Annotated in this window: 36 protein-coding genes (1 of these 36 running past the window's edge); 16 read left to right on the forward strand and 20 right to left on the reverse strand. The window is 57.0% G+C overall.

The window, feature by feature from the left end:
• The first annotated feature begins 397 nt into the window (after nucleotides 1-397).
• The 4 genes from mobF to M2447_RS05490 all read left to right on the forward strand — a co-directional run bounded on the left by mobF (nucleotide 398) and on the right by M2447_RS05490 (nucleotide 6,298).
• Nucleotides 398-3,442, forward strand: a complete 3,045-nt coding sequence (gene mobF / locus M2447_RS05475; RefSeq protein ID WP_277557733.1) for a MobF family relaxase — start codon at nucleotides 398-400, stop codon at nucleotides 3,440-3,442.
• Nucleotides 3,439-3,840 (forward strand): hypothetical protein, encoded by a 402-nt coding sequence (locus M2447_RS05480; RefSeq protein WP_277557734.1) that lies wholly within the window; start codon nucleotides 3,439-3,441, stop codon nucleotides 3,838-3,840. The genes mobF and M2447_RS05480 overlap by 4 nt, the downstream gene beginning before the upstream one ends.
• A 175-nt stretch (nucleotides 3,841-4,015) precedes the next feature.
• On the forward strand, nucleotides 4,016-5,410 hold the full coding sequence (locus tag M2447_RS05485; protein WP_277557896.1) for a type IV secretory system conjugative DNA transfer family protein: 1,395 nt from the start codon (nucleotides 4,016-4,018) through the stop codon (nucleotides 5,408-5,410).
• A gap of 12 nt (nucleotides 5,411-5,422) precedes the next feature.
• Nucleotides 5,423-6,298 (forward strand): AAA family ATPase, encoded by an 876-nt coding sequence (locus tag M2447_RS05490; RefSeq protein WP_277557735.1) that lies wholly within the window; start codon nucleotides 5,423-5,425, stop codon nucleotides 6,296-6,298.
• Between the two features lie 138 nt (nucleotides 6,299-6,436).
• Here the strand turns inward: M2447_RS05490 and M2447_RS05495 are convergent, their stop codons facing one another.
• The 3 genes from M2447_RS05495 to M2447_RS05505 form a co-directional block, all read right to left on the reverse strand.
• On the reverse strand, nucleotides 6,437-10,603 hold the full coding sequence (locus tag M2447_RS05495) for an SMP-30/gluconolactonase/LRE family protein (protein ID WP_277557736.1): 4,167 nt from the start codon (nucleotides 10,601-10,603) through the stop codon (nucleotides 6,437-6,439).
• Nucleotides 10,600-15,642 carry a polysaccharide lyase family protein gene (locus M2447_RS05500; protein ID WP_277557737.1) on the reverse strand — a complete coding sequence of 1,681 codons (5,043 nt, stop codon included), beginning with the start codon at nucleotides 15,640-15,642 and terminating at the stop codon, nucleotides 10,600-10,602. The genes M2447_RS05495 and M2447_RS05500 overlap by 4 nt, the downstream gene beginning before the upstream one ends.
• A gap of 166 nt (nucleotides 15,643-15,808) precedes the next feature.
• On the reverse strand, nucleotides 15,809-16,978 hold the full coding sequence (locus M2447_RS05505; protein ID WP_277557738.1) for an ATP-binding protein: 1,170 nt from the start codon (nucleotides 16,976-16,978) through the stop codon (nucleotides 15,809-15,811).
• Between the two features lie 245 nt (nucleotides 16,979-17,223).
• Here M2447_RS05505 and M2447_RS05510 point away from each other — a divergent pair, with 245 nt between their 5' ends.
• A complete protein-coding gene (locus M2447_RS05510) occupies nucleotides 17,224-19,467 on the forward strand; it encodes a P-loop NTPase fold protein (RefSeq protein WP_277557739.1) in 2,244 nt (747 codons plus the stop codon).
• A gap of 308 nt (nucleotides 19,468-19,775) precedes the next feature.
• Here M2447_RS05510 and M2447_RS05515 read toward each other — a convergent pair whose 3' ends face one another.
• From M2447_RS05515 to M2447_RS05525, 3 genes are all read right to left on the reverse strand, one after another.
• A complete protein-coding gene (locus tag M2447_RS05515; protein WP_277557740.1) occupies nucleotides 19,776-20,261 on the reverse strand; it encodes a hypothetical protein in 486 nt (161 codons plus the stop codon).
• 251 nt (nucleotides 20,262-20,512) lie between these two features.
• Nucleotides 20,513-21,154, reverse strand: a complete 642-nt coding sequence (locus tag M2447_RS05520; protein WP_277557741.1) for a response regulator transcription factor — start codon at nucleotides 21,152-21,154, stop codon at nucleotides 20,513-20,515.
• Nucleotides 21,155-21,163: 9 nt separating this feature from the next.
• Nucleotides 21,164-24,265 (reverse strand): sensor histidine kinase, encoded by a 3,102-nt coding sequence (locus M2447_RS05525; protein WP_277557742.1) that lies wholly within the window; start codon nucleotides 24,263-24,265, stop codon nucleotides 21,164-21,166.
• 163 nt (nucleotides 24,266-24,428) lie between these two features.
• Between M2447_RS05525 and M2447_RS05530 the strand changes: the two genes are divergently transcribed.
• From M2447_RS05530 to M2447_RS05580, 11 genes are all read left to right on the forward strand, one after another.
• Entirely contained in the window at nucleotides 24,429-24,815 is a 387-nt protein-coding gene (locus M2447_RS05530) for a hypothetical protein (protein WP_277557743.1), read from the forward strand.
• A gap of 253 nt (nucleotides 24,816-25,068) precedes the next feature.
• On the forward strand, nucleotides 25,069-28,140 hold the full coding sequence (locus tag M2447_RS05535; protein WP_277557744.1) for a TonB-dependent receptor: 3,072 nt from the start codon (nucleotides 25,069-25,071) through the stop codon (nucleotides 28,138-28,140).
• A 57-nt stretch (nucleotides 28,141-28,197) separates the two neighbouring features.
• The gene (locus M2447_RS05540) at nucleotides 28,198-30,567 is read left to right on the forward strand and encodes an autotransporter domain-containing protein (RefSeq protein WP_277557745.1); all 2,370 of its coding nucleotides are present in this window, start codon (nucleotides 28,198-28,200) and stop codon (nucleotides 30,565-30,567) included.
• Between the two features lie 39 nt (nucleotides 30,568-30,606).
• On the forward strand, nucleotides 30,607-32,250 hold the full coding sequence (locus M2447_RS05545) for a DUF5597 domain-containing protein (RefSeq protein ID WP_277557746.1): 1,644 nt from the start codon (nucleotides 30,607-30,609) through the stop codon (nucleotides 32,248-32,250).
• A gap of 245 nt (nucleotides 32,251-32,495) precedes the next feature.
• Nucleotides 32,496-36,344: a beta-galactosidase gene (locus M2447_RS05550; RefSeq protein ID WP_277557747.1), complete on the forward strand. Its 3,849-nt coding sequence runs from the start codon at nucleotides 32,496-32,498 to the stop codon at nucleotides 36,342-36,344.
• A gap of 24 nt (nucleotides 36,345-36,368) precedes the next feature.
• Complete coding sequence (locus M2447_RS05555) at nucleotides 36,369-38,264, forward strand: polysaccharide lyase family protein (protein ID WP_277557748.1); 1,896 nt, start codon at nucleotides 36,369-36,371, stop codon at nucleotides 38,262-38,264.
• Between the two features lie 52 nt (nucleotides 38,265-38,316).
• Nucleotides 38,317-39,372, forward strand: coding sequence for a LacI family DNA-binding transcriptional regulator (locus tag M2447_RS05560; RefSeq protein WP_277557749.1), 1,056 nt, complete (start codon nucleotides 38,317-38,319; stop codon nucleotides 39,370-39,372).
• 147 nt (nucleotides 39,373-39,519) lie between these two features.
• Nucleotides 39,520-42,726, forward strand: coding sequence for a glycosyl hydrolase (locus tag M2447_RS05565; RefSeq protein WP_277557750.1), 3,207 nt, complete (start codon nucleotides 39,520-39,522; stop codon nucleotides 42,724-42,726).
• 47 nt (nucleotides 42,727-42,773) lie between these two features.
• Nucleotides 42,774-43,169: a hypothetical protein gene (locus M2447_RS05570; protein WP_277557751.1), complete on the forward strand. Its 396-nt coding sequence runs from the start codon at nucleotides 42,774-42,776 to the stop codon at nucleotides 43,167-43,169.
• 64 nt (nucleotides 43,170-43,233) lie between these two features.
• A complete protein-coding gene (locus M2447_RS05575) occupies nucleotides 43,234-46,017 on the forward strand; it encodes a sugar-binding domain-containing protein (RefSeq protein WP_343215373.1) in 2,784 nt (927 codons plus the stop codon).
• Nucleotides 46,018-46,093: 76 nt separating this feature from the next.
• On the forward strand, nucleotides 46,094-46,972 hold the full coding sequence (locus M2447_RS05580; RefSeq protein WP_277557753.1) for an AraC family transcriptional regulator: 879 nt from the start codon (nucleotides 46,094-46,096) through the stop codon (nucleotides 46,970-46,972).
• Here the strand turns inward: M2447_RS05580 and M2447_RS05585 are convergent.
• The 14 genes from M2447_RS05585 to M2447_RS05650 all read right to left on the reverse strand — a co-directional run.
• Nucleotides 46,962-47,741 (reverse strand): hypothetical protein, encoded by a 780-nt coding sequence (locus M2447_RS05585; RefSeq protein ID WP_277557754.1) that lies wholly within the window; start codon nucleotides 47,739-47,741, stop codon nucleotides 46,962-46,964. The genes M2447_RS05580 and M2447_RS05585 overlap by 11 nt on opposite strands.
• Nucleotides 47,742-47,809: 68 nt before the next feature.
• Complete coding sequence (locus M2447_RS05590; RefSeq protein WP_108824118.1) at nucleotides 47,810-48,181, reverse strand: hypothetical protein; 372 nt, start codon at nucleotides 48,179-48,181, stop codon at nucleotides 47,810-47,812.
• A gap of 104 nt (nucleotides 48,182-48,285) precedes the next feature.
• The gene (locus M2447_RS05595) at nucleotides 48,286-48,573 is read right to left on the reverse strand and encodes a hypothetical protein (RefSeq protein WP_277557755.1); all 288 of its coding nucleotides are present in this window, start codon (nucleotides 48,571-48,573) and stop codon (nucleotides 48,286-48,288) included.
• The gene (locus M2447_RS05600; RefSeq protein ID WP_277557756.1) at nucleotides 48,570-49,088 is read right to left on the reverse strand and encodes a hypothetical protein; all 519 of its coding nucleotides are present in this window, start codon (nucleotides 49,086-49,088) and stop codon (nucleotides 48,570-48,572) included. The genes M2447_RS05595 and M2447_RS05600 overlap by 4 nt, the downstream gene beginning before the upstream one ends.
• Nucleotides 49,085-50,152: a TrbI/VirB10 family protein gene (locus M2447_RS05605; RefSeq protein ID WP_277557757.1), complete on the reverse strand. Its 1,068-nt coding sequence runs from the start codon at nucleotides 50,150-50,152 to the stop codon at nucleotides 49,085-49,087. Before M2447_RS05605 ends, M2447_RS05600 begins: the two co-directional genes overlap by 4 nt.
• Nucleotides 50,149-50,937 (reverse strand): hypothetical protein, encoded by a 789-nt coding sequence (locus M2447_RS05610; protein ID WP_277557758.1) that lies wholly within the window; start codon nucleotides 50,935-50,937, stop codon nucleotides 50,149-50,151. Before M2447_RS05610 ends, M2447_RS05605 begins: the two co-directional genes overlap by 4 nt.
• A gap of 173 nt (nucleotides 50,938-51,110) precedes the next feature.
• Entirely contained in the window at nucleotides 51,111-51,800 is a 690-nt protein-coding gene (locus M2447_RS05615) for a hypothetical protein (RefSeq protein ID WP_277557759.1), read from the reverse strand.
• Nucleotides 51,801-51,803: 3 nt separating this feature from the next.
• Nucleotides 51,804-52,745 (reverse strand): hypothetical protein, encoded by a 942-nt coding sequence (locus M2447_RS05620; RefSeq protein WP_277557760.1) that lies wholly within the window; start codon nucleotides 52,743-52,745, stop codon nucleotides 51,804-51,806.
• A gap of 9 nt (nucleotides 52,746-52,754) precedes the next feature.
• Nucleotides 52,755-53,552 (reverse strand): hypothetical protein, encoded by a 798-nt coding sequence (locus tag M2447_RS05625; RefSeq protein ID WP_277557761.1) that lies wholly within the window; start codon nucleotides 53,550-53,552, stop codon nucleotides 52,755-52,757.
• Nucleotides 53,549-53,968 carry a hypothetical protein gene (locus M2447_RS05630; RefSeq protein WP_277557762.1) on the reverse strand — a complete coding sequence of 140 codons (420 nt, stop codon included), beginning with the start codon at nucleotides 53,966-53,968 and terminating at the stop codon, nucleotides 53,549-53,551. The genes M2447_RS05625 and M2447_RS05630 overlap by 4 nt, the downstream gene beginning before the upstream one ends.
• A complete protein-coding gene (locus tag M2447_RS05635; protein ID WP_277557763.1) occupies nucleotides 53,965-56,574 on the reverse strand; it encodes a type IV secretion system DNA-binding domain-containing protein in 2,610 nt (869 codons plus the stop codon). The genes M2447_RS05630 and M2447_RS05635 overlap by 4 nt, the downstream gene beginning before the upstream one ends.
• Nucleotides 56,555-56,902 (reverse strand): hypothetical protein, encoded by a 348-nt coding sequence (locus M2447_RS05640; protein ID WP_277557764.1) that lies wholly within the window; start codon nucleotides 56,900-56,902, stop codon nucleotides 56,555-56,557. The genes M2447_RS05635 and M2447_RS05640 overlap by 20 nt, the downstream gene beginning before the upstream one ends.
• A 30-nt stretch (nucleotides 56,903-56,932) precedes the next feature.
• Complete coding sequence (locus M2447_RS05645; protein WP_277557765.1) at nucleotides 56,933-57,268, reverse strand: hypothetical protein; 336 nt, start codon at nucleotides 57,266-57,268, stop codon at nucleotides 56,933-56,935.
• 67 nt (nucleotides 57,269-57,335) lie between these two features.
• Nucleotides 57,336-57,671: the 3' portion of an AraC family transcriptional regulator gene (locus M2447_RS05650; RefSeq protein WP_277557766.1), read on the reverse strand. The gene runs 486 nt beyond the window's last position; 336 of the gene's 822 nt are visible here — the last part of the coding sequence; the start codon falls outside the window, past its right edge; it ends in the stop codon at nucleotides 57,336-57,338.

Consider the following 57,671-nt stretch of genomic DNA (forward strand, 5'->3'; position numbering starts at 1 on the left):
CCGCCCCCCCCCCCCCCCCCCCCCCGCCCCCCCCCCCCCCCCCCCCCCCCCCCCCCCCCCCCCCCCCCCCCCCCCCCCCCCCCCCCCCCCCCCCCCCCCCCCCCAAGTGAAGCCGGTGCCCTGATTTTCGCGCGTGTCGCGATTCGGCGTCAGGCCCGCGAGGAGTTTCGGGTTGTTCCGAGCGGGGCGCAGCCGGAAGGCCGAAGCAGTTTCGCCGAGGAACGAGGCGACCTGCGGAGGTTACTGGAGGCGTTAGCCACGCGAGTGAACGCGCCCGAATCTCCTCGCGCGTGCCGGGATCGCCCTCCGCCAACGCACGATGGCGCACCGCGAAACAAGGCCCGCAAGGAACGCAGGGGCGCGGCGCGTTTTCGTGCCGGTCGGATGCATCCAAAACTTGAATACAAAAATCAGGGCAAACCGGCCACTCGTGCTTCCTCTATTTTGGGTCGCCCGACGCCGATATGCTGCGATGCATGAAAACCCTGAAAAAGACATTGCGCCTTTGCGCAAGGGGAGAGGCGTCCTGCTTACAAAAAACGCATGTGCGTTTCGAGTATGCGCGACCTGTCCTCATTTCTCACGCGCATGTCGCGATGGAGGTGCCGTCGTGCTGAGCCCGAAACCGCAGTTGAATCTTGCCAATGCACTCGGGTATTTTCGCGAGCATCTGGCCGTGGGTGATTACTACATGGACGGTCATGTGGTCGCCGGTGAGTGGCGTGGCATCGCCGCGTCGATGCTCGGCTTGGAAGGCGTTGTCACCGAGGAAAAGTTTCTTGCGATGTGCGAGGGTTTTCATCCCGACATGGGCCAGCGCCTGACGATGCGCCACAATACGACACGCCGCGATGGCGAGCATACCGTGTCGAATCGACGGGTGTTTTATGACTTCACGATCAGTCCGCCAAAGTCGGTTTCAGTGGTCGCGCTGTATCAAGATGCCCGCATTATTGAACTCCACGATCGCGCTACCCGCGTGATGATGGACGAACTCGAAAAGTTCGCCGAGACGCGCGTGCGAAAGGGCGGCGCAAATGGCGAGCGTGTGACCGGCGGAGTCGCCGCCGCGCTGTTCCGTCATGACACGAGCCGCGAGCTCGACCCCCATTTGCACACGCACTGCGTGGTGTTCAACGCGACCTATGATTTCGAGGAGGAAAAATGGAAGGCGCTTCACGCGACGGGCATGTATCGGGCGCAAAAGTTTGCGGAAAATCTCTACTACCACGAACTGGCAAAAGGGCTCCGGCAACTCGGCTATGACATCACTAACACGCCGACTGGATTTGAAATTCAAGGGGTGCCGCAAAGCGTGATCGCCCGGTTTTCCAAACGCCACCAACAGATCGACGCGGAAACGAAACGACGAATCGAAACAGAAGGATTGCGCGGCAATGAAAAGGCGCTGCGCGAACAGGTGGCGCACGACAAGCGACGTCGCAAAATCAAGAACATGCCGGCGGAGCAACTGCGTCCGCGCTGGTCTGCGGAGATGCCTGAATCCGAGCGCACGGCCCTGGCAAATCTGGCACCGGAAAAGCTGACCTCGCAACCGCCGACCCTGCCGTCCCAGAAAACCGACCTGCCCGCATTGGTGACGTGGGCGGATGCGCACTTGTTTGAGCGCCGCTCGGTCGTCGGTGACTACGAGTTGATGTCCGCTGCGCTGGAGCGCGGGCGCGGTGAAAACTTCGGGCTTTCCGACCTGAAACAACAGGTGGAGGAACGCGATTACATTCGCGATGCGCAGTCGCGCAAGTTGACCTCGCGGGAGGCGCTGACCTGCGAACTGTCGCTCGTCATCGCCGCGCAAGGCGGGATGCGAAAACACGCCGCGTTTAACACAACGCATCAGGCCGCGCCGTCGCTGTCGGCGGAGCAGCGCACGGCGGTGACCCGCATTTTGCACAGCCGCGACTTCATCACGGTGTTTCAAGGCGGCGCGGGCACGGGCAAGAGTTTCGCGCTGCGCGAGGTCGTGCGCGGACTGGAGGCGGCACAGCACCCGGTGTTCATTGTCACCCCGCAACACCAGCAGGCGGCGGATTTGCGCCGCGATGGGTTGAAGGCAAACACGCTTGCGCGGTTGCTCGTCGGCGGGGCGGACGCGCATTTGAGGCGCGGCGCAGTCGTTATCGTCGATGAGGCCGGGCAAGTCGGCGGGCGCGACATGCGCGCGTTGATCGACCGGGTGCAGGCGTGCGGCGGCCGGTTGATTTTATCGGGTGACACACGGCAGCAAGGCGCGGTCGCGGCGTCAGATGCATTGCGGGCAATCGAGCTGCACACGAATTTGCAAACAGTGCATCTGTGCTCTATTCGCCGGCAGGACCCGCAAGCCGCGGCGTCGCAGAAGGAAAAAACGTTCATCAAAAAATATCGCCTGGCAGTGAAAGCGGCGTCCGAGGGTCGGCTCACGGACTCGTTCGACAAACTGGACGCGCTCGGTTGTGTGCGCGAACTCGACATCGAGGATCGCATGGCGGAACTTGCTCGCGAGTATTGCAAGGCGTTGGATCGCGGCGAAAAGGTGCTCGCCGTTGCCCAAACATGGGACGAGGTGCGCGGCGCGAACGCGGCGATCCGCGAGCGGTTGAAAAATGAGGGCAAGCTGGGTGCGGGACAACCGATCGAGTCGGTGCAATCACTTGATTTGAGCGAGGCGCAGAAGCGCGATGCCCGGTTTTATGCCGATGATGCGAAAGTGTGGTTTGTGCGCGACTACGGGCGGTTCAAACGCGGTGATTGTTGCGAAGTCGCCGGCGCGGATGAGCGCGGTGTGGCATTGGGAAAAGACGGAAGAACCACGACCGTAAGCTACCGATATGCGGACAGATTTGTGGTGGTGAAGACGCGTCAACAGGAGCTGGCGCGCGGAGATCGGTTGCAGATGAAATTTAATGGGGACTCAATCGAAGGAACGCCGATACGGAACGGCGAACTGGTGACGATATGTCGTGTGTTAAACAACAAAAACATCCGTGTTCGAGACGACGCGGGCACGATAAAAACACTCTCGCCAACGCAGAAAATGTTCGTGCCCGGCTACGCCGTCACCTCATACGCATCGCAGGGAAAAACCGTCGATACCGTGCTCGTTTCGCACGACGCCGAACAATCACCGATCAACCGACAGCAATGGTATGTGGGCATATCGCGGGCGCGGCGAAAAGTCGTCGTGTTCACTGGCGACAAGGAGGCGTTGCGCATGAACGTCGAACGCGAATCCGACCGCGAACTAGCACTGTCGATCAAGCCGGATGAGGCGACCGCTGCGCGTTTGCGCGAAAGACTCATGGAGGAGCATCAGCACCGGTTGTCGCTGCAAGCGCAGCGCCGACTGAGCGAATCAGCCCGGCAATGGGTGCCGCCGCCCCGTCCACAACGACAACAGCAACATCAACATCAACAATCAGCAAACCGAGGAATACGAATATGAGCCTGAGAGAACAAATCGAACAACGCCGCATGGCGCAATCCGCGAACGGCAGCACTGTTTCCGCAAAACCTGAGAAATCGGAAACACAGCAATCAGAGGGCGCGACATTTTTGCGGCTCGTGAAACTGAGCAAACAATGTTGGGTGCTCCCGTGGGGGAGTTTTCACGGCGCGGGTTTCACGCCAGCGGATGCGGCTGGTAACGACGCATCAAAATATGACCGCCTGCATCTGGTCTTCTCGCGCCATGAAGTCGCCGTGCGAGGCTACAATCTTGTCGGTGTCGTTAACGCCGTTGAGATGACTTCCCTCCGGGAACTTTGCGAGACGACGGAAAAATACACTGATGCGACGACGCCCGTGATTCTGGCTGTGGAGATCAATGTGAAGATTCAATGAAACAACGCAAATGGGCTGTTCGTCCCTGAAAATGAGCCAAATATCCAAGCCGAGGATCATGATTTGGGGCATCATGGGTTGATTTATGTTGGGTCATTTTATCCTCGCTGTCGTGAGCCTCGGTTGCGCACTTGCCGTGCATCACATCGGCATGTCGCCAAGCGCGGCATGGGCAATGTCGGCGGTGTTTGGCGCGTTCGCAATCTGGCAAGTGGCGTGTGGCGTGAGCGCTTGGCCTGGACGGTCGCGCGCGAAACCGATTTTGACGTTGGGAGGGTTTTCATGGTCGCAGAATGACTTTTGTCGCGGATGGCTTGTCACCGGCGAAACCGGAAGCGGAAAAACGCTTTCGGGAATCAATGCGATGCTCTGGCAAGTCTCGCAGAATTGCCCACACTGGGGTGGCATCTGCATCGACGACAAGGGGCTTTATTGGGAAACACTTTCGACGATGTTTCGACACCTCGGACGCGAGGAGGATTTGATTTTGCTGCAAGTGCGACCCGACGGCGCGCCCGCCGATTGGGAGCCGCCGCACACGTTTAATTATTTGGAGGATGCGCGCATGCCCTATTCCGCAAAAGCGAAGGATGTATGCGATGTGGCGTCCTCGCTTGGACAGGATGGCGACCAGTCGTTTTTCAAGACGCAGGCGGAAATCCAGATGGGTTTTGCGTTTCAAGCGCTGGCGTGCGCCGGCATGGACGTCACTCTCAACAACGCTTACGATTTGCTTTCATCGGATGATGAAATGCAGGACATCATCGACATGCTGGATGACAGAAACACGCCGGAGTCGCGCGAGTTGATGGATCATTATCACACGCAAATCGCCAGCCAACCGAAAGAGCAGTTGGGCGGTGTGCGCGGAACCCTCGCGAATCGGCTAAAGCACTTTACGCCGCCAGACATCGCAAAAGTGTTTTGCCCAAAGAAATCAACGTTTTCGTTTTCGGACATCGACCGGGGGAAGGTGATTTGTATTTCGATTCCGCAGCGTTTCAAAACGGAGCGGAGATATATTCACACGCTGCTCAAGCTCGCGTTTTATTCACATGTGCTGCTGCGCTTTGATCGTCCTTCAAAGGCGCGCGCGGGCGACAATTTACTCATCTTGTGGGCGGATGAGGCGCAGAAAATTGTCACGGCGAATCACGACGGCACGAGCGATTACAACGTCGTGGACGTGATGCGCGAGGCAAAGGCGACGGTTGTGGCGGCGACACAATCCTACACGTCGCTCATCCCGCCGATTGGCGACGAAAAGAAGGCGAAGGTGTTTATCGCGAACATGGCGAACCGCATCATGTTCAAGGCAGCCGATGAGGAGTCGGCAAAAATCGCCGCCGACACGCTTGGCAAAAAGAAATATAGGAAACGCACGTATGGCTATTCGGCAGGCAAACGAACCACGTCCTTTTCCGAAGAGGAAAAGTATTACATCGAACCGCATGAGTTCCGGAGATTGAGGAAGTTTCAGGCGGTCGTGCAGCACTGCGAGATGGGGTTTCGACGTGTGACACTTCCGCCGCGCGAAGCCGATGGGCGTGTGAGTGGGTGGTTCCGATGAGGAGACTTTCGAATGACTATTAATCTGAAAAACGACAGGGGATGGTTTCAGAAACGCCGCGAACAACTTCGCAATCTCGGCGCGCATTTGCACAAACACATCAAGGGGCAATCGCATGTCATCGGACGTGTTGAATCGGTGCTGAGGCGCGGCGAACTCGGCCTCGCGCATCCGGGGCGCCCAAAAGGTTCGTTTCTGTTTGTCGGGCCAACGGGCGTCGGGAAAACAGAAATCACAAATGCGTTTACAGATTATCTTTTTGGTGGGGCGAAACCCATTCGCTTCGACATGTCGGAATATCAAAATCAATCGTCCGTCGAAAAACTGATCGGCGAGAAGGTTGGCGACATTGGCTTGCTCGGACGTGCACTGACGAAAACGGACAGCGGCACTTTGCTCTTTGACGAAGTGGAAAAGGCTCATCCACTGGTGCTCGATCTGTTCCTGCAAATCCTCGATGACGCGAGCATAACGCTCGCGACAGGTGAGCGGAAAAACCTCTCGCGCTTCTATGTTGTGTTCACCTCAAACATCGGCGCGTCGGAAGCGATGCGGATGCAGTCTGCACCTTTCGCGAGTATCGAACGCACTGTGATGGCGCGTGTCGGCCAGCAACTCCGCCCCGAGCTGGTCGGACGCATGACGGAGAAAGTCGTGTTCGCCCGCCTGGGTTTCGATATTCAGCGCGAAATTTGCGAAGCGATGATTGCGGGTGAGCTGGCGCGCTTGAAAAAGCTCGGGCACGAGTTGGTGATCACGCCGGATGATATCGAGGCGATTTTACGCGATGGCGTTCACAAAACTCTCGGTGCGCGTCCTATGCGTGGAGCTGTTGAGCGATTTTTGCAGAATCTAGTTATTTCTTCGGTATTAAATATATCTGCCTAACATAGGCAGACGCACCTTAAGTTTAAGATTCGGACATTCGAATGTCACAGCATAGCGACTTCGTCGCGGGAGAATTACAGCGCGCCCACCGTCGTTGCTGACGGTGGGCGCGCGAGTGATTTATTACGATGAACCCAATTACTTGCGAACACGACGTATTGCGACAAGCAGTGCGAGTGAAAGTAGATGCCACCAACTGGGCGCACCACCGCCACCACCACCGCTGTCGCCGCCGGTGGAGCCGGTGCCGCTACCTATCGTTGTGCCCGTGGTTACGGGCAGCGTGGCGACTTGCGCGGTGCTGATGTCGGCGGCAGTGAAGGTGATTTCGCGAACGACTGCGTTGCCGGTGTCGGCCACGATGAGCGTGCCTTCTGGCGAGAGGGTGACGGCTTGCGGTGCGTTAAAGAGCGCGGTCGCGGCGGAACCGTCACGGAGTCCGGAGACGCCGGGTGTGCCAGCGAGGGTGACAATCTCTCCGTCGGCGACGAGGACCCGGATGGTGTGGTTTCCTGTGTCGGCGAAGTAGATGTTGCCAGCGGCGTCGGCGGTGAGACCGCGCGGGTTGTTTAGGAGCGCGTCGGGCGCGTCGCCATCAGCGGAGCCGGAAATGTTGGGCGTGCCTGCGTAGTGCAGGAAGGTGCCAAGCGAGTCCGGCGTGCGGAGTGTGTGGTTGCCGGTGTCAGCCACAAAGAGGTGTCCGTCGCTGTCGATAGCCACGCCATCGGGGGCGTTGAAGGTCGCGACTGTGCCGATGCCTACTGTGTTACCCGCCGTGCCGGTGACGCCGGCGAGGAGGGTTACGGTGCCGGCGGTGTCCACGGTGCTGATGGTGTGGTTGGTGGAGTCGGCAACGTAGAGCGTGCCAGTGGTGTCGATGGCGAGGGCGGCGGGTTTGCCAAGGCCGGTGGCGTAAGTGGTGACTTGCGCGTCGGAGGTGATTTTCCGGATGACACTGTTGTCCTTGTCGGCGACGAGGAGTTCGCCGGCGGCGTTGAAGACGATTGTCGTGGGCGCGTTGAAGCGCGCGTCGGTGCCGGTGGCGTCGATGTAATCGCCGGAGGCGGCCGCGCCTGCAAAGACGGACATGCTGCCGGAGGTGTCGATGCGACGGATCATGTTGGCGGACGCGTCGGAAACGTAGAGCATGCCGGCGCCGTCAAAGGCGAGCCCGGTGGGGCCCGCGAAAATGGCCTCGGAGAGGACAAGTTTGATGGCTTCGCTGTAAGTGGTGCCGTTTTCGTTTACCGCGCGGTAGCGGTAGAGGTAGCCGTTCATGCCGGGGTTGACGCGGGCGATTTTCAACGTGGCAGTGAGGACGCCGGAGTAGTTGGAGTTGGTTGGCGAGAGGTCGCTCCAAGTTTTGCCACCATCGGTGGAGACTTGCCAGAGGAAGGTGGGGGCGGGAGATCCAGTCGCGGTGGCTGTGAGTGTAAAGGCACGGCCAACGGCGACGACTTGCTCTGGCGGGTAGTTGTTTGTGACGGTGGGTGCGGCTTGCGGGAGTTCCACCCATACGGCGAAGATTGTGTGATTGTGAGACTTCGCCACGAGTGTCGTCTGGGTAACTTCGGTGCCGCCGTCGAGTTCAGTGAACCAGCCGGCGAATGTGTAACCGGGTTTCACCGGCACAGGCAGGGCGCCGTAGGGCAACTCGAAGGTGACGTTTTTCGTTTCAGGCGCCGTGTTTTCATCTGTATAGAAAGCGACTTGGACAACGACAAACGGATTCGCGGCTTGTGTGATTTGAATGTTGGCTGGGCTGCCGGTGGCCCCGTCGCTGGTGATGCGGAGTGTGGTTGAACGTTCGATGCCAGTGCCGTGAGGGTTGAGATCGTATTCAACGGTGACATAGCCGAGGTTGGTGCCGCTGGTGGCGGTGGTGATGCGCGCCCAGTCGGGTGCGTTGGTGAGCGCGGCCTGCCAGTCGAGCGAGGAGCCGGCTTCGCCGGTGTTGGTGATGGAGAAGGAGACCGTGCCGGCGTCGCGGGTGACGGCTTGTGCTGTGTCGGGCGAGACCGAGAGCGCGGGGCGTGGGCCGGTGTTGGCGGTAAGCGTGGTGACGGTCGAAAAGACGTCGCCGCCGACGCCGTTGTTGAGTTTCACGCGGTATTGCTTGCCGGTGTCAACGAAGGTGAGGCCGGTGAGCGCAAGAATGGCGGTGGTTTCACCGGAAATGTCGTTCCATGTGGATCCGCTATCGGTGGAGATCTGCCATTGCAATGAGGGCGCGGGGTTGCCGGTAACGGTGACGGTAAGTTCGATGTCGCTGACGAAGGCGGTGGTGTTGGCGGGAAGATCGCCGTCCTCCGCGAAGCCGGGCGCGGCGACGATGGTGAGCGTGGCGGAGAGAGGGGTGCGCTGGTAGGCGGCTCCCTTGACGTAAACGGTGTAAACTGCGCCGTCATCGGCGGCGGTGAGCGCGGGCGTGGTGTAGGTGGCCTCGGTGGCTGCAGCGATGGGTTCGCCATTCTTTTTCCATGCGTAGGTAAAGGGACCAGTGCCGGCGGGCGTGACGGTGAAGGTGGCGGTTTCGCCGACTTGCGCGGATTGGTCGCCAGCGTCGGCGGCCCATGCGAGCACGGGTGGGGCTTCTCCGCTGGGGTCAACGATGTTGATCCAGATGGCCTGACCGCCGGTGTCAGGATCGGTGCCGGTTTCGAGCGTGGTGTTGACGCCGGAACCAAGAGCGTTGAGCGCGGGGTTCGGGAATGTGCCGGAAATGGTGGTGGCGGTGGCGATTTTATAGCGGCCGGGAACGGCGGTGCCCGCGGCGTCGGTGCCGCCGATGGCTAGATTGAGGATGGCGGCACTGCCTATGGTCAGCGCGCCGGAAACTTGGAATGAGCCATGCGAGCCGTCCTCGAAGAAATTGGCGTTGAGGTTGGACGAAGAGGAGATGGTGCCAGCGCCGTTGAGGGTGAGCGTGCCGCCAGCGGTTGACCCGCCCGGGGCGACAACCCCGGAACCGTTGACAAGGAGGTCTCCATTGATGACACCGGTGCCGCGAAGCGTGCTGAGACGCCCGTTGATGGTGCGGATGCTGCCGTTATGAGTGCCGTTGAGGATGAATGTGCCGTAATTGAGGTTGGTATAGGCGGTCACATTGTCGTATTGTATGACACCGGTTTCGGTGAGGGTGATGACGCCGGTGGCTCCGTCGGCGATGCGGAGAGCCTCCTTTCCTCCGGCGTGCGTGGCATGAAGCGTGCCGGAGATGACAGAGCTCTGGTTGATGTAAGCCTGATAGCCGCCGCCCCAAGTGACGAGAGAGTCCTTCTCGGTATTGAGCGTGTTAAAATTCTGTTCCCTAATTGTGCCGGCGTCGAGCTCTGCACCGGTTTTTACGGTGACTTTCGCGCCCCAAAAAGCAGACGCTCGTGGAGAATAAAAACCGTGGGTGGCGGTGACGGTAACACGGGTGTGGTCATTGAGAATGAGTGTCCACGGCTGGTCACTATTGTTGTTGTTGCGACTAAAGAAGCATGCGCCATCGATTTCGAGATTGAGCCACGCGCCGCCGGTGCTGGAAAGAGTGAGCGTGCTGGAGCCGGTTAGTGCGGCGCTGGCGGCAAATCCGCCGATTTTGTGCGAAACATCAGTGGGGCCGGAGTTTTCGAGGAGAATGTCGATGTCCGGTGTTCCGGGAAGTGCGCTGTTAATGCCAACCCGTTCGCCGGAGCCGGGGACAACGCCGCCGCTCCAGTTGGACGGAAGATTATAGTCGTTGCTGTCGGTATTGCCGAGCCAGGTGACGGTGGTATTCCGGGTGGCGCTATCGTAGGGAGGGACGGTGGCTGGCGTGCGGGTGTAAGTTTCACCGGAATTGAATCCGCCCGGAATGGGATTGCCTCCAGTGTCGGTGATGGTTGCGGAGTCCGAAACTTTCAGGCCGATTGTGCCGGCGCTTTCGAGTGTAAGGCCGGAAACCGTAACGTAGAGGGCGTTCGGATTGTCGGCATCAGTGCGGACACCGGTGACGGCGGCACCTGTGATGCCGACCCCAGAAAGTGCCTCAAAATCGGCGGCATCTGCATCGGTGAATGCTTCCGAGAAGGTAACTTTGAAGACAACCGCCGCGGAGGTGGTGCTCTCGGTAGCGGGACTGTGGCGGGTGATGGAGGAGACAGTCGCAGCATTGGTGGTGGCGGCAAGTGAGAGGATCGCACCGCCGGTGGCAACGAGCGCAGCGAGGCGTTTGAGCCAGTTTCGAGGGGAGTTTGTTTTAGTCATGGTGTAGCGTGTTGGTTGAAATGTTTGGTGGGTGCTCGTGGGTTTCAGTCTTTCGTCGGAAGATAAGTTCATGATTTGCATCGGAGGCGCAGCGCGACGAGCGACGCGAGCAAGAGCGTGTGCCACAGACTGGGTGCACCGCCGCCTCCACCGCCGCCGGCGTTGCTGTTGTCGCCGGGGTCGGGATTTGGCGCGGTGGTGCCGCCGGTCGTGGCGGTTACAGTGAGTGCGGCGGCTTTGCTTTGCGCTGAACCCATCGGGTTTGTGGCGAAGGCGTGATAGCTGCCGGTGTCGGCGGTTTGCGCCGAAGTGAAGACAAGGGTGGCGTTAGTCGCGCTCGCGACTGCCGTATTATTTTTATACCACTGATAATCGGGAGTTGGTGCGCCGGAGGCTTCGGCCTTGAGCGTGATGCTGGTTCCGGCGGTCACAGTTTGGGCAACGGGTGATGTCGTGATGACGGGGCAGACTTGCAGGACACGCACAATGTCACTGCCGGTGTCGAGCACGTAGATTTCACCGGTGCCGTCGATGACGATTCCAGCGGGTGCGGTGAGCGTGCTTTGTGTGCCGATGCCGTCTTGCGAACCATCTGTTCCCGCGGTTCCGGCAACCGTGGTGACGATGTTTGTGACAGCGTCGATTTTGCGGATGATGTGATTGCCGGTGTCGGCAATGTAAAGGTTGCCCGTGGTGTCGAGCACGAGGGCTTGCGGTGTGTTGAAACGCGCGGCGGCTGCGGGGCCGTCTGCGGAGCCAGTGTCGCCGGCAAGTCCGGCGATTGTTTCGACGAGTGCGCCGGCGAGTGTGATACGACGGATGACGCTGTTACCGGTGTCGGCGATGTAGAGCGCGGTGGCATCGGCGTTCAATGCAAGCCCCATCGGCATGTTCAAGCCGGCGGATGTGTTTGCGATGATGGTGGCAGCGCCGGTGGAAACGACGATTTTGCGGACTGTGTTGCTGCCGGTGTCGGCAACGTAGAGATTGTCCGCCGCGTCGAGCGCAAGTCCGTGCGGGGCGTCGAGTGTCGCGCCCGCGCCAGTGAGTGCGAGCGTGCCGACTGCGCCAGTGGCAATGCCGATTTTTTTGATGGCGTTGCCGCCGGTGTCGGCGACGTAGAGTGTCGTGCCAGCCGCGTCGATGACGATGGAAGCGGGGGCATTGAAGCCTGTTGCGAAGGTGGTGACTGCACCGTTCGCTGAGATTTTGCGGATGCTGTTGTTGCCAGTGTCAGCGATGTAGAGATTGCCGGCGGCATCGGCTGCGGCGGCGCTTGGCATGTCGAAGCCGGCCTCCGCGCCCACGAGCGTGGTGAGCGCGGTCTTGGGATCGATGGTGAGCGTGAGTTGGAAGGTCGTCGAGCCCGCGGCATTGGTAACGGTGAGCGTGACGTTAAACGTGCCCGTCGTGGACGGCGTGCCGCTGATCTTGCCGGTGTTTGTGTTGATGGAAAGTCCGCCGGGGAGGCCGGTGGCCGTGTAGGATGTGATCGAGCCGCCACTCGCATTTATTGTCAGCGAGAATGCCGTTCCTATCATGCCGGAGGTGTGGCTGCCATTGGTGATGGCGGGTTTCCCGATGACTGTGATGACAAGGGTCTTCGTGTCGGTGCCCCCGGCATTGGTTGCGGAAATTTCAATATTGGCCGTGCCTGCGACGGTCGGTGTGCCAGTGATTTTGTTTCCGCTAATGCTTAGCCCCGATGGCAGGTTGGACGCTGCGAAGCTCACAGGCGAATTTGTCGCCGCGATAGTGTAGCTGAATGACTGGCCCACTATGGCGCTTGCGGAAAGCGGACTCGAAATGATTGGCGCGGGCGGTGTTGGTGGCGCTTCGGAGAGTGCCAGCTTCAGCGTGTTGCCATCCGTTGTGACTGTGGCGATTAGTTCCGTGGCGGCGGTTTCGACAAATATAAACTCGGCGGTGTTGGTTATGCCGCCCGTGGCTTTTAATATAGTATAAGTTCCGGTTGCCAGAGGCGTGGCGCTGGCGGACTCGATGGTGATAGTGCCGGAGAGCGTGATGGAGCCGTTGATTGCAAGGCCGCCACCGGTTTCCGGTAACCGCAAGATCGCTTCGTTTCCGGCCTGCACGTTTCCGCCAATCGTGCCGGTACCGGCGAGCATCGCGCCTGCATTCACGGTTGCGGTGGTCGCGCCAAGTGCGCCGTTGATGACGAGTGTGCCCGCGTCGATGTTCGTCGCGCCCGTGTAGGTGCTGACACCGGTGAGCGTGAGCGTGCCTTCGCCGACTTTGGTGAGCGCGCTCGGGCCGGTGAGATTTTCGATGGAACCAGCGTAGATTGTGTCGATGCCCTTTGCACCGACCCGCCATGTTGTGATTTTTCCAGAGGTTGGGCCGCCTTGTATGCGCGCGGTGGCGGCACCGGAAAGCGCGCCAATTTCGATTGTATAATCATTGCCCGATTGGATGTTTTGCACCATGACTTTCTCGCCAAGGTCAACCGACGCTCTGACGTAGCCGTAATCGTTTGATATGCGAAATTGGTTCTCTGCCGGAGGGCTTGGCTTGGTGACGACATTTATTTGTCCGGAAAACAGAGACCAGTCGCCGCTCATGATTCCGCGCACATAGTCAATCACCACGGTCAGCGTGCCGCTTCCGGTCAATGGGCCGCTCACGCCGCCGCCCGCCATGCGGGGCGGGCACAGCAGCGTGCCGGATTTGCCCTCCGGCACTGTGAGCGTGTTCGGAAATTCACCGAAGGTCGTGCCTTGGCTCCCACTGTAGCCGTGCAACTGCAAGGTGCCGCTGTTGAAAGTGACCGCGCCCCAGCCGATACCGCCATTGTTGCCGGTTCCCGTTTGTATAATACCACCGTTGATTTGCGTGCCGCCGTAATAGGTATTGGTGCTGCTTAATATCAAGCGACTGGCTCCGGTCTTTTGAAGTGTCATCGGACCGCTGAACAGTCCGCTACCTTCGATTGTATAGTCTTTTGTTGTATTAAAAATTATGGAGGCCGGCATGAGGGCGCCGGTTTTGGCAACGGACGGAGAGTTCGAGCCAGTGTCGTCGAAGGTGACGGTGTCGCCATCGGAAAACGTCGCGGGTTGGCTGTCGATGCCGATGAAGTTTTGCGCGGCGCTGTCGAATGCGTTGGCCGCATTTCCGCCGCGCCATATCAAATCGCGTCCCTGTGGCAAGGGCTCGGACGCAGCGGGCATTTCCAAATTGATATAATCATACATGACGTGGTTCTGAGCCGAGCCTGTGGAGCGTTGAACCAGGGTGATTGTGTTCGCGCCGATGCGTAGCGACGATAGCGGAATCGTTACATAAGTGAGACTGTATTTCGCGTGATTGCCGAGGCGGGCGAGCGCGTTTCCACCGCCGCCACCACCCGCCGGATCGGGCGCGACTTCGGCGACGTAGGAGCTTTCCTGATTAACATAAACCCGCACGTTGCCGCGGTCTATGCTGGCGAACGCGAGTGTGAGCGTGGCATTGCCGCTGGTGGGAAGGCTGTCGAGGTTGAAGCGAATGCGCCATTTCCATTGCGACCAGACATCATCGACAAGATATCCCGAATGAACGTAGTTCCAATCAGTGCTCCAATCGCTTTCGCCAACAATATATTCGAGCGGATTCGGAAGCTCCTTGTGAAATTGCTCCCATAAAAACGATTTCCAGTAATCATTGCCGTGGCGGAACTCGTCGATGCGCCGGTTCGGAACGCCAATTTCCCATATAATGCGCTCGCCGGGATGCATGACGTTCCAAGTGACATCGCCAAGATCGTTTGTTTCGCCGGCGGTGACCGTCACTTGTTGCGGGTGAGTATATTCCCCCACTGCGCCGTCGGTGAACACACTGAGTGTATAATTACCGGGGCGGATAGCGGGGATTATAAAGTTTCCGTTTTCATCGGGATGAACCCAAGTCTGGTAGCGTTTCGATTCAAATTGCCAGTTGCCACCCTCGTCGGGCTGGGAGAGGCCGATCCATGTGTTTGTGTCGGCGGCGAGCGCGGGTTTGAGCGAATCGACTATGATAATCTTGCCCTTCACATCGCCGCGTTGGTTCTTTGCTGGATACTCGGCAGTCGCCAGCCACGCGTAGGGCCATGCGGCGATTTCCGCCTGGACTTGCGCCTTGGCGTCGGCCCAGAGCGTGTCGCCCGCGTTTTCGGTTGCGTTGGTGGAATTGCAATAGAGCAAAAACGGGCCGTAGATTTTTGACCATTCCTCACCGGCGGCAACGACGGTTTCGGAGGCGTTGTAGTGATTGCGTCCGAAGTGCAAAATCTGATTCGACTCGGCGGGGGCAAGGTCGTTTTTGATGGGGCCGTCGTTGAGATAATCGTAGCCGCCCAGCACAAACCACGCGCCTTTTTTGTTTACATTGCTGGCATGACCCCAGCAGCCGGCGGTTTGGTATTCGAGCGCGTATTGATATTTGCAGTCGTATTCGCCGGTGCGCTCGCCTGTGGTGAACTTGATTATTTCCGCTATGCTTGTGGACTCGGCTTGAAGAAAATCCGTGCGCGTGCCCCAGAAGCCGTTGCGATTTTCGTCCGCGTAAATGCGCTCGAAAATCCAGTCGGTTGACGTGTAGGGCAGCTTCCAGACCATGCGCCATTCGCCAACGCTCGCGGCTGGATAACTCGCCGGATGCGAAAGTGTCGTGTAACTATACAAGCCGGTGTCCCCACGCCGGAGTACGAAGTGACAGTCGATGTCGAAGGGGTGTTTCTGGCTGGCGTTGTTCGCGTAAACGGCCTTGCAGGATATATCAATCATGTCGGGCGTGTTTACGGTGACGGTGTAAACGCAGTTGGTCGGACTTTCATACATGTCGCCGCCGTCCATGCTGTAGTATAGGTAACCGCCCGCATCGACCATTTCGGTGCCATTGAAGAGGTATGATATGACCCGTGCGTTGGCGGTGTTGATGGTCGCGGTGATGATGCCGTTGGAAAGAATTACGTTGTTTCCCTGCACGCTGAGCGTGACATCCGCGCCCGCGCCGTTTGCACCGCCACCGGGGTCGTTGGCGGCCAATGCGAGCCCCGCGCACAGTGAGGCGACGGCAAAACAGATAGTTTTGAGCAGGGCACACAGGGGCATGGGTATCTTGTTTTTCATGTCTCGGAAAGCCGGTGGGATAAGGTTTCCAAGAATAACAAAAACAGGGTGGTGTGACTATCACCCAGATGGGGGATTTTGAGGCATGGCGCGCGCGAAAGCGCGCGGCGCGGACGGAGGCAGACTTGGCAGTTTGCGCTACGCGGGGCGATGCCGTTTGCGCTGGTCAGGTTTCTTCCGCGCGGAGGGTTTGGACGAACTCGGCGAGGGATATTGCGGTCGTCTTCGCGTCCAGCGGAAAGGCTTCCTTACCTGAATAAACGACCCATTGCTGCGTGGCCTTTATGTCCGCGCAACCGAGGTGGAATCCTTTGCTCACGGTTGGCGCGAGGCCTTTTTTGATTTCCACCGCCCAGCGGCGTCGCTTGGGCAATTCCATCACGAGGTCGATTTCCGCGCCCGACGAGGTTCGGTAGAAATAACAATGCGCGCCCTCAGGCATGGCCGCGATTATGTTTTCGATCACATGGCCTTCCCATGACGCGCCGGCGATTGGATGGCCGAGCAGGTCTTCCTCGGTGTCAATATCGAGCAGGCAATGCAGCAGGCCGGTGTCGCGGAAATAAACTTTCGGGGATTTCACCAGGCGCTTGCCGGCGTTGTGATGCCACGGTTCGAGGCGGCGGACGAGCAGCAGATCGACGAACAAATCAAGATAGGCGGCGACCGTCTTGCCATCAACGCCAAGCGACTGCGCGATGGTGGCGGCGTTGTGCAATCCGCCGTGCCGGTGCGCGAGCATCGTCCAAAAACGGCGCAATGTTTCCGCCGGGATGCGCGGGCCGAGCTGCGGGATGTCGCGCTCAAGATACGTGCGGATGAAATCGCGCCGCCATGACATGCTGGAGGCGTCGGTTTTGGCCGTGAAACTCTCGGGAAAACCTCCGCGCACCCAGAGCGCGGAGGCGTGTTTTTGGCCGACCTCCTCAAGTGTGAGCGGGCTGAGTTCCATGTGGCTGATGCGTCCGGCAAGGGATTCGCTGGATTGCCGCAGGAGGTCGAGCGAGGCGGAGCCGAGCAATAGGAAGCGTCCGGCCTTTCCCTGACGTCGCATGCGGTCGATTCTGCCGCGCAGGGTTTGGAAGAGTCCGGGTTTGCGCTGAATTTCATCGAGAATCACGCACGCGTCCTCGTGTTTCGAAAAATAGAGCTCGGGATCAGCGAGTTTCGCCAGGTCGCTCTCGGTTTCGAGGTCGAGGTAAACCGAGGAGGGCATGGAGTCGGCCACTGTGAGCGCAAGGGTGGTCTTGCCGACCTGGCGCGGGCCAAGCAAGGCGACGGCGGGGCGTTCGGACAGGCGTGTTTGCAGCAATGGGAGGAGTCGGCGGGCGATCATGTTACCTTGCATTTATGGAGTCGCGTTCCAGAAATGCAAGGTTGATTGAGGAGGGAGTGGGCAGTGAACTGACGCTTTTCATGCTTCGCGCGGGCGCTGCTCTCGAATTAAAAACCATCAGGATGCACGCTCTGGCGTGATTGTTCTTAAGCGGTAGCTTAAAAATGATCCTTGAGGACAAAAACTGTTGACACAAGATGCTCATACACAGCACCGCACCAAAAAGAGCCTCTGAACTTTAAGCCATGAGTAGCTTCCACGCATCCACACACACAACAAACGGCACATTCCATTCAGACCGTCCCATAGAATCAGCCGGTCAAGACTTGCTCGGGCGAGAAACCTTTGCACGAGCGATAGCTGATCGCATTGCCGCTTGGCCCGGGACTGAGAGCCTGGTGGTTTCCCTGTATGGCGAATGGGGGGCTGGAAAAAGCTCTGTTAAAAATATGATGCGCGAATCTTTGGCACAACAAGCAGACAAAAAGAAGATTCCTGAGATTATTGAGTTTAATCCATGGCAATTTTCCGGATCAAATCAGCTTTGTTCAGAGTTTTTCAGTGTGATCGCTGAAAAAATAGAATCACTTAGTATTAAATCAAAAGTTAAGAGTAAGTCAGCTGTAAAAAAATCGGCCGAGCGGCTTCGTAAATATGGTAACAAACTGAGTTTTGCTGGCCAGTTGCTAACGGCCGTCGGTTCGGCTGCGTCGCTATTTGTTCCACCAGCAGGCATTGCCATTGCAGGCGCGGGAGCCGCAGCTAATGCAGCCGGTGGACTCGCTCGTGCTGGGCATGAAGAATTAGCCTCAGAGGAAACACTTCATGAAATCAAGAAGCTCCTGCATGAGGATTTCTGTAATCTACCATCAAAAATATTGGTGATAATTGATGACATAGATAGATTAACCAGCGATGAAATATGTTTATTATTTCGCCTAATCAAGGCCAATACAGATTTTCCAAACATTGTCTTTCTTATTCTTGCGCAAAGAAAATATGTGGAAAATGCCTTGGATGAAATTACACATAGTCGAGGTTCAGAATTTTTGGAAAAAATTGTCCAAGCACCGTTTAATATACCAGAACCTGCACCGAATAAGGTCAGCAATATTACGTTTGATAGAATCAAAGCAATCTTTTCAACGCATGCACCTGATACAGATTGGGCAGACGCCTATTGGCTAAAGATTTGGCGAAAATCACTACGCTTGTATTTTACCAATCTAAGGGAGACTTACCGCTATCTTAACGCACTGCTGTTTTCCGCAGATGCCTTCAAAGCTCGTGGTGCGTTTGGAGTGAATCCTTTCGATTTGGTGGCACTTGAAGCCATTCGCATGTTTGAGCCTGGACTTTACGATATTATGCCAAATTACATGTCTGCATTAACGGGACATGGTGCTTATGATTTAATGCATTTATATTTTGACAAGCCAGACAAGCGTAACGAAGAGACACGCGACATCCTTGGCAAGGCTTGCGATGAAAAGACACGGTCTCGCGCCATCAATTTGCTATGCGACATTTTTCCTCCGTTGCAGGGCGCATCCCGTAATTTAGAATGGGGAAGAGAAAAACGCGCAGTGAGCGACATGTTTTTCAATAACTACTTCGCGCTTGCCCTTTCTCCAGGGCAAATATCAGAGACCGACATTGTGGATTTCTTTAGTTTTACAGGCGATTACACATCATTGATTAAGCTTCTAAATAAATGGAGGGTTGATCAAATTATTGACAGCGCACTAAGTCGTATTGATGTCGATACTGAACGCTTAATTAAAACAAACAAACCTGATGTCACATTTCGCGCCCTTCTGGACTGCGGAGAAGAATGGATTAAATCTGAGCAGCCTTCAGCGGACTTAAGCGACCATGCAATTACATGGATTTGTGAAATGCTCAGGGATGATAGTATTAAAAATCGAGATACTCTTGTCCATGACATCATGAAAGCAACCAAGGCGAGCACATTATATGGAAGAATGAAACTCGTGAACACGATTCGAATTGAAAACGGAGAGCGCGGGCCAAGCAACCAGCTTGTATCCGCAGATACTTATGCGAAATTGGAAAAAATTGCAACCCAGACGATCTCAAAACATATTAAAAACAAGGCTCTTATCGGTCATCCGGCATTCACTGATATTTATTGGAATTGGTGGCGTATAGAAAAGGATAAAGCCACTAAATGGGCGGGCGGGCAGGTCAGGAAACCTGAATTTTGCATAATTTTATTAGGTTCGTTCATGTCGAAAACCACCTCTGTATCAAGCAACAGTAAGAAAACAATTCAGAGACACTATTTACGATCTGAATTTATGAAAATGATGGAAAATATTGCTGAAATCGCCCGGTGGGAAAACTCGCTCAGCAAAATTGATGCGACGAAATTAACTTCAATTCAGCGACAAGACCTTGATGCTTTTAACTTAGCGATGCAGCGTAAGAGAGAAGGCAAACCGATAGATTTTCTCGGTGATATATAGCGAAAACATGGCCGGGGCAGCCATGTCACCCGGCCCTCGGCAAAGGCACATCGACAGGATATCCATGCTACTCTCATGGGCTGGCAGCCCGTGCCAATTGGTCTGGGGGCGGCTTCCTTGTATTTCTGGGGTCGGACTCCATAAATGCACGGTTGATTAGAGGTGTGGCAAACTGCCGGTTTTCGATGCCGACCTCTGCCGCAGACCGCATGTTGCGAGAATCAGCATCGGGTCGTCGACTCTTCTGCCTTAGCAGGACATGTGACAAGCAATCGGTTTCGTGCTATCGCTTTGTTAGGCTTATTTTTTTAGTCGGTTATTTTTAGTAATACAAATCCATCAACAGGAAGCACCGTATTCATGCCTGCCCGCATGTGGTTAAATGTGCAGCCAGAGTCATAAATATCATCAAGGAATAAAATCCTTTTGTGGCGTTCCTCTACCAAAACGCGATCCGGAAAATATTTCATAGTGTAATCTGAACCTGCGATTCCTGAATGCCCGGACTTCTCGAATGCATTTTCGATAATGGTTATGTTTCGTTTTTCCGACTTTAGCGCCGCGCAAAATGGGGCTAGTAATTCAGGCTTAGTCGTCGGGGCAACTAACACAATGCTCTGTGAGTCGGCAGGAAAGTGCTGCACAAATTCCTTGCACATGCTTGCCTGCTGTCGGCGATATGCACACTCAATAAAATCTAGGTTGCAAGGTTTGCTTCGAATCGCCTGGAAATAATAGAACGCATCTAGTTTAGGCTTGGACTTACTGAAAGTGCTGAGTTGGTAGATATTCATTTCTGTATCTGCCTAACAATGTTATTAGGCTAAATTGGGCTTGGGGTGTGAGGTGGCGTTCATGCTGAAAATTGTTTGCTTATCATCATGAATGGTCAATGGCGGAAATTTTTTGGTTTGGTTTTCGGTGTGCGGAACACGGGCTGGCAGCCCGTGCCACTTTGCTTGAATACGGCGAGGCTTCGCCTCGTCCGGCAGCGGTACGCAGCCGCTCCGGCGCACGCATGATTTCGTTCACGCTCCAGTTTCCCTCACTCCCCCTGAAGAAATTTCACCACGGCTTCGGTGCGGGTGTGGACGCGGAGTTTTTCGTAGATGTTCTTCAAGTGCGTGTGCACGGTGTCGAAGCTGATGGAGCATTCGCGCGCGATGTCTTTCGTCGTGTGCCCTTTTGCCAGCAGTTGCAGTATTTCGGTTTCACGCGGTGTGAGCCTTGATTTTGCCGGGGCTTCCTTTTCGATGGGCTGTGGCATTCGGAATGACTGCATGACCTTGCGCGCGATTTCTCCCGTCATCGGCACCTCGCCTTTCATGAGGTTGCGGATTGCGGTGACGATTTCCTCGTAGGTGGAACGCTTGAGCAAATAGCCGTTGGCCCCGGCTTTGAGCGCTTGGAAAATATCCTCGGTGTTTTCGTAGATGGTGAAGATCATCACCTCCGTGCTCGGGATGATGCGTTTGAGTTTTTCGGTGGCCTGGATGCCGGAGCCGTCGGGTAGATTGATGTCCATGATGACGACGTCGGGCTTGAGGGGCGGAATCGTTTCGAGCGCGCTGGTCATGTTGCGGCAGCAGCACACGAGTTTGAAATCGGGGGTGTCGTTTACGATTTCGACGATTTCGTCGGCGAGATCGGCGTCGTCTTCAACGATTGCTATTGAGATGGGAGGCATGGGGCGTTGTTACAGGAAGATTGGTGGTTTGCACTTGAGGGGAAGTTCGACGGTGATTTGCGTGCCTTTGCCGGGCTGGCTTGTGATGTCGATTCGGGCGTCGATTTCGGCCATGCGCGTGCGCATGTTTTTGAGTCCGTTGCCGTCGCGGTTCGGTTGCGCGGTGGTGTCGAAGCCGCGGCCGTTGTCGTCTATGCGCATGCAAAAATTGCCCCCGGTGGTGGAGAGTTGGATTGTAATACAATCGGCTCCGGAGTGTTTGAGCATGTTGTTGAGGGATTCTTTTGTGATTGCCAGCAGGTGGTGCTGGACGTCGGGCGTGACGGGCAGGTCGGGAATGGACTCGGCGCCTTCAACGGTGCACAGTATTCCGGTGTCGGCAAGATGGCGTTGCGCGTAACGTGTCATATACACGGCGAGGTCGCGCCAACTGTCGTTTTTGGAGTCGATCGTCCAGATGACGCGATGTAATTCCTCCATCAAGTGACGAGCGAGCGTGGCGATGCCGCCGAGTTGTTCCTTTTGGAGCGGATCGCCGGTTTTGCGCTGGAGCTTGTTGGCAACGAAACTGATTTTTGTGACGCGTCCGCCGATGTCGTCGTGCAGGTCGCGCGCGATGCGAGAGCGTTCGCGTTCGATCGCGTGTTCGTATTGAAGACGCATGAGGCGGCGTCTGAACACGCGGGTCGAAATTCCGCGCGCGAACCACGCCACAATCGCAGCGAAAACGAGCAACGCGAGGGCGCGCGCCCACCATGTCTGCCACCACGCGGCGGCGACGATGATGACAAGCGACGCTTCCGATTGCGTCTGGATGCCGCTGTCGGCATCACCCGCCTGCACATGAAACACATAGCGACCCGGCGGCAGGCGCGGGTAAATGGCTTTGCGTTCGTTGTCGGCATCGATCCATTCGGGGTCGAAGCCGACGAGTTGACGGCGGATTTGAGTGCGTTCGGGCGTGGAAAAATTGAGTGCAGTGAAGCGGATTTCGAGCGGGCTTGCTCCGGGCGGGATGTGTATTTTGGCACCAGGCGAGGGGGAGGCAAACGGTTCGTCGCCATTTGTGGCGATGGCGTCGATGTAAACAGGCAAGGGGTTGCGCGGCGCACCGGAGTCCGGTGGCTCGAAGCCAATGACGCCACGATAAGTGATGAACCAGACGCGGCCATCGCGTGTTTTGCAGGACATGGGCTGGCTGCCGAGCAGGCCGGAAATACCGTCGAGGTTTTCGTCGTGGCCGAGCAGGATTGCGGATACTTTTCGACCGGGGGTGTCCGCAGTGGCGAGCAGTTGTTTTATGGAAACGTGGAAGATGCCGCGGCGGCCGTTGATCCAAAGGTGGCGGTGGTCGTCCTCGACGACTTGATTGATGACATCGTCGGGCAGTCCGTCGGCTTGCGTAAAGAGCCGCGACTCGGTTCCTCTCCAGAGGAGCAGCCCTTGGATCGTACCAAGCCAGAGCCGGTCCTCGCCATCGACAAAGAGTGAGTGGATGCGATTGAAGCGGGTGGAATCGTGGAGCGGGTGTTTTTCAAATTTGCCGCTGCTCGGATCAAAGCGCAGGAGCGTGTCGCGTGTGATGCCGATCCAAATGTCGCCGTTTTTGCGTTCGACGATTCCCATGACACGCTCGCCGTAAAATCCATCGGACTGCGTGAACTCGTGCAATTTTCCGTCACGCAACACGCCGAGCCGCCTGCCGCCCCAACTGACCCAGAGATCGCCGTTGGAAGCGCAAAAAAGCGACTGCACGTTGGCCCTGCCGAGGGCGGCGTAATGGTGCAGCAACCATTGCGCGTCGCCGTTATCGTCGCGCGGGCCGTTGGCTTCGACCGTTGTCCAAAAGAGTCCGCCGACGGAGCCGGCCCAGACGCGGCCCTGCTTGTCGGCACACACGGTGCTGGCGTAAGGCATGCTTCCCGCCGAGGCCAGTGCGGCGACGCTGACGCTGCCATCTTTCACTCGCACGAGACCGCCGGATTGGTTGGCACACCAGAGCGCGCCAGCGGAGTCCTCGCACACTGACGAGCTTACGTCCGACGGAAAACCGGCGGCGGTGTTGAGCATCGTGTGGCGTTGGGGCTTGGCGCGCACGAGGCCGCCGCCGTGCATGCCGAGCCACACGTTGCCGTCGATATCGTCGATGACGGACATCGCGCGCTCCTGTGGCATGGGAACGTGTGTCAGGACGTCGTCCATCAGGCGAAAGACGCCGTCACGTTTTGTCGCGATCCAAAGCGCCCCGTCGTTCGCCTCGAAAATATCCTGGATGCCGAGTCGCGCCGCCGGCCAGTCCTTATGCGAATACACGATTCGCCAGCGGCCGTTCTCAATTTTCGCCAGGTGCTCGCGCGCGGCAACCCACACGCCGCCGGAACGCGCCGGGGCGGCGTAAAATGAATTGCCCGTCTTCTGCGCGTATTCGTGCAAGCCATCCGCGTCGTGCCAGCCGAGAAAATCGCCGCCCGCAATCCAAACACGCTTCTGCTGGTCGTTCACAAAGGTGAAGGACGCCCCGCGCGCGTTGACTCCCTCGTCGGCCCCGAATGTTTGCAGTTCGCCGCCGCTCCAGCGCAAAAATTTTGATGTTTCCAAGCCGATCCAGATGTCGCCGTGCGCATCGACAACCAGTTCGCGCATGCGTGAGCCTTCCACTTTTTCATTCGCCGGATGCAGTGAAAACACGCCGTCGCGCAAGCGCACCAGTTTGTCGCCGCCGGTGAGCATCAGCAGCGTGCTCTCGTCCTCCAGTGCGAGCGCGCGGATGTTGTAGCCGCCAAGCGTGAAGTCGTCGGGCACGCGGTAGGTTACGAATTGCCGTCCGTCGAAGCGTGCCAGGCCGAGTTGCGTGGCGACCCACAAAAAACCGCGCGAATCGCGGAGGACTTTGTTGACGGCATTATGCGGCAGCCCGTTCTCTGCATCCCAAGCACGCGTGATGAAGCCGGGCGAACGCGTGGGTATATTGGGCGCGGTTTCCTGTGCGTCGAGACAAGTGCCCAGCGCTGTGATCCACACAAGCGCGATACAACCGATGCAAAACAGTCCTCTCCGTCCGTGCAGGGGCGGTTTGACGGAGGATTTTGGTATCGGGGCACGAAGTGTCATTTTTAGCACAACGGTATGGATACTATCATAAATGCAACCGTCAAAAAATCCCCCATATGGGCGATAGCCCCTCACCGCCTCTTTTGTTATTATGCGAATGCTGTCCCCGAATCTACCTCCATCCCATCTACCCAAGCCCGCGCCTAAACCAACCCAAACGACCATGAATATAGCAAAACGCCTCATCGCCCTCGCTGGCATTATCGCTATTGCCTTCTCGATTGCTGCCCATGCCGCGCTTGAGAAAAAAATGGATTCAAAATCATCCGCACCGGCCGTCAGTGCTCAAAAAGGCGAACTCAATGCCATGCGCAAAGGCTCCACGGTAACGATTGTCTGGACGCTGCCCGAGGGTGAATGGAGGGGGATTGAAATCCTGCGTAATGACAAACCAGAGCGAAAAGGCGCCCCGAAACTCAAATCCGTGCGTCTAACCCCGGCAAAATATGTGGATGAAGTTCCGGATGTTGGCGCGCAATATTGGTATTGGCTGAAAGTGACCGGCACCGATGGCAAAATAATCAATATCGGCCCGGCTGAGGCAAAATAGTAGAATCCGAATTATAAAGACGCCATCTTGAGAAACTTCCTAAAAATCCCCTATCTGGGTGATGGCGGTTATCCCGACAATTTGGTATCATACAAAATCACCCAACAGTTGATCCAATCCCAAAACCGCAATTCCCCTCTGCACCGTCATGCCAAACAGCGCACCTAACAAGGTCTCGACGATGACCGTTTCGCCCTGATGCATATACGAAATGCAAATACAATTACATTCATACTAAACACATCCCAACTACATGAACCGTAAACCTACCAATCCCCGATCGCTGGCGTCCTCCGCCTCGCTGTTAAAAAAAATCGCAACCGTCGCCAGTCAACCCGGCGTGTTCACACGCGCGCTGCTCGCGGTGTTGACATCGTTGTTCGTGCTCTCGGCCGCTCCACAACTCGCCGCGCAAACGGCTTCCATCGACCCCGGCTCCATCAACGGACGCGTTTACAGTGAGGCAACCGGCAACGCCCTCATAGGTGCGCTTGTCTATCTCGACGGTTCCACCACCGCCGCTGCGACGACTGCTTCCGGCGGTGTGTTTACACTCAACAGGGTCGAGCCTGGTGAGCATACGGTGCGAATCACCTACGGCGATCTCGACGAGCAAAAAAAGACTGTGGTTGTCGAAGCGGGTACGGCGGCGGATGTCGAGTTCACGCTCGCGTCGTCACTTTATATACTCGACCGCTATGTCGTTTCCTCCGCGCGTGAGGGGCAGGCTTCCGCCATCACGCAGCAGCGTCAGTCCGACGTGATGAAAAACGTCGTTTCCGCCGACGCCTTCGGCAACATGCTCGACACCAACGCGGGCGAAATCCTGAAAAACATCCCCGGCATATTCGTCAATTACGATGGCGAGGATGTCACCAGTTTCTCGGTGCGCGGCATCAGCCCCAACGCCACCACGTTCACGACCGACGGCAATATTTTTGCCAACAGCGGCCTCAGCGCACAGGATGACTACGACCGTCAGGTTTCACTCAAAACCTTCTCGGTCGCCGCCGTCGAAACAATCGAAGTATATAAAGTGCCGCCCCCTTCATCCCCGGCCAACGCCAATGGTGGCGTTGTGAACATGGTCACGAAAAACGCATTCGATCAAAAAGGTCGCCGTATTTCATTTGGCCTTAACCTGAACCTCAACACCAAGGCGCTCGATTTCGGCAGCTCCAGCGCCGGAGGTTCCGAGCCGTCCCGCAAGTGGGGGCCGGGGTTTAATTTCTATTATTCCGAGGCGTTTTTGGACAACACGCTCGGTGTGACGCTGACGCTCAACGCCTATGAAAACTATCGCTACAAAATGACGCTCGGCGATTTTAATGAAACCTACCGGTCGCTGGCCGCCGACGAGCTTCCCACCGCCGACATGGACGGCTACCTGAACAATTATATATTCACCGAGGAAACCGTCCGTAATCAAAACCGCACGCTCTCGCTCAATCTCGATTATAAAATCTCGCGCAACACCTCCGTATTCCTGAAAACCTCCTATAATGACTGGAAGGAAGTGGAGCGAAACTACCGCAGGCTCCGATACGGCCACATTGGCGGCACCACCATCAACGCGGCGAACTCGGATTTCGACAATATTGACACAAGCGGCTACTGGTCAATGTATGTGAACAGCACCACGCCCTCGCCGCGCCGTTATAATCAAACCTGGTCGGTCAATCCCGGCGTCAAGCACACCTTCTCCTGGGGCAGACTCGACTACGACGTCTTCACGTCCCGCGCATTCACACGCGGCAACAGCGGAATCACTGGTGTGGAGATGCAAAGCCCCTACGGCCATTTTCTGCTAACCGATGCGCGCGACGAGGACGGCGCGACCATTACCCAGCAGGATGTGACCGACAACAACGACTGGCTCAATCTCGACAACTGGACGGCGATGCGGGTGAATTATCGTGAAGAACTCATGATCGACAAGCGCAAGGGCGGCAAATTCAACACGGAAGTGCCAGTCGTATTGCTCGGTCATCCGCTCGTGCTCCGCGCAGGCGGGGCTTACAATGACTGGAGCCGCAACACTTATAGCCGCGGTTCTTACTATTCGCTCAATTCCAGCTCAGCTACGCCGAGTTACAGCGAATTTTACGATGAAAATTACGGCAGTTCGTCGGGAGCCGCGAACTCAGTTATTCCCAACTGGGTAAGCCCGCATAAAGTCGTGGAATATTTTCATGATAATCCAAACATGTTTACGCATTACATGACCGATTATTACGCAAATCTGGCCCGTTACACTCGCGACATTTCTGAGGCTGTTAGCGCAGGATATTTCATGGGTTCATGGCAAATCTCCAACTTTAACATCATGGCCGGCGTCCGCTACGAGCACACGAAAATCGAGGCCTCGGGTTGGTCGCGCGGCGTTGACTGGAGTACTAATCCGCCGACACTGGATCCCAACCCGGAAACGCGAGATCGCCTTTCCCATGGAGAAAACTCATATGACAACTGGTTTCCGAACGTGCAGTTGAAATACGAGCCGTTGAAAGACCTCGTTCTCCGCGCCGGCTATACGACGACAATCCAGCGTCCCGACATGACGAAACTCGTGCCTTCCGACTCGCTGGAATTCAACAGCACGGATCAGTATTATACCTATACCGTGAGCAATATTGAACTAAAGCCGCAATACAGCCACAATTATGACATCAGCGCCGAGTATTATCTACCCAATGCCGGTGTGATTACAGCCGGATGGTTCTACAAGGAAATCAAGGACTACATCCTCGAACGCTATGGCTGGGCAGACACCATGATGCCGAATATCGCTACCTGGTTCCCCGAGCCAGTTTGGGTGAGAACATCCCAGAATATCGGAACCGCCAAGATGACCGGCTACGAGTTCAGCTATAACCAACGGTTCAAGCAGTTTAAATTCCTGCCCTCTGTACTGCAGAACCTCACGTTCTACGGCTCCTTTAGCTATGCCAAACCGAAGGGTGACATCGAAATCAACAACATGAAGCGCAAGGTGCTCAACACCCGTCTTACCTACAGCGCCCGCAGTTGGTATGCCACGGTGGCATACTACTGGTGCGACAGCTACTTGCGCCGCTACTCATCGCGTTCACTCGGCTCCGTTGAAGCGGGCGATTTCCGCATGGGCGACGACCACCTCTACACTGCCGCGAGCGACCGATGGGACATCAGTTTCAACTGGCAGTTCTCCAAGGTCTGGACGCTGTCTTTCGACTGGCGCAATGTTTTCAATGAAAAGGAGGAGTGGACGCGATATGATCGCACGGCCAATTACACTTCCGGCGGCACTACCATCGCCGTCGCAATCAAGGCCAACTTCCGTTGAAGCATGCCCGCGTAATTTTTAATATAAACAAAATATAATCTTTTAATATTCGCTGTCATGAAATCACAAAATTTCCCCTTTCCTGCGCGCGCTTTCACCGCCACTGTTTTTGCCACCATCATGGTATTCATCGTCGCCGCTCCCCGCGCCTTCGCGCAGGCTGCCGGACGCCCTGTGGCTACTGTTGACTGGACGGGAGCCGTCGATTCGAACTGGCTCAATCCCGCCAACTGGAGCACGGGCGTCGTTCCCGGTTCCAGCGACCGTGTCCTGTGGCGCGGCACGGGTGCATCGCAAAACCTCATCCTCGCCTCAAGCAGCGCCACCGATATTACATATAAGATCGGCGGTTTCGCGGCCACGCCCTCCACAAGCTCGGCCAACATCACGCTTCAAAGCTCCGGCGGCGGCTGGCTCAACCTCGAATTGGACGGCTCCGGTTTCTATTCATATAATAGTAGTAACTACGATCTGCCCTACAACCTCACTCTCGGCGACCACACGCGCATCAATATAACCGGCTCTACCGGAAACTGGATGACGGCGCGTGGCGGCGGTCTTTGGGGTGCCAAGGTCACCATGGAAACCGGCTCGCAAATTATCTTTGCTGACGGCCTCTCCACGCCGACCATTTACGCGCTGTATTCCGAGCAGGGCACTCTCGTGTCGCTGGGCACCTCCGAGGCGACCATCAGTTATTCCTCCGTCATTTCCGGTACGATCTATTCCGATCGCGCGGGTGGCAATGCGCTCCGTTTTGGCGAGGGCGACGGCGACCTTATTGTTCTTACGGAAACCGGCGTTATAGAATATGCAAACCGTGGCAGCGCGGAAATCTATACCCGCATCAACCGCGGTACACTTCTCATTAACGGCGTTCACAATGGCAGCCTGACCAATATTTCCACGCGCGCGAGTTACATAGGCGGCACAGGGCGTATCAACGGAAACGTCGTTGTCGAGGCTGCCGGCGCATTTGGCGGCGGCGGCAAGACGATTGACATGGCGGGCCTGCTCACCGTCGCCGGCAACGTCACGCTCAAAAGCGGTGGCAAGCTCGACATGTATTTCTTCGACAACTCCACCTGGAATGAACTTCTCATCACCGGCGACCTCATCATTGAGGACGGAGGCCAGCTCGCCGTCGGCATTGGCTCCGGTTCCGAATTCGCGCTGCGCGCCGCCGAGTATAAAATCGCCACCATCGCCGGAAGTGTCACGGGCGATTTTTCCAACTGGAACCAGAATGCGTTTTCGCTCACCTCCATCGCCGACTACGAGTTTCGCGCCGGCATCGGCAGCGAACGCGAATTGTGGATTACGATTGATCGCGCGCCATTCGCCTCCGTTTCCGGCCTTACAGCCAATCAGCTCGGCATAGCCCGTATCGTCGATGACGCCATGGATATTATCCCTGACGAACTCATTCTCTCTCTCGACGCGCAAGTCACCGCGCGTGCCTATGGACAGGTTCTCAACCAGCTCGGTCCGCAAGCCTATCAGGCGTGGTGGCCCGCCGCGCTCGTCGCCTCCTCGGCGCTCGGCGAAAGCGTCTCGAACCGTCTCGCCGTGAATGGCGCGGGCGATGCCGCCTCGAAACAATTCCAAGTCTGGATGCAAGCCTCGCGCGCAGAGTCCACCGTTTCGAGAACCGAAAACAACGAGTATTATAATTTCAAGCCGAACGATATTTATCTTGGCGGAGACTATGCGTTTTCTCCCGCGTTTCTCGCCGGTGGCGTGCTCGCCTACAACACCACCGACTACCGCCTTGATGATTCCGGCAGCAAAGGCGATTCAACCAGCATCACCGGTGCGCTTTACGCCCGCTATCGCAAGGATGCTATCCAGGTCGAGGCGCTCGCATTTTTGGGCACGGATGACTATTCCGCCCGCCGCAGCGTTTCCCACGCCCGTCTAGGCAGCCACGCCAAGGCCGACACCGACGGAAGGCACTATGGCCTCCGCGTTCAGGCCGCCTACAACATTGCCACGCCGCTCGTGGACATCGCGCCCGTTGCCGGCGTTACCATCACAAGATGGCGCGCCGACGCGTTTACAGAAACCGGCGACACCCTCGTGCCGCTTCGCGTCGAGGAACAAAGCGCGAAATCCGTGCTTTTCTCCGCTGGGCTTCGGTTCTCCCGCATATTCGATATCCTCAATGGCAAGGCGCAAATCCGTCCCTTCCTCAACGCTTACTACATGCACGACACCAACAAAGACCGCGCCATCAAGGCGACTGTCTTTGACCGCGACATCGAGGTTATGGCTCGCAAGTTGGATCGTGACGGCTGGCGCATCGAGGGCGGTTTCTCGGTCGATTACACCAATGGATTTTCGCTCTTCGCCAGCTACGGCAATGACTCCAACATCATCGTTAATCGAACCATTTACGTGCGTGCCGGAGTCGGCTATCGTTTTTAACAGACGAAGCCCGCTTTCACTTTCAAAGCAATATAAACCATGAAAAAACCATTATTACGCACAGCAGTCGGAATATTCACCGGCCTTGCCGTCGCGGCGTCGCTTATCGCCGCCGACGCGCCGCATTTGAAAAAACACGGCACGGCCACGCATCTGATTGTCGATGGCAAGCCACTCTTGATTCTGGGTGGTGAACTTGGCAATTCGACAGCCTCCGACCTCAAGCACCTGAGCACGCATTGGGAAACGCTAAAAACCATCGGCGTGAATACAATCATTGCGCCCGTCGAGTGGGATCAGATCGAGCCTACGGAGGGCGTTTATGATTTCTCGCCGCTCGAAGGCCTGATTCGCCAGACCGAGGAGAATAATATGAAACTGGTGCTGTTGTGGTTCGGCGCGTGGAAAAATTCGATGTCCACCTATGTGCCGCCTTATATCAAGCACGACTATAAAACCTACGCCAAGGCCAAGGACGATCGAGGCAACGCGCGGGATATTCTGAGCCCCTACGATCCAGACACATTGAAGGCCAACAAACGCGTGTTCGGCGCGTTAATGGCGCACCTGAAGAAATTTGATAAAAGACATACCGTAGTCATGGTGCAGGTTGAAAACGAAATCGGCATGCTGGGCGCCGTGCGCGATTACAGCGAGCAGGCGCAGGCGGCCTATAAAGACAAAGTTCCGCAGGCGCTGATCGAATACCTGCAAAAGAACAAGGAGAGCCTGCATACCTTCGTCCGCTCAGTCTGGGCGCACAAGGGTTATAAAACCGAGGGAACGTGGTCGGAGGTTTTCGGTGACAGCATCGAGGCGCAGGAAATTTTCCAAGCATGGGGATTCTCCGTTTTCGCCAATGATCTGACGAAGGCAGGGAAGGACGCCTACGACTTGCCGATGTTCGTCAATGTCGCCCTCAACGCCCCCGGTCAAAAGCCCGGCGTGTATCCGAGCGCCGGTCCGCTTCCGCATGTGTTCGACATCTGGAAGGCTGGCGGCCCGGACATCGACCTGATCGGCCTCGACGCCTATTTTCCGGATTATGTTTATTGGGTCGATCAATTCAAGCGTCCCGACAATCCCGTTTTTGTCCCCGAGGCAAATCGCGCCGGCAAGACCGACGCCGGGGCGAATGCGTTTTATACAATCGGCGAACTCGACGGCATCGGCTTCGCGCCGTTCGCCATTGAAACGCTGCCAAATCCCTCGACCGACGGCCTCACGGACGCCTACCGCGTGCTGCGTCAAATCGCGCCGCTCATCCTTGCCAATCAGGGACAGGGCACCATGCGCGGCTTCAAGGCGCCGCTCAGCTACGAAGGCGAGCCGGACATGACGCAGCGCGTGTTCGAGATGAGCGGCTACACATTCAAGGCCGACATGCACGATGTCAGAACACCTAAAGAAAAACAGGATTATGGCGCGCACGGCGGTCTGATCATCCAGACCGGCAAGGACGAATTTCTCGTTGCCGGCAAGGGAGTCATCCTGCGCTTTTCCGACGCCACCAAGCAAGGTTACAGCATCGGGATCGAACAAATCATCGAGGGTGAGTTTGTTGATGGCAAATGGATGCCAGGCCGCTGGCTCAATGGCGATGAAAGCGGTCAGGGCCGTTTCCTTCGCCTTCCGCCGGACAAGTTTGGCATTCAGAAGCTCAAACTCTATCGCTTCAAATAATATAAAATAGTATAATTGCGAAAAACCGCCCGGTGGGTCGCCAGCACCCTTTGTTTTTCGCAAATTTTCCCATGCTCCTGCATGGGCGGACGACGGTGTAGTCTGCCAAAACGTGCAATAATAAAACAGTATAATATAAAATTATGATTTCGACATGCAAACACACTCTGCGCCGGGGTTTCTTTCTGGGCGCGATTACACTCGCGCTTTTCGCGGGACTTCGCGCAGAAACACAACCCCGCTGGATGGAAGCCCTTGACCGGGGCGCAGCCGCCGTGCCTGCCAAGGACGGCGGCATTCTGGTGAGCTGGCGTCTGTTGGCCACAGATGCACAGGAGACAAAATTCGACATTTATCGCGACGGCAAAAAAATAAACACTTCCCCGCTGGATGGAGCCACGAACTTTGTGGACAAGGCAGGGACACCACAGTCGGTTTATATTATCCGCACACTCGACGATGGTGCGAACGCCGGGGCAGGAGCCACCGCAAAAGTATGGGCGGACGGCTATCTCAGCATCCCCCTTCAACGGCCGCCCGCCGGAGTCACGCCAACTGGCGAGCACTATACTTATTCGGCAAACGAAGCCAGTGTCGCCGATTTGGACGGCGACGGCCGTTACGAAATCATCCTGAAATGGGATCCTTCCAATTCCAAGGACAACGCCTTCGGCGGCTACACCGGCGAGGTGTATATAGACGCCTATACATTGGAGGGCGTGCTCATGTGGCGCATCAATCTCGGCCGCAATATTCGCGCCGGCGCGCACTACACGCAGTTTCAGGTTTATGATTATGACGGCGACGGCCGCGCGGAAATGGCTGTGCGCACAAGCGACGGAACGATTGACGGAACCGGTAAAATTTTGGGCAATCCAAATGCCGACTGGCGGGAGCACGACGGCGAGAGGCCGACGACCGACCGAACCGGTGCTGTAATAAAACCCGACGGCAGCATGGTCGCTCCATTGCAGGGGCGCATTATGAAAGGCCCTGAGTATCTGACAATTTTTGACGGACTCACCGGTGCGGCGCTTGCCAGCGAACCTTTCTGGCCGTCTCGCGATCCGCGCACCGACGCGCCGACCGCGGAGCAGATGAAGGAAATTTGGGACGACAGCTATGCAAACCGCTGTGATCGCTTTCTTGCGGGCACCGCCTATCTCGACGGGCAGCGCCCCAGCATCATCATGGCGCGGGGTTATTATGAGCGCACAACCGTCGCGGCGTGGAACTGGCGCGACGGCAAACTGACAAAGCGCTGGGTGTTTGACAGTGCAACGCCCGGCAACGAAGCCTTCGGCTCGCAGGGCAACCATTCACTCAGTGTCGCCGACGTCGATGGCGACGGCCGCGACGAAATCATATACGGCTCGATGACGCTTGACGACAACGGCACCGGCCTCTGGTCGGCTGGCTTGCGCCACGGTGACGCTTTGCACGTTGGAGATTTTGACCTCTCGAATCCGGGGCTTGAGCGGTTCGGTGTCAACGAGCAGCCCTCGCGAAACGGCGGCATTGTCTCTGCGATGCTCGACGCGGCCACGGGGAAAATTTTGTGGACTGCATCTGGTGACCGCGACAACGGCCGTGGCATCATCATGGACATCGATCCGCGTTTTCCCGGCGCGGAGTCGTGGAGTTCGGTTGACCCGCATCTGCGCGACGCAAAGGGCAACTCAATCGGCATGGTCAAACCGGAATCGAACAAGTTCGCGATCTGGTGGGACGGTGATCTTTTGCGCGAGCAACTTGAAAACACTGTCATCTACAAGTGGAATTGGCGTGAACAACGCTCCGAGCGCTTGCTGGCGCCGGATGGTGTGGTTGCCAAGGGCGCGCCCGTGCTTAGCGGGGATATTTTTGGCGACTGGCGCGAAGAGGTGATTTGGGCGGCGGAGGATCAACAATCGCTGCGCATTTATGCGACGCCGTATCCCACCGAGCAGCGCATGGTAACTCTCTTGCACGATTCACAGTATCGCGTCGCGATTGCCTGGCAAAACACCACGTATAACCAGCCGCCGCACCCGAGCTTCTTCATCGGCGACGGCATGAAGGCGCCACCGTTTCCGAAAATCATCCCTCGCAAATTGATTTCCGATGGCGGCCTCGCCGTATCGCCGCAAGCGCGGAGTCGCGCCGACTGGGCGGGACAGGGGCAGTTGTTTGTCGGCGTCAATTACCAGCCGGTTGATCGCTCGCCGGAACAAATCACACGCGACATCGCCACGATGAAAAACGCGGGCTTGCAGGTCATCCGCATGGGCGAGCTTTCCTGGGATTATTACGAGCCGAGAAATGGCGAGTTCACCTTCGACGCCTTCGACTCGGTCATGGATCAAATGCACGAGGCTGGCCTCAAGGTCATTCTCGATTTCGGCGGTTCAATCGCGCCACCATGGCTGCACCAGGAGTATCCCGGTGCGACGCTCGTCAAAGAGGACGGCACCACACTTTATCCGGCGAGGCGTTACATGGTTGATATTTCCGACCCGGATTACCAGCGGCTGATGTATCGCTACGCCGATGTTTTTCTCAAGCGTTACGGCAACCATCCGTCCGTTATCGCCATTGGCTACAACAACGAAATGGGCAATGGTTACAGGTCGTTTTCCGAGCCCGTTCGTCAGCGTTTTATCGCCTGGCTGAAAACAAAACACGGCGACCTCGCCGCCCTCAACAGAGCTTGGGCGACGCAACGCTGGGCGCGCACACTCACCGACTGGGATCAAATCCGCGTGCCCGACAGCACCAGCCCTGTCGAGCGCCATCTCGACATGCGCCGCTTCTGGTCGGACACGGCGATAGACGTGTTGCGAAATCTCGACGTCATCCGCCGAAAACACGCGCCCGACAAACCCGTGCTCTCGAACCTCTGGCCTGACGGGGCGCGTCTCGGCTTCGACTGGCTGACGAGCTATCGTCATTACGCCACGCACGGAGCTTTCGGTTACTACGCGGGCAATCCGATCCATGGTGCGTTTGAGACCATGATGATGAAGGGCGGCATGGCGACGCCGGTTTGGTTTAATGAATTCCAGGCGGCCGGCGGCAGCGGAGCCGTCGGGTTTTATGGCGAAAAAAACCGCTCGCGCATGCTCGCCCACCTGGGCCTGCTAAACGGTGGGCAGGCCGTGCTCGCATGGACTTTCAACAGCCATCTCGGCGGCGAGGAACAAACCATCTTCGGTCTCCTCAACCACGACGACTCCCCCTCATGGAAACTCGACGAATGGAGCCGCCTCTCCAAGGAGTTCCAAGTGATGCAGACGCTGGGGTTCCCCCGCGAGCTGAACCCCGAGGTCGCGATTTCGTATTCATGGGTCTCGCGGCAGGCGGTGGACAAGGCCAACCGTTATTATTCGACGCCATACATGGATCAAAAACACAACGCGTATGAACCGTTGTATAATGATAATATGGACGTGGATGTTATTAACATCACCTACGAAAATCTCAGTCGTTACAAGTTGCTCGTCATCCCCGGCGAATACCTGATGGACAGGGCCGCCACCGATGCCGTGCGCAACTACGTCAGCAATGGCGGCACGGTCGTTATGACGGCGGCCTCGGCCAAGGCCAACACGAGCAGCCAATGGTATAATGTTCCCTTGCCTGGAAATCTCAGCGATGTATTCGGTCTGAAAACCAGCGAGTTTTATAATAATAAAGAGCCACTGACTGGTTCGATAGACGGTGTCGAGTTCAAGACCACCATCAATTTTTATGAAGTGCTTGAGCCAACCACGGCGGAAGTAACGGCGCGTTTCACCAACATCAAGGACGCACCGCCAGCCGTCACGGTCAACCGCCACGGCAAGGGTCGCGCGATCTATGTCGCCACACACGCCCAGCCGTCCGTGCTCCAGCCGCTCTACCGCCAGCTCTGTCGTGAACTCGGCATCAAGCGTGGCCCGATCACGCCGGAGGGTGTCCATGCGCGCGTCGTCAACGGCCGCACGCTCTACGTCAATACCGCCCGTGAGCCTGTCGAGATTGAGATAGAGGGCCGGAAAAAAGGCATCCTCTCCGGCAAAACCTGGAGCGGTAAGCTCCGGCTCGAAGCCAACGGAGTCGATGTCCTCGAATGATTATTAAACAATATATAAAGACACATGAAAACGATTAGGTTGTTTCTTGCCGCCGCGAGCATGCTGGCATCGGGAGTTTGTTTTGCCAACGTCCCCGGCGGCGGCAACGGGACCGGCCCTGATGTGTCGGTTAGGGATGAAGGTGAGAGCATCGTCCTCGACAATGGAATCGTGGCGATTCGCATCAACAAGACGGATGCCTCGCTCCGGAGCTTCACCTACGAGGGCATGAACCTGCTCGAGGGCGGTCACGGTGGCGGCAGGTTTTACTGGAGCTGGAACACGCCCGCCTTTGGCGGCCCGCGCGGCACGGCGGCACTGAGTGTCGATCCCGCGTCCAATCGCGGCGATTATGCTGAGGTAAAAATCCACTGCCCTTGGTCGGGCAAGTCAAACGAAGCCGCCATGGACGTTGATGTTTATTACAGTCTCAAGCGTGGTGCGCACGGTTATTACGCGACCGCCACGCTGCGCCATCCCGCGTCATATCCGTTTGTAAACATCGGCGAGTGGCGCTCGAACACATATATAAGCCCTATGTTCGATTGGCTCAGCGTCGATGAGTTGCGCCAGAGAAAAATGCCGACCAAGGCAGACATGGACGCCTCCGTGCCTGTGAAGGACGCTCCAAAGGAAGTGACCCTGCTGACCAGCGGCGATTACGCCGGCCAGTTCGAATGCAAGTATTCATACAGTGTCGATCTCGGTGACGTGAACGTATGGGGCTGGAGCAGCACCGGCAGACGCGTGGGTATCTGGATGACCGTTCCCAGCCATGAATACTACAATGGTGGTCCCAGGAAGCGCGAGCTGACCGCGCACATGAACCACGCGCTATTAAACATGCTCAACGGCTCGCACTATAGCATCGGCATGCAGTTGATACTAAATGCCGGCGTCGATTTCAAAAAAACCTACGGCCCGTTTTTTGTCTACGCGAACAGTTATCAGGGCGCGGAGACGGAATCGGTTCCCAAGGTTGCCGAATGGCTCTGGCGCGACGCACAGGCGCAGGCGCGGGCCGAGCGTTCCGCCTGGCCTTACACCTGGTTCAAGCACGACGGCTATGCGCAGGCGTCGGAACGCGGCACGGTCAGCGGCATGTTAAAAGTAAACGACGCCGGAAACCCCGCCTCGACTGGCGCGGACGCGTGGATAGGCCTCGCGCCGGACGACCACGGCACGGATTTTCAGCATCAGGGGCGGACGTATCAATTCTGGGTCAAGACTGGTGCGGACGGTAGCTTCAACATTCCAAACGTGCTTCCCGGCGTTTATAATTTGCTGGCTTTTGGCGCGGGTAACATCGGCACCTTCAAGAAGGAAAATATAGAAGTGCGCGCGGGAGCCGCGATAAATCTTGGAGCTGTGCAATGGACGCCGCCGCGCGTGGCGGCTACGGTGTGGGAAATAGGCATCCCCGACCGCGACACGCAGGAGTTTAACAACGGAGCGTTTAACTATTCGCAATGGGCGACATTTGCGGCGGGCAGGGCCGAGGGCGCGGCCGGACGCGGCCTGACCTACACCGTTGGCAAAAGTGACTGGCGCAAGGATTGGAATTACGCGCAGTTCGACCATGCGCCGTGGACGATTAAGTTCTCCCTGGAAAACAAGCCGCCCAAGGGAGCGCCGGCGTCGCTGTATGTCGCGCTAGCCTCCTCACAATCAACGCTAAAGGTTACCGTCAACGGAACGGAAGTGGGGCGTTACAAGACGCCGCTTCCCGCGCATGCGCCGGTTCGCCTCGGCAGCCACGGCCCGTTTTCGGAAACACGCTTCACCATTCCGTCCGGCCTGTTGAAGAAGGGCGCCAATTCCATCGTCATCATGCAAGTGATCGGGAATGGAAAATCGGGCACCACGCAATACGACTACCTGAGACTGGAAGCCGACGGCACGCGATTGTCCGTGCCTTGAAAGCACCGCTTGTTTCATGGGCGCAAATCCCTTCGTGTAACCAAATTTTCATGTGAAATCTGAAAAGACATCAACTGTTGCGTCAGTCCGGGATCTTGCACGCGAACTTGGACTTTCTCACACAACCGTGGCTCAAGGATTGCGCAATCTGCCCCGGGTCAAACTTGCGACGCGCAGGCGCATTCAGGCCGCCGCCAAGGCGGCGGGATACCGGCATAATCCGCTTACCGGAGCGGTTATGGCCGGAATGCGTCGCAAACGAGGCACAGCATTTCAGGGGGTGGTTGCTCTTGTTGATCTTGATGGTTCGAAAAACCGTCCGTTTGGGCCGGCTTGCCATATCCGCGAAATTGCAAAAGGTGCCTGCGAGCGGGCTGCGCAACTCGGCTTTAAAATAAAAACTTTCGACTTGGGCCGCTGTCACAATGGCGCCATCACGCAAGAACAACTCGATTCCATGTTTCAGGAATGCGGCATCCCGGGAGTGTTCCTGCTGCCGGTGAAAAGCCACGATATTATCAACAATTTTGACTGGTCGCGCTATGCAGGCGTTTACGCAGACTATAATATCGGTGAGAACGCGTTTCATAATATCTGTCCGAATCATTATAACGCGATGAATATGACGCTCCATCACCTGCATGTACTCGGCTACCGGCGCCCCGGCCTCGTGCTCAATCAACATGGCGAGGAACGCTTGTTTCACCGATGGGGCGATGCGTATTGGGTTTTCAAAAACGGTTACGATTACAATAACCCGGAAGTGCCCACGCTTGTTGCCCCCGAGATTGAGCGCGTAGGATTTTCGGCATGGTTTGAAAAACATAATCCCGATGTTGTGCTCTGCAATGATGCCAGGGTTATGGATTGGATGCGCGAGTGCGGTGCAAAAATTGCGATCACACACGGATATTTTTGCATGAACACAACGCAGAATCCCGGCGTTGAATGTGCTGGTGTTGACCAGCAGCCCCGCTTGCTCGGAGCACGCGGTATCGAACAGGTCATCGGACAAATCTACCGCAACGAAAACGGTATCTCGGCTCACCCTTCAACCACGCACATCCCTGCACTCTTGGTTGAGGGCCCGACTGTGCGCGTAGTATAGGCGAAATAGTGACCAGATTAAGCGCATATAATTATAAAAATCATCATGCCCCGCGCGGAAATCAAAATGAAAACAAGTATGTTACTGGCCTGTCTTTTGACCTTTGCCGGAGTCATGTCTGCCGGGGCGTTGGAGCCGGAGTCATTCATGAATCCGCCGTCATCGGCCAGGCCCACCATTTGGTGGTTCTGGGGCGAGTCAGTAACCACGGAGCACGGTATTACGCAGGATCTTGAGGCAATGAAACGCGTGGGGTTTGGCGGCGCGGTTATCTACGAGCAAGTCTTCAGTGATGCGCCCGATGCCTATAAGAGCCTTTCACCGGAGTTCATGGCGCGAGTCCGGTTTGCTGCGTCAGAGTGTGCGCGGCTTGGCATGTCCCTGGAATTAAATGTAGGCCCCGGCTTCGTCGCCGGCGGGCCGTGGATCACGCCGGAACTTGGTTTGCAGCGACTGGTATCCAGTGAAGTCGTGATTGATGGTGGGCGCACGTTTTCCGAAAAATTACCGCAACCGCCGACTCGACTTGATTTCTATCGAGATGTCGCGGTACTGGCATATCCCTCGCCGGCTGGAAATGAGACCATCCATCCTCCCGTCATTACCTGTAAACCAACTGTGGTGGATGTGACCGCGATATTTGCTCGCGATGGCAAAAAAGTCCGCATCTCTCCCGCGCCGGAAGGCCGCCCGACATTGATTCAACTCGACTACGGCAGGCCGTTCACCGCGCGCGCCCTCATGTTTGCGCAACGCCCGAACACCAAGGGCCTCATCATGGCTACGCAGCTCCCCGGAGACTGGAGCGATGACAACTACGGACAAGGCGTTCATCCACATCCACCCCTGGGTCAATTGGAAGCAAGCGATGACGGGACTCATTGGGAGTTCGTTTGCGCACTGCCACAACGCGGACTTCAACTTGACGGACGCCAGCGGCAAACCTTGGCTTTTCCGGCAAGGACGGCGCGATTTTTCCGCCTCAACCTTCACGGCTGGGGTCCCAATAAACTCCACAAGGACGACGATCTGCACCTCGGTGAAGTCGAGCTTTTGGGAGAAGCCCGCATCGACCAATGGGAGGTGAAATCGGCAAACTACATTGACTTTGCAGACCTTGATCACACCCCTGACTACGCCGCGCATGAGGTGATTGATCCGGAGAAAATTGTTGATTTGACCGACCGGCTCGGGCCTGACGGGGCGCTGAATTGGGATGCTCCACCCGGCCGATGGACGATCCTGCGTTTCGGGCACACCGCGACAGGAGCATCGACCAAGCATGGTCGCCCTGAAAGCAAGGGCCTGGAATGTGACAAGATGAGCGCGAAGGCGACGCAGGTGCAGTTCGACAATTATGTCGGAAAAATTCTGAATGAAGTGCGAGGCGTTCCAGGTGCTCGGCTGGCGGGCATCCACATTGATAGCGCTGAAACCGGTTCGCAAAACTGGACGTCCGATTTTCCCACGCAGTTTCAGGCGAGGCGCGGTTATGATTTGCGCCTCCTCCTGCCGTGTATGGCCGGACGCGTTGTAGGAAGCCGCGCGCAATCGGATCAGTTTCTCACCGACGTGCGCCGCACCTGCGCCGATATGATCGCCGACCTCTACTACGGCGAATTTCAGCGCCTCTGCCGTGCCAACGATATGACCGTCACGGCGCAGGCACCCGGCATCGCCACCTGCCTCCCGGTTGACAACATCCAAGCGAAAGGGCGCGTCGATATTCCGATGGCCGAGTTTTGGCTCAGCCAGCGCGACGGCACGCTCGACCTCAAGGAGGCTGCTTCCGCCGCGCATCTCTACGGACGTCCGCTCGCATCAGCCGAGGCGTTCACCGGCAGTCATGCCGATGTCACCCTCGCAAGAATAAAACCCCTCGCCGACAACGCGCTGGCGCTTGGCATCAACCAATTTGTCGTGCTCGCTTACGTGCACCAGCCTTGGGACGACCGGAAACCCGGCGTCACCGAAGACCGTTATTATCTCCCGTATCAACGTCATAACACTTGGTGGGAATACAGCGGTGGTTTTTGGAACACGCTCGCGCGTTCCTCGCACATGATGCGCCAGGGTCAGCCGGTGGCCGATCTGCTTTATCATTTGGGCAACGATGTTCCTCTAAAAATATTTCCCGCACGTATGCGCCCCGCCCCGCCGGACGGTTATGATTACGACGTGTGCGGCGACGAACCCCTGCTCATGGCCGCCGTGAAAGACGGTCGCGTGGTGATGCCTGGAGGAATGAGCTACAGCGTGCTCGTGCTCGCGGGTGGTGACCGCATGACACTCGCAGCCGCCCGCCACTTGCGAGCGCTGGTGACGAAAGGCGCGGTCGTCCTCGCAACCGCCAAACCCGCCGGATCGCGCAGCCTCGCGGATGGAGCCGACGGTGATGCCGAAGTGCGCAAAATCGCCGACGAGTTATGGGGGCAGGGTGAACCGGAAGCATCGGGAGAAAAAACGACCGGCAAGGGCCGCGTGATCTGGGGACTCGCGCCAGCGGAAGTCCTGAACGCGCTGGAATTGCCAATGGATTTTGAGGGCGTTGGCACCAATCAAAAAATCATATATGCGCACCGGCGTACCGATGCGGAAGATATTTATTTCGTGGCAAACCGGGGCTCAAGACCTGCGACATTTGCCGCGCAATTCCGCGTGAGCGGACGCATTCCGCAAGCATGGAATCCCGAGACGGGCGAAATCACCGCGCTGCCCGGATTCGGCATAAAACAAAACCGCGTCGTGGTGCCACTTCAGTTGGAAGCCGGCGCCTCGATCTTCATTGTGTTTCGCGACGAACCCGCACCGGACAAAGCACCTCTTGGAATTGTCAGCGAGATGCCCGTTCTCGAAAATATCGCGGGGCCGTGGAGTGTCCGTTTCGAGCCGGGCCGCGGTGCTCCTGAGCAAGTAATATTTTCCGAGCTAATTTCGTGGCCGTCGCATTCCGATCACGGCGTCCGGCACTATTCCGGCGCGGCGACATACACACGGGAGTTTGAGTTGCCGTCGATGCCTGCCGGAAAGGTGATGCTCGACTTGGGCCGCGTGGAAAACGTGGCCGCAGTTATGCTGAACGGAATAGATTTGGGCGTGTTGTGGAAGGCACCCTACGCGGTGGACTCGAGCAAAGCTCTGCGCCTCGGAAAAAACCGGCTTGAGGTGAAGATTATCAACACTTGGACGAACCGGCTGATAGCAGACGCGGGATTGCCGGAGTCGCAACGTGTGACATGGGCGACTTTTAACCCCTACAAGCCCGGCGACCGTCTCCGCGCGGCCGGCCTACTCGGCCCCGTTCAGTTGCGCGCGGCTCATGCTTGGAATGAAAATTTTCAGGCAGGAAAATAATATAAATCACACATCACACCAATAATCACACATCATATAACAACATAATGAATACTATTAAAAAAATTCTCGCCCTGAGTGCCATCTCATCCGTCGTGTTTTCGGCAACCGCGTTTGCGGCTCCTGAAAAAGAAAGCACGGCAAACAAAAAGCCCGGCGTGAGCGCGCCCGCCGCCTCGAAGAACGGAGCCCTGAACGCCGAACGCGACGGTGAAACGGTAAAGCTCACCTGGACATTGCCCGAGGGTGAATGGCGGGCCGTCCACATCACGCGCAACACAAATGCCAACCCGAGAAACCGCTCTGGCGTAAAATCGGTGCGTATTGAGGTGTCGAATTACACGGACACAATTCCCGACGCGAATGCGCAATATTGGTATTGGTTAAAACTCACCGCCAAGGATGGCAGCATAACAAACCTCGGCCCGGCGCAGGCGAAGTGACAAGATGAAGAAATATATATTTATTGGCACCTTGATAATAAATGCGCTCTTTGGCGTTTCGTTCGTGTTTGCGGCTGCGGGAAAAGAAACACGCCCGCTCAATCTGGATGGGACATGGCGTTTTCAACTGGATCGACAGAACGAAGGCGTGTCCGGCAAGTGGTTCTCGCGGACGTTGCCCGATAGAATCACGCTGCCCGGAACGCTTCAAGGGCAAGGCATCGGCGACCCCGTTACCATTGGCACAAAGTGGATGGGCGGCCTCGCCGATCAGACGTATTATGAGGCTCCCGAATACGCGCCCTACCGGCGCGAGGGAAACATCAAGGTGCCGTTCTGGCTGCAACCGGAACGCGTGTATTCCGGTGCGGCATGGTTTCAGCGAAACATCGAGATTCCCTCTGACTGGGCCGGTCAGCGCGTAGTGCTCACACTGGAGCGTCCGCATTGGAAAACCACCGTTTGGTTGGATGATCGCGAAATTGGTTCAAACGACGCGCTCTCGGTGCCACATTGTTATGAGTTGGGTGCAAATCTGGCACCCGGTCGTCATGTTCTTACGATCCGCGTGGATAATTCGCTGGTCGTGGACATCGGCATAAACTCGCATAGCATCACCGATCACACGCAAGGAAACTGGAACGGGATTGTCGGTCGCATCCTGCTTTCAATCACGCCGGTGGCATGGATTGACGAGCTTGAGGTATTTCCTCGTGTCGCAGATCGCACGGTCGAAATACGCGGGCGCGTCGCAAGTCTGAATAATGGACACGGCGGCCAGCGCGTGAGTCTCGGCGTGACGCTCGGCAATGCCGCGAAGCCGCTGCCACCGATCGAGATTACCACGGCGGAGGACGGCTCGTTTTGCGCCGAGTATCCGCTGGGTGCCGGGGCGCAATTTTGGAGCGAGTTCACGCCGGTCCTGCACAAGGTGTCCGCCTCGCTTGGCAACGGCGCGCGCAAAGAAACCGTTTTCGGACTTCGTGAAATTTCCACCGAGGGACATCAAATGTTGCTCAACGGACGGAAACTTTTTTTGCGCGGCACGCTTGATTGCGCTGCGTTTCCCCGTACCGGACATCCGCCGGTTGACGCCGCTTCGTGGCGGAAAATTTTCACCACCATCAAGGCACATGGGTTAAACCATGTCCGTTTCCATTCGTGGTGCCCGCCCGAGGCGGCCTTCGTCGCAGCCGACGAACTCGGATTATATCTACAAGTGGAAGCCGCCTCATGGCCGAATCGAACCACGTCGCTCGGCGACGGCAAACCGGTTGATGCGTGGATCGACGCGGAGACGGAGCGCATCCTGCGCGCCTACGGCAACCATCCCTCGTTTGTTCTGTTCACTGCGTGCAACGAACCTGGTGGCAAGAAAAGCACGGAGTGGCTCGACGATTGGGTTTTGCGCAATCGCGCCCGCTCGCCGCGCCAGCTCTATTGCGCCGGCGCGGGCTGGCCGGAAACCGAGGCAAACCAATATCATATTCCCCTAAAGCCGCGCATCCAGGGCTGGGACGAGGGCTTGAAATCGCGCATCAACGCGCTGCCGCCCGAAACGGTCACGACTTACGAGAAGTATATAAACTCGCGCGCGGCACCGGTAGTGAGCCACGAAATCGGCCAGTGGTGCGCATATCCCAACTTCTCCGAGATGCCCAAATACACGGGTTACCTCAAGCCGCGCAATTTCGAGATTTTCCGCGAAACGCTCGCTGCGAATCACATGTCTGCGCGGGCGCGCGATTTTCTCATCGCGTCGGGAAAACTCCAAGCGCTTTGCTACAAGGAGGATATCGAATCCGCGCTACGCACGCGCGGCATGGGCGGTTTTCAACTGCTCGGACTGAGTGATTTTCCGGGGCAAGGCTCCGCGCTTGTCGGCGTGCTCGACGCGTTTTGGGAACCCAAGGGCTATATCAGCGCGAAAGAATTTCACCGCTTCAGCGGCCCCACCGTGCCGCTTGCGAAACTGGAGCGTCGCGTCTTTACAACTGATGACTCGCTAGTCGCCGACATCGAGGTCGCGCACTACGGAGCCACTGCGCTTTCCGCCGCCACGCCGCGCTGGAAACTCGTCAACGACAAGCGCCGCGTAGTCGCCGAGGGAAAACTGGACACGCGCGACATTCCCGCCGACGGCGTGGCTGCGCTCGGCCGTGTTGAAATTCCGCTCACCAAAATCCCCGCGCCCTCCCGCTACAAACTCGTCGTCAGCATTGCCGCGGGTGGCGTTGAAAACGATTGGGACGTCTGGGTCTATCCGTCCGCAAAAACAGTCGCGTCCGCGCCCGCCGCCAGCGTGCTAACCGTGAGCGCGCTCGACGACGTGACATTGGAAAAGCTTAAAGCAGGCGCGTCGGTCATCCTTGCGATACCGCCTGCGCAAGTGAAACCCGATGCGAAGCGTGGCAAGATCGCGCTCGGATTTTCCAGCATTTTTTGGAACACCGCGTGGACGAAAGGGCAGGCGCCGCACACGCTCGGAATCCTTGTCAATCCGAAGCATCCGGCGTTTGCACAATTCCCGACCGACTCGCACAGCAACTGGCAGTGGTGGTATCCGATCACGAACGCGAGTCCGATGATTCTGGACGGTTTTCCGTCGGAGTTGCAGCCCATTGTTCAGGTAATTGACGACTGGTTTACCAACCGCAAACTCGCTCTTGTTTTTGAAGTGAGAGTAGGGCGCGGAAAATTGCTCGTCACCAGCATCGATCTCAGTGGAGACGAACTCGATCCCGTGCGCCGCCAGTTGCGCACAAGCCTGATCGCTTACGTTTCAGGCAAGCGTTTCAAGCCGTCCATCACAGTGAGTATAGAGCAGTTGCGACGACTGAGGATTTGATGGCCGTAAGCCAAAGGGTTTGGCTTTTTGCATACTATAATTTTCTAACAAAGAATATAACGATTAAGCATTTTATATGCCCAGCGACTCTCCATGTCATGATAAGCACAATTTTTCTAAAGATCACTTCATCCGTATCCATGATAAACACGTTGGTATAGGATACGCTTTACATCCTCCATATTATTGGAAACCACACGCTCATGGCCGTCATCAATTCATTTTGATGCTGGATGAATGTTCTCATGCCGAGTTCGCATGGCACACGCCTAACGGCTCGCAAGGAAAACGAAATCTCACCGGTCAGTATCTATGTTTTATCGAAAAAAATCTGGCTCATTCCTTCCGATGGAATACGTCCGCGGCGCTTGTGTCGTTGTATATAAGCGAAGCGTTCATGGCGCAAACATCCCCGGAGCGAAACTGCCGGGATGTATTCATTTATCATTGGAGCGAAATTCTCCGTTACGATTTGCTGACGCTCGGGCTTGTGATGTTCATGGCCGAACTTTGCCGCCAGCACGACCGCATGCACTCGGTGCACTTGCAGGCGACCGCCATTCTTCTCAGCGCACAACTTATACGGCTGCACGCCCGAAAAAAAGTGCGTGTGCAAAAGTCCGCCGGTTTGGAAAGTGCACAGATGGAGCGCGTTCAAATGTGGATAGACAACCATATATCGGGGCGCATGGAGGTAAGGGAAATGGCTCGCGTTGCCGGAGTCAGCCGGAGCTATTTTGGACGAAAGTTCAAGGCAACCACTGGCTACACGCCGCGCCGGTATATTCTCATCCAGCGCGTCCATCTCGGGCTGCGACTCCTGCAACGCGGCGACATGCGCATGTCGGAAATAGCCGCTGCCGCCGGTTTTTCAGATCAAAGCCACATGTCGCGCAGATTGCGTGAGTTCTACGGGCGTCTACTTTCAAACAAAGGCGGGCAATCTACGTCATGACTTTTGGCCTGCCGGGGCGCGTATCGCGCATTATCCCGTGTTTCTGGCAAAAGCGGCGCAGGTCTTTTGGATCGACGCTGATTTTCTGCGCGGCGAGATGTTTTGCAAAATCCCTTGTGCAATAGCGCGGCTTGGGGTGGTTGAGCATGTAGTGAAGCACGGACAGCTTCCACCAGTTGACGTATCCAAAGTGCTTCCGCGTGATAGAGCCGTGAGGTTGGCCGTGAAAAAACTCAACCGCCTTCGCGAAGTGTCGCATGAGTTGCAACGATGAGGGGGTACCGGAAAACATTTCCTGCAAAACCATGCCGCCCATGAGAAGGAGTGCGGCACTCGGGCACGCTCTGTCTGGGGATTGTCGCCATGCGTGGACGAGAAGAAATGGAAGCAAATTGACACCGTTTGCGCCGCCCGATTGATAACGGCGAACAAGCCGGACAACTTGCGCGCGGGTGAGACCGCCGTAGGTTGAAACCGACGCCGGCTTGTGATCGCGCGCGAGCGTGGCCGTGAACAATTCGCGCGCATCGCTGGCACGGGCAAACCATGCGAGCAGATAGCGTCCCCGGCTGGCGTGGTGTTCCTCGCCTCGCAGATAGGCAGTAAGGCGTGAACGGGTGTGCGGTTCGAGGAACGCGGTGCCGAGCCAGTTGCGCAAACTCGGCGACTCGCGCAGCAATTGCAGGAAAAGCGTGACCGCCGCCGTCTCGTGCGTGTCGCCCAAGAGCGCGAACAGTTCGTCGCTCAAATTGTCGGAGGCTTCCGGCATCGTTGATTGGTGTGGCAAAATGGCGGCGGCAGCCTCATCCACAGGCTGCCGCCGCGTTTGTCAGTTTGTCAGACTCCCACACCTTGGCCGCCGCGCATGGTTTGGCGCATGGCCTCATCCTTTGCGACACGGACAAAAGCACGCTGCCGGTTTTCGGCGGGAACATTTTTGATGCGCTCCTCGACCTTCGCCTTGATGTCGGGATTTTGCTCCACCCATTTGACGATTTCCTGGTCGCGCTGCTGGGTGTAATCATTGCGCTGCATTTTTCCGAGCATGAGCTTTCGGATAAGCTGCTCCTTCGTGAGATCGTTGTAGTATTGATACAATTTCGGATTGTCCGAGATGTATTTGGTGAGCTTGGCGTCAACCTCGGGGTTGATGCGCTGCTCGGTGTTCTCCCGGGCCTTCTTGTCGGCGATAGCTTGTTTTAGTGACATGGTATTTTTGTATTGGTTTGCTCCAGCCATTGATTGAGCAAGGCGGCTGGCCGCCAGTGGCGATTGACCTTGTTCGGGCACGTCCGCCCAAAGTTAAAAACGAATCAGAGGTTGAGGAGTGATTGCGCGTAGTGGCCGTTGTCGTCGGGGACGAGATCGCTGCCGGCAATGTTCAAAACGGACTCTTCAAATTCGCGCGTGATGTCCCACGGCGTGGCGCACGCGAGCCACAGGCGCATGAGGTCGTCGGGCGGCGGCGACTTGCCATATATTTTCTGAAGATGTGCGTGCGCCTGCTCGAAACTCACACGGTGATGCGTGCCAATTGCGAGCGATTCGAATTCGATTTTGTTGTCCGTTTCGGGTGGTGCGGGAGGTGTTTCTGTGGTCATTGTTTTTCCGGTTTTGCTGTGGTGGTTTGTGATTCGCGGAACTTGGTGATCTCGGATTTGAGACGCGAAAGCTCCGCAGTGAGTGTTTCATTCTGCTCGATGAGCGCGGCCATGAGGCGGTTTTGCGCGGCCATTTTTTGCTCAACCTCTGCGGGCAGTAGCTCGGTTTTCTCGGTGGGGTCGGACAACGCCAGCACGGGACCCAGCGGCACGACAGTCGGCGCGTGTGGTGTGAGATTCCATGCGGCGGGATTTTCCTTTCGATAGACGATATGCGCCTCGTGCATGAGGTTCGGATCGCGCGGATCGACGTATCGACTCACCGGATACGCGCGCATGGTTTCGCCGTGGCGCAGTTTTTCCGTGTTGGCCGGATCGAGTTCGGTGCCGCTCACGGGCGAGGCAGCGATTGTTTGAACTGGCGGTGGTTGTTTGCGTTTGAAAAGTGCGCAACCGCTGAACGATACGGCGCACATGGCGGCGAGCGTGAAGATGAGTATCGAGTGTGTTTTCATTGTGATGTCGTTTCCTTTGTTTGCCACAGATCGGCGCGGAGGTTGCCGCGAGTGGCCTTGGACTGGTCGAGGGTTTGGGTGACGTAGATGTAGAATTGCTTCCCCGCGGGCACGCGGACGTAGTAGCCGTCCTGCGCGATGATTTGCTGGATGCGCGCGGCGTAGGCGTTGAGCACGTCGGATGTGCCTTGCAGCGCGGCATTTTTTGCAGACGCCTTGGGCACCTGACTCACGTCGCCAAACGCGGTCGCCTGGTCGCGCATTTCCTGCAAACCGCCCGCCATGCCCGCGAGGAAGGTAGAGGCGAAAAGTTTTATCTCCTGCCAGTCGTCAGTCTTGAGGATGTCGCCGACAAGTCCGGCGCTGCCGTCGCGCAAACCATACTCGCCGGTCGTCTCGTCGCGCTGGCGGTCGAGCGCGATGCCATTGAGGACAAGTTCGACACCGTTGTTGGTGGTGTGATCGCGCCAGACGACAATCCACTGGCCGGACGCGGCGATGCGTTCACGCGCGTGGTCGGCGGCGGCGCGCCCGTGAACCTCCGCGCCGGCGGGAATGATGAGCCGTCCGTCGTGCCAGACATCCTCGGTGACGAGTCCAATGATTGGCGTGTCGATTTTCGAGGACTCAAGCGTGACAACTGTTTCGCAGGAAATAAGCCGGCCATAAGGCGCGTAGTTTTGCGAGAGCGTGACATCATTCACGCGTGCATTCTCGTCAGATAGCAAACTGATCGGTAACGGCGCGGGCGCGTTTGTGTGTGAGACTGATTTTTTGACGCGCGCGGCACGAGGGCGCGAAATCGTTTCCTCGCCGCCGGCGGAAGTCGTTCGTGTTTGTTGAGGCGTCGGAGTGTGCGGCTGCGGAATTTTCAATTCCTGTCCGCCGCGCGTGATCGTGTGACGTTCGACGGGCGCGGTGGCCGCGTGCGCGCTCGCGGAAATCTCCGGACGCGGCTCGCTCTTGTTGCTTCCGTGAATGAGCAGCGCACCGATGCCGATGAACGCGGCGAGCATTGTGAGGCTGCCAACCGGCGTTTTGATGAACTTCAGAAAACGCTTCATTGGGGAATGACGAGCTGCACGTCGCGGGTGACGCGCGGCACGATGATATTAAAAATATTCTTCACGCTAAGGTTGGCGCGTCCGCCGTCCGGGGTGCCGGTGATTGCGAAATACGCCGTCGTCACCGCGTGCGGCGGAATCAAGCCGGACGCGTCGGAAATGGACGCGGTGTAAACGCGCGAGCCGATGCGCGCGGCGAGGCTTTGAGGCTGATAGGCAACCTCGGTGTCGCCGGTGTTTTCGAGTTTGAGTTTGAAAACCAATGTGTCCTCGGGATCGAAACGGAACACCTCCTCAACCGTCGCGGAAAAATCCTTGTAGCGCGTGACGGCCTCGGCAACGGGCGGCGCGCGGTGCTCGATTTGCTGCACGGCCTCGGGATATTGCTCGTGAACGAGGCGAAACGTTTTCGCACGGTCGAGCAAACCGAGAAGCGCGTCGGGCGTGACACGTTTCGCGAGCGTGGAGCTGCGACCGGCAAGACGATCCTCATAAAACGTGACCGAGCCGTAGGGCTTTTCGGACGCCGTGAAACGGATAATATAAGTGTGGTTTTTCCAGATGACATTGAGCGTGGCTTGCGCATCCGGTTTCAGTGCGCGCACACTCAAATAATGCCGTCCGGGAACGTGCGAGAGAAGCACGGGCGCGGGTGTTTCCGGTTTTGCGGTGATGCCTGCGCTTTCCAATGCGGACGGCGCGGAGGGAAACATGAGCGTTGTCGGCACGTTGGTGCCGATGGGGATTCCATAAACAACGCGCTCATCGAGCGGAAATTGTTTCACGACGGGAGTTGCGGACTTACTGCCAGCATGTGCGACAACTGTTGATAATATAATGACAAACAGGTTCACCACGGAGACACGGAGAAACACGGAGAAGAAATTATTTAATAAATATCCATTTATAACTCCGTGAGCCCTCCGTGGCCTCCGTGTCTCCGTGGTTAATATCCTTTTCATAAGAGTGTCAGTTCGTAGTTCCATACGGCGAGAGGGTAGCGTTTGTTGGCGACCATGTCCGGGTTGCGGACAAGGGTGAGCGTGAGTGAAAAGCGCGGAGACTCGGCGAATGCCTGCCGTTCGAAAACGCCCGTGCGCACAAGCTGGCCTTCGATGCGCACGAGCACCTGGTCCTCGCGCGTGCGCAGGATGTCGATTTTGAAAACCTCGGGTTTCTGGTGAATCTGCTTCACCTCGAACTCCTCGCGCGAGGCGAGCAATTCGTTCTGCGCCTTGGTCGCCGCGTCGGTGAGAAACAACCGTTGCAGCAAATCAGGAAAGTCGAAGTTCTTCGGATTGCGTTGGAGCAGCGCTAGCGCCGACCAAATGGAGAGTGTTTCGTGCAGTGTCTTCGCCTCCTCGAAACCGAGCAGCGGCGAAATCGAAAAACTTCCACCGCCGTCGAGAACGACGACGCGCTCGCGTGTGCGATAGGCTTCGATAATGAGAAACGGCTGGACGGCGACAAGGACGAGCGCACCGCAGGCGACAAACATCCACATGCGCGCGGCAAAGGCGTGATCGGCGAAAAGCCTCGCGGGCGAAAATCCACGTTTCGTTTTCGCAGGCGGAAGCTGTCTGGCGTTATCGACAGGCGTCTCGCGCAAGGGCGCGGATGCCTCATGAGGCGTGGGTTCGGTGTTCATTTTTCAGAGTCCGGGAATTGTTTGCGCAGATGACGGTGGCGGTGCCTCGTTTGCCTTTGCCGCCATCGCGGTTGTCGTCGCCGCTGATGGCGCGCTCAACATGCTTCCGATCATGTTTGCACGGTAGAGCATATCGACACCCGAGCGGCCGAGCGCGCCGGGATTGGCCGACTCGCCGGTGAAGGCGTAACCTTGTGCGAATATTTTCTGGCAAATGATCGGCGTGCTGATCGTGCCAATAAGCAGTGTGATCGCGGCGAGGATGCCGCCGACGTTGGTGAGAAACGGCGAGAAGGCGGCCATGTCGGCGGATGCGGCTTCCGCGCCGACAATCATGCGAAAATCCTGCCAGATCGCGATGGCAACGAGATTGGTGATGGCGAAGCCAACGGGCCACGCGAGCACGGCAAGCACTTGTTGAAAGAATCGAACGCCGATTTGCGAGCCGCCCGGAATCATAAAACACGCGAGCGCAAACGGTGTGAGCAGATATAAAATCCAGCGCAATATATATTGCAGTATTATCATCGGCGCGGTGACGAGCGTGCCGATTTGTATAAACACCCAGGAGACTGCGTCGGTGATGGCGTTGTAGAGCGACTCGTTGAGCTTGCGCCACGACCATTCCTTTTTCTCCGGGTTTTGCATGGTTCCCTCGCGCAGCAGTTCGGAAGCGCGCGCGGGGTTGTCGTTGTATTGCGGATCAATGTAATCGGCCGCCGCAAGCATGGTATTTTCCGCGAGCGCAAACCACCAATGCATTGAGGCGATGAGCGCGACGATGGTGATGGCGCGAGCGATTGGTCTCACGATCTGGCTGTTGTGATAATGATGCCGGCTGAGGTGCGCGACCAGTCCGACCACAAGCATGGCGAAGACGACGAAGCGGAACGCCGTCACCATCGCGATGATCTTGTTTTCCAGAACTGGGAGGAATATTTCCATGGCGGAAAATTAGCGGGCGTGTTTGCGCGGGTTGATCGAGCGTATGAACGCGCTCACGCGCTGGTTGGCGATGTAGCCGTCCTTCGAAGCGAGCTCGGCGGCGGCGAGTTGTTCGGTTTCGCGTCGGTTGTCGTTCGCGATTTTTTGCAGGATGACCTCGTCAACCTGGCGGCGGCGCGTCGTCTCGATTTGCGAGAGCTGCCCGTTGAGGACAATCAGTTTTGCCGTGAGCTTTTGCACCTGCGCGTCGGTGGAACCGCCGCGAAGTTCGGAAAGTGTGAGCGCGATTTCCTCCTGCAACTCTCGTTCGCGCGCGCGGGTTTGGTCGGTGACGGTGCGCGTGTTGTCTGTGCGTGCGTCGAGAAGTGCATGGCGGCGATAGGTGAGCGGATCGTGCGCAACCACGCCGCCATTGAGATCGGGAACATAAACGGAGCGATAGGTGTTTCCATCCGTGCGCGAAAGCGTGTCGAGGCTTTGCGTGGCGCGGGCGATGTCGTTGCGCGAAAGTCCGTAGTCACGCATGAGATCGTTTTCACTGAGAATACCGAGTGAGAGAAGTTTCGCTACATCGGCGGGATTGCCCGTCCAGTTTCGCAACTGACCCTGAATGCTGACCTGCTCTTTCAACTGCGTGATCTGCGCCTTGAGTTGCGCAATGTTTTCAACCCACTTGGCTATGGTGGCGATGTGCGAAATCTTATTATTGATAAGATTGGCACCGTCGATAACGGGCATGCCGGCGAAGACGAGCACGCTCAATGCGGTGGATGTTGTGAGAACGAGAAATGCAAAAATCTTTTTCATTGCTGTGTGCGGATGTAAACGGTTGTGGATTTTAAGAGGACGCCGTCGGGCGTGGTGGCCTCGGGGATTTGCACGGCGACGAGGCGCGATTCGGCGGCGCTGTCGTCGTCGCGTTTTTGCAGGTTTTGAATGATCCAGTATTGCTGCTTCACCGCTTGGTTCATCGCGCGGTCGTAACCGCGTTTCTCGGCGTCGGTGATGGCCTTCTTCACCTGCGTTTGCGCAACCTTCGAAATAACATAACCACCGGCGGCGCCAATGGCCGCGCCGCTGACATTGTGATCGGAAACCTCGTAACCGATGGCTCCGCCCGCGCCGGCAAGCGCAAGGTCGGTTGCCGAGCCACCGAGCGTGCCGCAACCGGAAAGAAACACTATTATCAGCAGGAACGGTGGAATGAGCATTATTGTTTTCATGATTTTTTGGGCGCTTGAATGTTTCGCACCGTGCCGCAAAGCGGCGGGTCGGTGACGGGTGTGAAGAAACAGATCGACGAAAACTTTTTCCCTTCCGGTTGTTGCTCCGGCATCGGATAATTTTGAATCGCCTCGCAGACGTTTTCGGGAAGCGAAATATCCCGCGCGATGTCGGCAATGTCGCTGCGATCGAATTGCCGCATGAGGAAAAACTGCTTGCTGTTTCCGATGACGACGGGGCGAATGCGCGTGTGTTTGAACCGACTGTATTGCTGCACAATCGACGCGGTCCAACATGAAAACTTGCGCAGCTGTGCGTAGGATTCCGCGACGACCTTTTCGCCGCCTGGCACGTCGAGGAAGCGGGCGAGTTCTTCGTAGAGGATGCGTTTTCTCTGCGCGCGTGGCAGTGAAATTATATGCTGTCGGGAAAAACCGTTTATCAAAAGACCGGCGGCGGTTTTCAACTCGATGGCCTGCTCCGGAATGTAGCCGAGTTCAAAATGCGCCACCACGCCCGTGAGTGAAATATTCGATTGGCCGTCGAAGAGGCGCCCATATTGGCCGTGCGCGCACCACGCGGCGAGAAGTGTTGCGATGTGGTCGATGGTTTCCTTTTTGTGCTCGGGAAAGCGCGAGAATTGCATCAACTCAACAAGGCTCGCGTGCTGCGGATAGTCGCCCGGTTCATACCAAGCGTGCGCCATCGCCATGACGGCGCGTTCGGTCTGCGGATTTTGCAGGAAGGCGGTGATGTCCGCCTCCGGGATTCTCGCTATGAATAGCTGCGCCTCGTCGTCGTTGCGAGCGATCAGGTCGCGCAGTTCGGTGTAGGATTCGAGGTCGGTCGTGCCGTGCGGCATTTTGTCGCGCTTCCATTTGTGCGCGGCGCACGCCATGCGTTGAATCTGCGGGATGAGCGCGCTGTGTCGCTTCGACCAATCCTCAAAACAATCCTGATAAAGCTGGCTGATATATTGCCCGAGAATTGCCTGGCGGATTTGCTGCGTTTCCTCGTCAGAGGCTTCGCCGATCATGCGCGAAACGAGCGCGACTGCGGTGGCGGTTTGCAGTTGGTTGAGAGGCAGTTTTCTCGTGTCGAGATAGTTGATCGTGAGATCGCCGTCGGGGTGCAGGATTATCGGACGCGCGCCCATCGCCTCCGTAAATTTTCCATAGGACAGTCCCTCCTCGATGATGACGGTGTAATCGTAGTAGGCGGCGGTTTGTTCAAGCAGGTCGCACATGTGGACGGACTTTCCCGCTCCCGTCGCGCCAAGTAGGACGGCGTGCTGCGGTGTCGGCGGGTTGCCGATGAACGTGCGCAGTCCGACAAGGTTGCCTTGTTGCGCGCCGTCGTAGATCGCCTCGGCCTCTGCGAGATGTCCCGTAAACGTCGAGGAAAACGGTAGCAAGTCGGCGAGGTAGGAATCCTCGGCGTAAAGGTTGCGATGACGGTAGGACGAATGTGTCCATCCGGGCCATGATGCGAAGAAAAGTTTTTTCGCGGTTGATGGCAGGGCGCATTCGTAATATTGCGCGCCGCTGAGATTGTTGATCGCGTTTTTGACGGCGGCGCATTTTGCGGAAAGCGCCTGCTCGGTTTGATCCCAAACGCGGATGATGTAGGTCGTTGAAAACGGGCGGATGAATCCGGTGGAGAGCGATTCGACCTTGCGCTCCTTTTTGCCGATGGCGACGAGGAGCGAATGGCGCTCGGTGGATTTGTATTCGCCACGCAAGCGCTCGATGGAGCGCTCCTCCTTTTCGACTTCGTTTTTGGTCGGAAGCGGTTCGAGGTTGACGGTGATTTGGTAGTCGAGAAACGGCAGCGCGGTGAGACGCAAAATGATGCCGGGATACGTGCGGCTCGGCCAGCGCTTGAACGTAAACACGGTGTGATACAGTCCGTCGAAATAGAAGCCGGCTGGTTGTTTTGCGATGTTCACGCCATCGGAACACCAGCAGTTTTCCTGGATGGTTTGCGCGAGGTTGAAGCGCGCGGCGAAGTCGATGTCGAAGGCGTCGGCGAGCGAGGGATTGAGAAATTTTGAATAATAGGTGAAGTGCGCGAGGTCATCCATCGGCGTGACGGTCGTGTCGCTGCCGAAAAGCGTGCGAAGGGAGCTGGTCAGTTCGTCGAAACGGGTGCGCAGTTGCGCGAGAAGTTTTGCATAGTAGGCGGCGAGATTGTCGCGCGTGGCGGTCGTCGGTGTGGTCGTGTCGATGCGGGTCGATACGAAAAGAACCAGTTGTTCACGCCGCAGATCGCGCGCGTGCATCCGCCGCCAGTAACGTTCAAATCGTTCGGTGCGCACGCGGCGTATGTGCGCGTTTGTGACGCGCTCGGTTTCGCGGTGATAGCGCGTCAGTTCCTGGCGGTAGTCGCAGTTGCACGTCCATTGAAGTTGCGCGCGCATTCCGTCGCCGAGCGCGGCAAGCAGGCTGCGGATTTTGTCCTGATAGGCGTTGAGCTGTGCGGTGGTGCCGCCGCGCAAATCGGGCGGCTGCAAAAGAAAACCCTTGCTGGCGACGCCGCCCTTTTCGAGCGAGCCGTAGAGGATCATTCCCTCTATGAAGTGTCCGTTAGGCGCGGTGGTTTTCATGGCGGGTCATGGGCGGAGGCTGACTGTGTGGCGCATAGCTCCAGCCCTCGCGGTTGAGCAGTTCGTCGAAGAAGTCGTCGGCGTAACCCTCGGGTTTGTTGCGGCGGAAAAAGATCACCCAAAGAAACGGACCGATGCAGACCGGCACGGTGAACGCGAGCGCAGTGAACGATCCGACGCCCAGCATCGCGTAGAGAACGAGGAACAGTCCAATGGCCGCGACGATGCCGATCACGATATAGAGAAAATCGTTTCCCTCGAAGCCCAGCGCGCGACCCTTGCTGTCGTTCGCGCTGTTGGTGTCGGTGATGCGCAATTCCGAACTCATAGCATCCGATGTTTGGTTACAGGTTTGCTGTTAGAATTGCGGCGTGAGCGCGCCACTGCTCATTCCGAATATATAGAAAAGCGCGGCCATGATCGCGGCGGCCCCGGCGATGATGATGCCGGAAACGATGCCCATCTTTCCGTCCGCGTCGCCCTTCTTGAGGCGGTCCGCGCCGCCCCAAATATTAATGACACCCCAGATGAACCCGACCATGAACAGAATACCGAGACCGTATTGGAAGCCGGTTTTCACCTGGGTGGGTATTTGCGCGAGGATGAACGGCGAAGCGATTTGCGCCGCGTGAGCGGAAGGCGTCGTTATGAGCGCGGCGGTTGCGATAACAATAAACGTGGGAAGTTTTTTCATGGCGGGATTTTGTTTTTGTCCGGCCCGCGTTGTGCGGAATCCGGTCAAAGTGTGCCGCCATGTTGCCTTATTTTTCTCCGCTTGAATTGGATGGTTGGCTCATTTTTGGGGACGAACAGCTCATTTTCAAAAAATCACCCGGCGAACACTGGCAATACCGGCGAAAGCACCGGTCGAGATGGCTCTGGTCGCTGAATCCGCAGTGAGCAGCCACCTCGGCAATTCGCAATCGTCCCTGCCGCAGCAGGGTTTGCGCACGGCGCATCCGCTCTCTGAAAACATAATCACGGCCGGCCATGCCCGTGCCGGATTTGAACAATCGCTTGAAATGCGACAGGCTCATGCACGCAACGTCCGCCAGTGTTTCGATTGAAATCCTCCCGTGAAGATTTTGCTCAATGTA

This window comes from Ereboglobus sp. PH5-10, from assembly GCF_029504735.1.
Lineage (GTDB): Bacteria > Verrucomicrobiota > Verrucomicrobiia > Opitutales > Opitutaceae > Ereboglobus.

Coding starts and splice junctions, on each gene's coding strand:
- M2447_RS05550 (WP_277557747.1), top strand. CDS start 32,496: ATGGAAGCCCTTGACCGGGGCGCAGCCGCCGTGCCTGCCAAGGACGGC.
- M2447_RS05510 (WP_277557739.1), top strand. CDS start 17,224: ATGAGTAGCTTCCACGCATCCACACACACAACAAACGGCACATTCCAT.
- M2447_RS05500 (WP_277557737.1), bottom strand. CDS start 15,642: ATGAAAAACAAGATACCCATGCCCCTGTGTGCCCTGCTCAAAACTATC.
- M2447_RS05585 (WP_277557754.1), bottom strand. CDS start 47,741: ATGCCGGAAGCCTCCGACAATTTGAGCGACGAACTGTTCGCGCTCTTG.
- M2447_RS05600 (WP_277557756.1), bottom strand. CDS start 49,088: ATGAAAACACACTCGATACTCATCTTCACGCTCGCCGCCATGTGCGCC.
- M2447_RS05590 (WP_108824118.1), bottom strand. CDS start 48,181: ATGTCACTAAAACAAGCTATCGCCGACAAGAAGGCCCGGGAGAACACC.
- M2447_RS05505 (WP_277557738.1), bottom strand. CDS start 16,978: ATGATCGCCCGCCGACTCCTCCCATTGCTGCAAACACGCCTGTCCGAA.
- M2447_RS05605 (WP_277557757.1), bottom strand. CDS start 50,152: ATGAAGCGTTTTCTGAAGTTCATCAAAACGCCGGTTGGCAGCCTCACA.
- M2447_RS05640 (WP_277557764.1), bottom strand. CDS start 56,902: ATGAGTTCGGAATTGCGCATCACCGACACCAACAGCGCGAACGACAGC.
- M2447_RS05520 (WP_277557741.1), bottom strand. CDS start 21,154: ATGCCTCCCATCTCAATAGCAATCGTTGAAGACGACGCCGATCTCGCC.
- M2447_RS05555 (WP_277557748.1), top strand. CDS start 36,369: ATGAAAACGATTAGGTTGTTTCTTGCCGCCGCGAGCATGCTGGCATCG.
- M2447_RS05525 (WP_277557742.1), bottom strand. CDS start 24,265: ATGACACTTCGTGCCCCGATACCAAAATCCTCCGTCAAACCGCCCCTG.
- M2447_RS05530 (WP_277557743.1), top strand. CDS start 24,429: ATGAATATAGCAAAACGCCTCATCGCCCTCGCTGGCATTATCGCTATT.
- M2447_RS05535 (WP_277557744.1), top strand. CDS start 25,069: ATGAACCGTAAACCTACCAATCCCCGATCGCTGGCGTCCTCCGCCTCG.
- M2447_RS05625 (WP_277557761.1), bottom strand. CDS start 53,552: ATGAAAAAGATTTTTGCATTTCTCGTTCTCACAACATCCACCGCATTG.
- M2447_RS05485 (WP_277557896.1), top strand. CDS start 4,016: ATGTCGGCGGTGTTTGGCGCGTTCGCAATCTGGCAAGTGGCGTGTGGC.
- M2447_RS05515 (WP_277557740.1), bottom strand. CDS start 20,261: ATGAATATCTACCAACTCAGCACTTTCAGTAAGTCCAAGCCTAAACTA.
- M2447_RS05595 (WP_277557755.1), bottom strand. CDS start 48,573: ATGACCACAGAAACACCTCCCGCACCACCCGAAACGGACAACAAAATC.
- M2447_RS05630 (WP_277557762.1), bottom strand. CDS start 53,968: ATGAAAACAATAATGCTCATTCCACCGTTCCTGCTGATAATAGTGTTT.
- M2447_RS05545 (WP_277557746.1), top strand. CDS start 30,607: ATGAAAAAACCATTATTACGCACAGCAGTCGGAATATTCACCGGCCTT.
- M2447_RS05580 (WP_277557753.1), top strand. CDS start 46,094: ATGCCCAGCGACTCTCCATGTCATGATAAGCACAATTTTTCTAAAGAT.
- M2447_RS05635 (WP_277557763.1), bottom strand. CDS start 56,574: ATGAAAACCACCGCGCCTAACGGACACTTCATAGAGGGAATGATCCTC.
- M2447_RS05570 (WP_277557751.1), top strand. CDS start 42,774: ATGAATACTATTAAAAAAATTCTCGCCCTGAGTGCCATCTCATCCGTC.
- M2447_RS05495 (WP_277557736.1), bottom strand. CDS start 10,603: ATGAACTTATCTTCCGACGAAAGACTGAAACCCACGAGCACCCACCAA.
- M2447_RS05480 (WP_277557734.1), top strand. CDS start 3,439: ATGAGCCTGAGAGAACAAATCGAACAACGCCGCATGGCGCAATCCGCG.
- M2447_RS05540 (WP_277557745.1), top strand. CDS start 28,198: ATGAAATCACAAAATTTCCCCTTTCCTGCGCGCGCTTTCACCGCCACT.
- M2447_RS05565 (WP_277557750.1), top strand. CDS start 39,520: ATGAATCCGCCGTCATCGGCCAGGCCCACCATTTGGTGGTTCTGGGGC.
- M2447_RS05620 (WP_277557760.1), bottom strand. CDS start 52,745: ATGGAAATATTCCTCCCAGTTCTGGAAAACAAGATCATCGCGATGGTG.
- M2447_RS05490 (WP_277557735.1), top strand. CDS start 5,423: ATGACTATTAATCTGAAAAACGACAGGGGATGGTTTCAGAAACGCCGC.
- M2447_RS05645 (WP_277557765.1), bottom strand. CDS start 57,268: ATGAAAAAACTTCCCACGTTTATTGTTATCGCAACCGCCGCGCTCATA.
- M2447_RS05615 (WP_277557759.1), bottom strand. CDS start 51,800: ATGAACACCGAACCCACGCCTCATGAGGCATCCGCGCCCTTGCGCGAG.